Raw genomic sequence first — 55,551 nt, forward strand, 5'->3', positions numbered from 1 at the left:
GGCACAGCCAATGATCCGGCAGGCGTTCTCGGTGTCCGGCGATGCCGATTACGTCCTGGACGTGCGCGCCCGCGACCTGGAGGCCTTTGCCGATTTCGTCCATCGCCACCTGCTGCCGCACCCGCAGGTGGCGCAGGTCCGCTCCGAAATCGTTCTTAAGACGCTCAAGGACGAAGGCGGCGTTCCGGTCTGACCATGCACCGCGCTCATGATCTTGTCGAATACTATGAATTTGCCGATGGGACGCGGAACGCCTATATCACGGGCTGAAACCGAAAGGCCTGATACCATGTCCCTGCCCCCATCCCCCGCCTTTGCGGCCCTGAACAAGGCCGCATCCGAACGCATCCTGATCCTGGACGGCGCGATGGGCACGCAGATCCAGGCCCTTGGCCTGGGAGAGGACGACTATACCGGCCACGGGTCCGGTCATGTCTGCCGTCATCACACCGACCACCCCCAGCAGGGCAACAATGATCTTCTGGTCCTGACCCAGCCCGAGGCGGTCGAGGAGATCCATTACCGCTATGCGATGGCCGGCGCCGACATCGTCGAGACCAATACCTTTTCCGCGACCACCATCGCGCAGGCCGATTATGGTCTGGGCGAGGCCGTCCACGACCTGAACGTCGAGGGTGCCCGCGTCGTCCGCCGTGCACTGGACCGCGCGACGGCCCAGGACGGGCGGACCCGTTTCGTCGCAGGCGCCATCGGGCCGACGAACCGCACCGCATCGATGAGCCCGGACGTCAACGACCCCGGATACCGCGCCGTGACGTTCGAGGACCTGCGTGCCGCCTATCTGCAGCAGGCCAAGGGTCTGATCGCCGGCGGTGCCGACATCCTGCTGATCGAGACGATCTTCGACACGCTGAACGCCAAGGCCGCGATCTTTGCCTGCATCCAGGCGATGGAGGATCACGGCCAGCGTCTTCCCATGATGATCTCGGGCACAATCACCGACGCGTCGGGGCGCACCCTGTCGGGCCAGACGCCGACCGCGTTCTGGCATTCGGTCCGCCATGCGAACCCCTGGACCATCGGCCTGAACTGCGCGCTTGGTGCCTCGGCCATGCGGCCGCATCTGGTCGAGCTGTCGGGCGTGGCCGACACGCTGATCTGTGCCTATCCCAATGCCGGCCTGCCCAACGCCTTCGGCCAGTATGACGAAGGCCCCCATGACACCGCCCCGCAGGTCGCCGAATTCGCGCGCGCGGGGCTGGTCAACGTGGTTGGCGGCTGCTGCGGCACCACGCCAGATCATATCCGCGCCATCGCCGATGCCGTGGCCCCCTTCGCCCCCAGAAAGGTGCCCGCCTATGCCTGATCGTTACCTGCGCCTGTCGGGGCTGGAGCCCTTTGTCCTGACGCCCGACATCCCCTTCGTGAACGTCGGCGAACGCACCAACGTCACCGGCTCCGCCCGTTTCCGCAAGCTGATCAAGGAACGCGACTATGCCACCGCGCTGGAGGTCGCCCGCGATCAGGTCGAGAACGGCGCCCAGATCATCGACATCAACATGGATGAGGGCCTGATCGATTCAAAGGCCGCGATGGTCGAATACCTGAACCTGCTGGCGGCCGAACCTGACATCGCGCGCGTGCCGATCATGATCGACAGCTCCAAATGGGAGGTGATCGAGGCCGGCCTGCAATGCGTGCAGGGCAAGCCGGTCGTCAACTCGATCAGCATGAAGGAGGGCGAGGAGCAGTTCCGCCATCAGGCGCGACTGTGCCTGGCCTATGGCGCGGCGGTCGTGGTCATGGCCTTCGACGAGCAGGGCCAGGCCGACACCGCCGCCCGCAAGATCGAGATCTGCCAGCGCGCCTACGACATCCTGGTGAACGAGGTGGGCTTTCCACCCGAGGACATCATCTTCGACCCCAACATCTTCGCGGTGGCCACGGGCATCGAGGAGCACAACAACTACGGCGTCGACTTCATCGAGGCGACGCGCTGGATTCGCCAGAACCTGCCCCATGCGCATGTGTCGGGCGGCGTATCGAACCTGTCTTTCAGCTTCCGCGGCAACGAGCCGGTGCGCGAGGCGATGCATGCCGTGTTCCTCTATCACGCCATCAAGGCGGGGATGGACATGGGCATCGTCAATGCGGGCCAGCTGGCCGTCTATGACCAGATTGACCCCGATCTGCGCGAGGCCTGCGAGGATGTCGTCCTGAACCGCCGCCCCGACGGCACCGAACGCCTGCTGGAGATCGCCGAGCGGTTCCGCGGCGACGGTCAGGGGGCCAAGCGCGAAAAGGACCTGTCCTGGCGCGAATGGCCGCTGGACAAGCGGCTGGAACATGCCCTGGTCAACGGCATCACCGAATATATCGAATCCGACACCGAAGAGGCCCGGCAGGCTGCCGAACGTCCGCTGCACGTGATTGAAGGCCCGCTGATGGCGGGGATGAACGTGGTGGGCGACCTGTTCGGCGCGGGCAAGATGTTCCTGCCGCAGGTGGTGAAATCCGCCCGCGTGATGAAGCAGGCCGTGGCCGTTCTTCTGCCCTACATGGAGGAGGAAAAGCGCCTGTCCGGCGGGACAGAGCGCGAGACCGCGGGCAAGATCCTGATGGCGACCGTCAAGGGCGACGTCCATGACATCGGCAAGAACATCGTCGGCGTCGTGCTGGCCTGCAACAACTTCGAGGTCATCGACCTGGGCGTGATGGTCCCGGCGCAGAAGATTCTGCAGGTCGCCCGCGACGAGAACGTAGACATCATCGGTCTGTCCGGCCTGATCACCCCGTCCCTGGACGAGATGGTGCACTTGGCCTCCGAGATGGAGCGCGAGGGAATGGACATTCCCCTGCTGATCGGTGGCGCCACGACATCCAAGATCCATACGGCGGTCAAGATCTCGCCCCGCTATACGCGCGGTCAGGCGGTCTATGTGACCGATGCCAGCCGGGCCGTGGGCGTCGCCTCCAACCTGCTGTCGACCGACCGCAAGGCCGCCTATGTCGACGAGATCCGGGCCGACTATGCCGCCGTCGCCGACCGGCACGAACGGTCCGAGGCATCGAAATCACGCCTGCCGCTGGCCAAGGCGCGCGACAATGCGCTGAAGATCGATTGGAGCGGCTATGTGCCCACCGCGCCGACCTTCACCGGTGCGCGGGTGATCGAGGATTGGGATCTGGCCCAGATCGCGCGCTATATCGACTGGACGCCGTTCTTCCAGACCTGGGAGCTGAAGGGCGTCTATCCGCGTATCCTCGACGACGAAAAGCAGGGCGAGGCCGCCCGCCAGCTGTTCGCCGAGGCGCAGGAGATGCTGGCCCGGATCATCGACGGCCAATGGTTCAAGGCGCGGGCCGTGGTCGGTTTCTGGCCCGCGAACGCGGTCGGCGACGACATCCGCCTGTTCACCGGCGACGATCGGTCGGAGACGCAGGCCATGCTTCATACGCTGCGCCAGCAGGTCACCAAGCGTGGCGACCGGCCGAACGTGGCCCTGTCCGACTTCGTGGCACCCGAAGGCATCCCCGACCATGTCGGCGGTTTCGTCGTGACGGCAGGCCCCGAGGAGGCAGAGATCGCCGCACGCTATGAACGGGCCAATGACGACTACGGCGCGATAATGGTCAAGGCGCTGGCCGACCGCATCGCCGAGGCGATGGCCGAGATGCTGCACGAACGCGTGCGGCGCGACTATTGGGGCTATGCCAAGGACGAGGGCTTTGCGCCGGAGGAACTGGCCGCCGAACCCTATACCGGCATCCGTCCCGCGCCGGGCTATCCGGCCCAACCCGACCACACCGAAAAGCTGACGCTTTTCAAGTTGCTGGACGCGGAAGCTGCGACCGGCGTGACACTGACGGAAAGCATGGCGATGTGGCCGGGATCGTCGGTTTCGGGCCTCTATATCAGCCATCCCGACAGCTATTACTTTGGCGTCGCCAAGATCGAAGAGGATCAGGCCCGCGATTACGCCGCGCGCAAGGGCTGGACCCTGGATGAGGCCGAACGTTGGCTGGCCCCGGTCCTCAACTATACCAAGCGTCAGGCAGAGGCTGACGCGGCATAGGGAAAGGCCCGCATCGCTGCGGGCCTTTCTTCGTCAGGCGCGCAGCATCTGGCGGCCCAGGATGTGATCGGCGGCCTTTTCGCCGGTCATGATCGACGGGCCGTTCAGGTTGCCGTTGGTGATGCGCGGAAAGATCGAGCTGTCCGCGACGCGCAAGCCCTCGACCCCGATCACGCGCAGTTCGGGGTCCACGACCGCGTCGGGATCGCTGGCCGCACCCATGCGGGCAGTGCCGCAGGGATGATAGGCCGATTCCGCATGTTCGCGGATGAACGCGTCGATCTGTTCATCGGTCTGCACGGCATCGCCCGGCTGGATCTCGTCGCCGCGGTATTCCTTGAACGCGGGGGCGTCAAAGATGCGGCGCGTATGGCGGACGCATGCCCGGAACTCCTCCCAATCCTCGGGTTGGGACATGTAGTTGAAGCGGATCTCGGGCGCCACGGACGGGTCACCCGATGCCAGCCGGATGGTGCCGCGCGATTTTGACCGCATCGGCCCCACATGGGCCTGGAACCCGTGACCCTTGGCCGCCGATTTCCCGTCATAACGGACCGCCAGCGGCAGAAAGTGATACTGGATGTCGGGATAGTCCTTGGCATCCGACGACCGGATGAAACCGCAGCTTTCGAACTGGTTCGATGCGCCAAGGCCGGTCTTCTGCAGCAGCCATTCGACACCCACGCGGCCTTTGCCTAGCAGGTTGTAATAGGTATACAGCGTCACCGGCTTCAGCGACTTGTACTGCATATAGATCTCAAGATGGTCCTGCAGGTTGCCCCCGACGCCGGGACGATCCGCAAGCGGCGTGATGCCATGCTGGCGCAGGTGGTCCGCCGGCCCGATGCCCGACAGCATCAGCAGCTTGGGCGTGTTGATGGTGCTGGCCGAGATGATGACCTCGCGGTTCGCCAGAACGGCCTCGACCTTGCCGTTGCGTTCGATTTCAACGCCATAGGCGCGTTTTCCTTGAAACAGGATGCGGTTCGCCAGACCGCGCACGACGGTCAGCAGGCCGGTCTTTTTCGCGGGACGCAGATAGGCATTGGCGGCGGACCAGCGGCGGCCCTTCCAGATGGTGGCCTCCATCGGGCCGAAACCCTCCTGCTGGGTGCCGTTGTAGTCGTCCGTGCGTGGCCATCCTGCCTGGTGACCCGCCTCGATAAAGGTGTTGAACAGCGGGTTCTTGCGCTTGCCGCGAGTGATGTGCAGCGGGCCGCTGGTGCCACGCACCGGCGACGTGCCGCCGTGCCAGGTCTCCATCCGCTTGAAATACGGCAAGACGCCCGCATAGTCCCAGCCCGCGGCGCCGCTGTCGGCCCAATGCTGGAAATCCTTGGGGTTGCCGCGCACGAAGACCATGCCGTTGATCGACGACGATCCGCCGATGACCTTGCCGCGCGGCGTCGCCAGCTTGCGCCCGCCCAGATGCGGTTCCGGTTGGCTGGCAAAGCCCCAGTCATAGCGGCTCATGTTCATCGGATAGGACAGCGCGCCCGGCATCTGGATGAAGGGGCCGACATCGCTGCCGCCGAACTCGATCAGCGTGACGGTGCGTCCCGCCTCGGTCAGGCGATAGGCCAGGGCACAGCCGGCGCTGCCCGCGCCGATGATGACGTAATCCGCGTCCTTAGCGGCTTTCGGAAGATCAGTAGGGTGCATCGACGCCTCCCATGCCCACATAGACGGATTTTAGCTGGCTATAATGCTCGATCGCGGCGGCGGAGTTCTCGCGGCCCAGACCGGACAGCTTGACGCCGCCAAAGGGCATCTCGACCGGCGTCAGGTTGTAGGTGTTGATCCAGCAGGTGCCGGCCTCCAGCGCGGCAACCACGCGATGGGCGCGGGACAGGTCCTGAGTAAAAACACCCGCGGCCAAGCCAAAACCGGTGCCGTTCGCACGGGCGATCACCTCGTCCTCGTCGGCAAAGCTGAGAGCAGTCAGGACGGGCCCGAAGATCTCGTCCGTCGCGATGGTCATGTCGTCGGTGGCATCGGCAAAAACCGTGGGCGGGATGAACGGCCCCTCGCCCTCTCCGCCGCAGACCAGCCGGGCACCGGCGTCGTGCCCGGCGCGGATGGCGGCGCGGATCTTGTCGGCCTGGGCCGCATTGATGATCGGGCCGTGATTGGTGTCCGGGTCCAGCGGATCGCCCATGCGGACGGCCTTCACACGCTCCGCCAGGCGGGCCAGGAAGTCCTCCTTGATACCCTCCTGCAGGAAGACGCGCGTGCCGTTGGAGCAGATCTGCCCCGAGCTGTAGAAGTTCGCCAGGATCGCGGCACTGACCGCGTCCTCAAGGTTCGCGTCATCGAAGACGATCAGGGGCGACTTGCCACCCAGCTCCATCGTGACATGGCGCATTCCTTCGGCGGCGGCCGCATAGACGCGGCGGCCGGTGGGCACCGAACCGGTCAGGGACACCTTGGCCACGTTGGGGTCGGTGACCAGCGCGGCACCGACATCGCCCCGGCCCTGCACCACGTTGAACACGCCAGGAGGCATCCCTGCCTCAATGAAAATTTCCGCCAGTTTTAAGGCCCCTAGGGGCGTTTCCTCGGACGGTTTGAAGACCATGGTGTTGCCCATGACCAAGGCCGGCGCGGCCTTCCAGCAGGCGATCTGGCTGGGATAGTTCCAGGCCCCGATGCCTGCGCAGACACCCAGGGCCTCGCGGCGGGTATAGGCCCAGTCCGCCCCCAGGGGGATCATCTGGCCCGTCAGCGTCGCCGCCAGACCCGCGAAATATTCCATTGCCGCAGCACCCGACGGCCAGTCCGCAACCAATGTCTCCTGGATCGGCTTGCCGGTATCCAGGGTCTCAAGGCGCGCCAGTTCGTCGTTGCGCTCAAGGATGATCGCGGCGGCGCGGCCGAGAATGCGGCCCCGCTCAACGGGCGCCATCGCGGCCCATGCGGGCTGGGCGGCCTTGGCGGCGGCGCAGGCTTGGGCCACCTGGTCGGTCGACGCCTCCTTCAGCGTCGCGATGGTTTCGCCGGTCAACGCATAGCGGACGGGCAGGTCGGCACCCTGCCCTTCGACCGGCTTGCCGCCGATGAACAGGGATGCGGTGGGTTGCGCGGAAAGGCTCATGCAAGGGCCTCCTTTAGATAGGTCATGATGGTGTTCAGCGCCACATCGGCATCGGTCGGACCGGGGGTCAGGACCGCGCGCAGATAGACGCCGTCGATCAGCGCACCCAATGTCTCGGCGGTGCGCTCGGGGTGGTCGGTCAGGCCGCGCAGCGCCACGATCAGGTTCGAATGCAGCCGGCGGTGATAGACCCGCAACAGGCGCGCGGCCTCGGGAGAGTTCAGCGCAAGTGCATAAAAATTGAGCCACGCACTGACCGTCTCGCGCTGAAAGTTCTGGGGCGCAAAGCTGGCGTGGATGATCGCATCCAACCGCCCCCGCGCACCCCGCCCCGGCAGCCGGTCATGGACCGATTGCCCATAACTGCGCAGGATATACCGCATCGCCGCCAGGAAGATCTGGTCCTTGGATCCGAAGTAATGGTGGGCCAGCGCCGGCGACATGCCGGCACGCTTGGCGATCTGCGCGACGGTGACGTCCAGCGACCCCGCGCGCCCCACCTCGAAGATCGCGGCATTGATCAGCGCTGCTTTTCGGATAGGCTCGGCCCCGAGTTTCGGCATGATTGCACCTGCGGCGGAAGATTTCTGTTGCGTTGCCGTTTCCATGTAACGTTAATTGACTGAACAATCAAGAACAGGGAGCCCATCATGACCCTTTCCCGCATCCTCGCGGTCCTTGCGATGACGCCCGCGCTGGCGATGCCCGCCGCCGCGCAGGAGCCCGACAGCTGCCGAGAGGTGGTGTTTTCCGACGTGGGCTGGTCCGACATCACCGCGACAACGGCCATCGCGTCGACGGTCCTGCAGGCCCTGGGATACGAGACCGAGACACGCATCCTCTCGGTCCCGGTGACCTATACGGCGCTGTCCACAGACGACGTGGACGTGTTCCTGGGCAACTGGATGCCCACGATGGAGGCCGACATCGCCCCCTATCGCGACGCGGGCACGGTCGACACGGTGCGCACCAACCTGACCGGCGCGAAATACACGCTGGCCACAAACAAGGCCGGTGCCGACCTGGGGATCGCCGATTTCGCCGACATTGCCGCGCAGAGCGAGGCACTGGACGGCAAGATCTATGGCATCGAGCCGGGAAACGACGGCAACCGCCTGCTGCTTGAGATGGTGGCGATGGACAAGTTCGACCTTGGCACCTTCGAGGTCGTCGAATCCAGCGAACAGGGCATGCTGGCCCAGGTCCAGCGCGCGACCAACAGCGATCAGCCGGTGATCTTCCTGGGATGGGAGCCCCACCCCATGAACGCCCAGTTCGAGATGACCTATCTGACCGGCGGCGATGAGATCTTCGGCCCCGATCTTGGCGGCGCCGAGGTTCGCACCAACACCCGCGCCGGCTATGTCGCGGAATGTCCGAACGTGGGCAAGTTCCTGACCAACCTGGAGTTCACCCTGACCATGGAGAACGAGGTCATGGGCGCGATCCTGAACGACGGTCAGGATCCGATGGACGCCGCCCGCGACTGGCTTGCGGCCAACCCGGACGCGGCCACCCCCTGGCTGGTCGACGTGACCACCGCCGACGGCAACGACCCCCAGACCGCGCTGACCGAGGCGCTGGCGCAATGACCCCCGCCCCGGCGCTGTGCCGCCGGGGCCCCCAACGTCATAGAGGGTGCAGGCATGGAACAGCTGACCGATTGGGTCACCGACACCAAGATCCCCGTGGGACGGACCGCAAAGACGGTCTTTGACTGGCTGAACGCCAATGCGGCCGGGCTGTTCGATGCGATCTCGACCGGGATGGAGGCGCTGATCGACGCCATCCTGACGGGGCTGGAGGCGCCGAACCCGTTCCTGTTCATCGCACTGGCCGTGGCGCTGACCTGGGCGCTGCAACGTCGGTTGGGCACCTGCCTGCTGGTGATGTTCGGGCTGCTGTTCGTGCTGAACCAGGGCTACTGGTCCGAAATGCTACAGTCGCTGACGCTGGTCCTGTCGGCCTGCATCGTCTGCATGGCCGTGGGCGTGCCCATCGGCATCGCCTGCGCGCACCGGCCGCGGCTTTATGCCTGGATGCGCCCGGTCCTGGACCTGATGCAGACGCTGCCGACCTTCGTCTATCTGATCCCGGCGATCGTGTTCTTCGGCATCGGCATGGTGCCGGGCCTGCTGGCCACCGTGATCTTCGTGCTGCCCGCGCCGATCAGGCTGACGCAGCTGGGCATCGCCTCGACCCCGCCTGCTCTAGTCGAGGCCGCGACCGCATTCGGCGCCACCCCCCGCCAGCTGCTGTGGAAGGTGGAACTGCCAAGCGCCCTGCCCCAGATCATGGCCGGGCTGAACCAGACCATCATGCTGTCGCTGTCGATGGTCGTCATCGCCGCGCTGGTCGGCGCATCGGGCCTGGGCGTGCCTGTCGTGCGGGCCCTGAACAGCGTCAACACTGCACTGGGCTTCGAATCGGGCATGGTGATCGTCGTCGTCGCCATCCTGTTGGACCGGATGCTGCGCATGGAGGGCCGCAAATGAACGCCGTCGAATTCGACCGGGTGTGCATCGTCTTCGGCGATCACCCCGACCGCGCCCTGCCCCTGATGGACGAGGGTCTGGACCGCGGCCCCATCAAGACCGAAACCGGACAGGTGCTGGGCGTCCATGATTGCAGCCTGTCGGTGGCCGATGGAGAGATCCTGGTCCTGATGGGCCTGTCGGGATCGGGCAAATCCACGCTGCTGCGGGCGGTGAACGCGTTGAACCCCGTCTGCCGTGGAGAGGTCCGCATCAAGCGCGGCGGTCAGATGGTCAGCGTGACCGCAGCCGGCAGCCGGGCGCTGCGCGACATCCGCCTGCGCGACGTGGCGATGGTGTTCCAGGCCTTCGGCCTGCTGCCATGGCGCACGGTGCGCGACAATGTCGGCCTTGGGCTGGAACTGGCGGGCATGTCGCAGGCCGAACGGCGCAGCAAGATAGAGGGCCATCTGGCGACCGTGGGCCTGTCGGAATGGGCCGACCGCAAGGTCGGAGAGCTGTCCGGCGGCATGCAGCAGCGCGTGGGCCTGGCCCGCGCCTTTGCGACCGAGGCACCGATCCTGCTGATGGACGAACCGTTCAGCGCGCTGGACCCGCTGATCCGCGCCCGCCTGCAGGACGAACTGCTGGAGTTGCAGGCCAAGACCGGGCGAACCATCATCTTCGTCAGCCATGACTTGGATGAGGCCTTCAAGCTCGGCAACCGCATCGCGTTGATGGAGGGCGGACGCATCGTGCAGATCGGAACCGCCAGAGAGATCATCGCCAACCCGATCAACGACTATGTCGCGGATTTCGTGGCGCACATGAACCCGCTTGGCGTGCTGACCGCCGAGGACGTGGCCGAACCCGGCACCGCTGAGGGAGAGCCCGTGCCCCGCGACATGCCGGTGCGCGCGGTCATGGGCCTCTTGGCGGATTGCACGGCCCTGCCCGTGCAGGGCGGCGGGCGCATCACGCAGGCCGCGGTCCTGGCGCGCCTGATCGACCCGCGGGGCTAGCTGTTCTGAAGGTCGCGGTGGTACCGGACCAGCAGCGCCAGCCCCAGGGCGAACAGACCCAGCCCCAGCCCGAAGACATAGGTATAGCTGACGTATTCGCCGGCATATTGCGGATAGAACGACCGCCGCATCTGTCCGATGACATGGATCAGCGGGTTCCACCACAGCCAGTCTTGATAGGGCTGGGGCACATCGTCGAACATGAAGAAGATGCACGAGAGCAGGAAGAACGGCTTCATGAAGATCGCCCACAGGGGCTGCCACCAACTGACCGCCTCGAACAGGAAGCAGTTCATGACGCCGATGGCGGCACCCGTCAGGATCATCATCGCCAGGCCGATCGCGATCAGGTCCATCTGCGGGTCGGTCCGGGTCTCCGACGTCATCATGATCGCCGTGAAGATCACCGTGGCCACCATCACCTGGGTGATCGCGTTGAAGGCGATCCGTGCCAGCAGTGCGTCCATGAAGGTCACCGCCGGATAGCTGAGAAGCGCCATCGAATAGCGCACAGAGGACGCGACCTTGTTCGAGATGTCCATGTATCCCAGGAACGGCACCATCCCGGTGGCATAGAACATCGCAAAGCTTGTCCCGATCGGCGGCAGCGCGAAGGTGACCGAAAAAATCAGCGTCAGCAGCATGATCCCGCCCGCAGGTTCCGCGACCGCCCAGAAATACCCCCCCGAGGCGCGGCCGTTGCTGGTCTGGACCTCGCGCAGGATCAGCGCCGTGATGGCGCGCAGGCTGGCGAAGCTGCGGTGCTTTCGCACCTCCTTGAGGACGCGCGGGCCCTGCGCGGCGGTCTTGCGCTGCGGCAGGGGGGCGGCGGGCGGGCCGTGTCGGGGTGTGGTGGATTGGGACATGCGGATCACGGATGGCGCCGGGGGCGCGTTTGCGCTGCTCACGATCCTGGCAACGGATCGGTGCTGGAACTGTTCTGCGCGCTTATGTATGACGGCGCCAGCAAGATCAACAAGGCAGGCGGGGTAAGCGCATGTCCGCCCAGGATTCCAACTCCGGTCCCCACAGGAACACGCCCCCCGGTGCCACCGCACCGCAGGAAGGCCCCCAGGGCCCCGCACAGGGTCAGGGGGCAACCCAGGGTCAGGCAGGACAGGGTCAACCGCTGCGGCCCCAGGGACCGGGCGCAGGTCAGCCCCGTCCGCAGGGCCAGCAGGGTGGCCAGATGGTCCATCGCCCCGGTCAGGGCGCAGGCCAGCAGGTGATCCGCCCCGGCCAGCACAATCCGCAGATGCAGGCCCGCATCCAGGCCGCGATGCAGCAGCCCGTTCTGCCCCCGGCCGGTCCGGCGCGCCTGCATCGGCGCCATTACGGCATGGCCATCAGCTTTGTCCTGATGGTGATTATTCCTGTCCTCCTCAGCGCCGTGTACATCTATACGCGCGCATCGGACCAGTACGCGTCCTATGTCGGCTTCTCGGTCCGCAGCGAATCCGCGCCCAGTCCGGCGGACGTTCTGGGTGGGCTGGGGTCTCTGGTGGGGGTCACGTCCAGTTCGACCAGCGACACCGACATCCTCTACAAGTTCATCCAGAGCCGTGACCTGGTCGAACGGGTCAATGCCCGCATCGACCTGCGCGAGGTCTGGTCCAAGGCGCCGGGCGATCCGATCTTCGGCTTCAACGGCGGGCCGTCGCTGGAGGACCTGGTCGAGGAATGGGAGCGGAAGGTCCGCATCCATTACGATTCCGGGATGATCGACCTGCGCATCCTGGCCTTTGATCCTGTGGACGCCCAGACCATCGCCAACGCGATCCTGGAAGAGGGCGGCATCCTGATCAACCGTCTTAACGACATCGCCCGCGAGGATGCCCTGCGCTATGCCCGCGACGAGCTGGATCGGGCGCAGGATCGCCTGCGCGAGGCCCGCCAGGAGGTGACCGAGTTCCGCAACCGCTATCAGCTGGTGGACCCGGTGGCCGACGTGCAGGGTCAGATCGGCGTCGTCACATCGCTGCAGCAGCAACTGGCCGAACAGCTGGTCGGCTTGGGCCTGCTGCAGGCGAACGCGCAGCCCGAGGACCCGCGGATCGGTCAGGCCGAACTGCGCATCCAGGTCATCCGCGACCAGATCGAGGCCGAGCGGCAAAAGTTCGGGTCGACCGGCGGCGAGGAGGCCCTGTCCGATGTCGTGGGCCAGTTCGAGATCCTGACCGTCGATCGGCAGTTCGCCGAGGCCACCTATACCGCGGCCCTTGCCGGCTTCGAGACCGCGCGGGCCGAGGCCGTGCGCCAGTCGCGCTATCTGGCACCGTACATCCGCCCGACGCTTGCACAGGAGGCCGAGTTCCCCGAACGCGCCAAGCTGCTGCTGATGATCGCCGGGTTCCTGACGGTGCTGTGGGTGATCGGCAGCCTGATCTTCTACAGCCTGCGCGACCGGCGATGATCTATCTGCAGAACCTCTGCAAGACCTACACGCTGAACGGCAAGCACAAGGTGGTGGCCGACGACATCACCGCGATCTTTCCGTCCGGCGTGTCGGTTGCGCTGCTGGGACGCAACGGCGCGGGCAAGTCGTCGCTGCTGCGGATGATCTCGGGGGCCATGCTGCCGTCGTCGGGCAAGGTGCTGTCCACCGGGACGATCAGCTGGCCGGTGGGCTTTGCCGGTTCATTCAGCGGAGAGCTGACGGGAGAGCAGAACTGCCGCTTTGTCGCACGCATCTATGGCGTGGACACCGAGGAGTTGCTGTACTTCGTCCAGGATTTCGCCGAACTGGGCGATCACTTCAAGCTGCCGATCCGCACCTATTCCTCGGGGATGCGGTCCCGCCTAGCCTTCGGCCTGTCGATGGCGGTGCCCTTCGACACCTACCTGGTCGACGAGGTCTCGGCCGTGGGCGACGCGGCCTTCCGCACCAAGTCCAACCGCGTCTTCAACGAACGCATGTCGAATGCCGGGGCCATCGTGGTTGCGCATTCGATGGGAATGCTGCGCGAGACCTGCCACGCAGGGGCGGTCCTGGAACAGGGCAAGCTGACCTTCTATCCCGACCTGGAAGACGCCATCGCGGCGCATATGGCCAACATGCAGCAGGCCCAGACAGGCTGATTGCCGCCGGTTTCATGACACCCGGATGACGCAACCCCTGCGGGGGTGGCGCTTGCATGCGCGCATGGATATTGATTTGAATGAATTCAGCGCATCATTCGGCAAGGCATATCATGAAGATCATCGTTCTGGGCGGAGACGGTTTTTGCGGCTGGCCCACGGCCCTGCACCTGTCCGCCCGCGGTCACGACGTCGTGATCGTCGACAACCTCTCGCGCCGCAAGATCGATGTGGAGCTTGAGGTCGCCTCCCTGACGCCGATCCGCCCCTTGGGCGAGCGCGTCCGTGCCTGGGCCGAGGTGACCGGCAACCACATCCGGACCGAGGATCTGACCGTCGGTCAGGATTACGACCGGCTGCTGGCGCTGTTGGAGCGTGAACGGCCCGATGCGATCGTGCATTTCGCCGAACAGCGTGCGGCGCCCTATTCCATGAAGTCGGCCCGACACAAGCGGTACACCGTCAACAACAACCTGAACGCGACGCATGACGTACTGGCCGCGATCGTCGAATCGCGTCAGGACATCCATCTGGTGCACCTGGGCACGATGGGCGTCTATGGCTATGGCACCGCCGGCATGAAGATCCCCGAAGGCTATCTGGACGTGACCGTGCAGACCGCGCAGGGACCCCATGACCAGCAGATCCTGTATCCGGCCAATCCGGGCAGCATCTATCACATGACCAAGACCCAGGATGCGCTGTTCTTCTTATACTACAACAAGAACGACGGCCTGAGGATCACCGACCTGCATCAGGGCATTGTCTGGGGCACGCAGACGGCCGAAACGCAGATGGACGAGCGGCTAATCAACCGCTTCGATTACGATGGCGACTATGGGACGGTGCTGAACCGGTTCCTGATGCAGGCGGCCATCGGCTATCCGATGACCGTGCATGGAACGGGCGGTCAGACGCGCGCCTTCATCCACATTCAGGACACATGCCGCTGCATCGAACTGGCCATCGCGAATCCGCCCAAACGCGGCGACCGGGTGCAGATCCTGAACCAGATGACCGAGACGCACCGCGTCCGCGACTTGGCGCAGATGATCTCGGACCGCACGGGGACTGAGGTCGCGTTCCAGAAGAACCCCCGCAACGAGGCTGACGAGAACGACCTGCATGTCGTCAACGACAGCTTTCTGGGGTTGGGCCTGCAGCCGATCACCCTGGCCGAGGGTCTGCTGTCCGAGGTCCGTGATATCGCCCGCAAATACTCCGACCGCTGCGACCGCGACAAGATCCCCTGCGTGTCTCAGTGGCGCGCGGCGCAGGCGGCAGAATAGGCGACAGGGGGCGGACGGTCCGCCCCCTGCCCCTGATCAGGCCAGAAACGCCTTGAGGTCGTCCAGCAGCCGCTCGCCATGCGTGGCGGCCAGTCCGTGCGGGGCGTTGTCGTATTCGATCAGTTTTGCGCTCGGGACGATCTTGGCCATCCGGTGCGCGGTGGCGGCGATGGGCACGATCTTGTCTGCCGTGCCATGCACGACCAGCGTGGGCAGGTTGATCTGCGCCACGTCCGCGGTGAAATCGGTCATCCCGAACGCTGTCACGCATTCGATCGTGGCGCGGGGGCTGGCCATCATCGCCATGCCCTGCGTCCAGTCCAGAACGGCCTGACTGACGCCGCCCAGAAGGCCTTGGCCATAGAACTGCTTGGCGAAATCCTGAAGGAAGGCCGGACGGTCCTTGCGCAGCCCGTCGCGCATCCCCTCGAACAGGTCGGCCGGGGCACCATCGGGATTGGCGTCGGATTTCAGCAGCCCCGGCGCGACAGACGAGATGAACCCCAACCGGCTGGCCCCCTTTGCGCCGTGGCGCGAGACATAGCGGGCGACCTCTCCGCCGCCCATGGAAAATCCGATGATGGCCGCGTCGGTCAGCTCAAGCTCGTCGATCACCGCGGCCAGATCGTCCGACAGCGTGTCGTAATCATAGCCGTTCCAAGGCTGTTCGGACCGCCCGAATCCGCGGCGGTCATAGCTGACGACGCGATAGCCCGCCTCGGCCAGGCCCAGGGCCTGCGTCTCCCAGCTGTCTGCGGTCAGCCATGGATCAGGACGACCGGGCGGCCCTGCCCCCAGTCCTTAACGTAAAGCTGCGTGCCATCCTTCGCGGAAATCATCGGCATGGTGCGTTCCTTGATTGCTGTTTCGCCCAGGGAACGCGTCGGGGCCGCGGCAGGTTCGCCCGGCCCCGATCACTGTTCTGTTGGTGCTACTGCACCCGCACCCAGGTCTGGCTGCTGCACAGCAGGCCACCGGCGATGCAGCCCGACAGGCTCATCCGGTCGCCCGCGACCGAGGCCTTGCCGGCATAGATCTTGTCGTTGGACGGCCGCCAGACGCGACCCGCATAGTTGCCGCCGCCCTGGGGCGCCATGTCGATGACGATCTGGCGGCCCAGGTTGGGCGACTGGTATTCGGCCGTGTCGCGATAGGTCCGGGTGATCGTTCCGCAGAACGCGCCGCCGCAGGGCGCGACGGTGACATGGGCGAACGCGCCCTCGTCGGGCTGGGTCTGCCAGACCCCTTCGATCGGGTCGGCGCTGGCCGCCCCTGCAGCCAGCGCGAACGTGGCGGCCAGAATGATGTGACGCATGGGTCCCTCCTCCTCAGGGTGCGACCAGATTGCGCGGGCCGCCCCCGTCCGGGCAAGCATGACGTCAGGTCCCTTGCCGTTCCCGCCCGCCCCGTGGCAAAGGGGGCGCAACCCTTGAGACCGGAGCGTGCCGCCATGATCCTCTATCCCGCCATCGACCTGAAGGACGGCAACTGCGTGCGCCTGCTGCGCGGCGACATGGAGGCCGCGACCGTCTTCGGCACCGATCCCGCGGCCCAGGCCCGTGCGTTCCAGGATGCGGGTGCCGAATGGCTGCACCTGGTCGACCTGAACGGCGCCTTCGAGGGCAAGCCCGTGAATGCCGCGGCGGTCGAGGCGATCCTTGCGGCCACCGACATCCCCACCCAGCTGGGCGGCGGCATCCGTGACATGGCGACGATCGAATCCTGGCTGGACCGCGGCTTGACCCGGGTGATCCTGGGCACCGTCGCGGTCGAGAATCCCGACCTGGTGCGCGAGGCCGCCGACGCCTTTCCCGGCCGCATCGCGGTCGGTATCGACGCCCGCGCAGGCAAGGTCGCGACGCGGGGCTGGGCCACGGAAACCGACGTGAACGCCACCGACCTGGCCCGCCGGTTCCAGGACGTGGGCGTCGCCGCAATCATCTATACCGACATTGACCGTGATGGCGCGATGGGCGGCCCCAACATCCACGCGACCGAGGCGCTGGCCCGCGCCGTCACCATTCCGGTGATCGCATCCGGCGGGGTCTCGTCGCTGGCCGACCTGAAGGCGCTTGACGACACCAAGGTGATCGCGGGCGCGATCTCGGGGCGGGCACTTTACGACGGTGCGCTGGACCTGCGCCAGGCGCTGGCCGCGCTGGCCTGACACGGGCGGGCGCGGACCACTGGTCCCGCCCCCGCCGCTGCGCTAGAACCCAGGGCTTACCAGCCCCAGCCAAAGGCCCCGACGATGCTCAAGACCCGGATCATTCCCTGCCTGGACGTCGCCGACGGGCGCGTGGTCAAGGGCGTGAACTTCGTCGACCTGGTCGATGCCGGCGACCCGGTCGAGGCCGCACGCGCCTATGACGCCGCCGGCGCGGACGAGATCTGCTTTCTGGACATTCATGCCACCCATGAAAATCGCGGCACCATGTTCGATCTGGTGACCCGGACGGCGGAACAATGCTTTGTCCCGCTGACCGTGGGCGGTGGCGTGCGCACGCATAACGACGTTCGGGCGCTGCTGCTGGCTGGAGCCGACAAGGTCAGCTTCAACTCCGCGGCCGTGGCCGACCCGGACGTGGTGGCCGCCGCCGCCGACCGGTTCGGAAGCCAGTGCATCGTCGTGGCGATCGACGCGAAGACCGTGGAGGACGGCCGGTGGGAGATCTTCACCCATGGCGGCCGCAAGCCCACCGGCATCGACGCGGTGGAGTTCGCGCGACTGGTCGAAGCCAAGGGCGCAGGAGAGATCCTGCTGACCTCGATGGACCGGGACGGGACGCGGTCGGGGTTCAACCTGCCGCTGACGCGGGCCATCGCCGATGCGGTGAACGTTCCGGTCATCGCATCCGGCGGCGTCGGCACGCTGGACCACCTGGTCGAGGGCGTGACCGAAGGCCATGCCAGCGCCGTTCTGGCCGCCAGCATCTTCCATTTCGGTATGCATACCATCGCCGAGGCCAAGGCCCACATGGCCGCCGCCGGCATTCCCATGAGGCTGACATGACCGCCCTGCACCGCTTGGCCGCGACCGTCCAGGACCGCAAGACCGCCGACCCCGACAGCAGCTGGACCGCCAAACTGCTGGCCAAGGGCCCCGAAAAATGCGCCGAGAAGTTCGGCGAGGAGGCCGTCGAGGCGATCATCGAGGCGGTCAAGGGCGACCGCGCCCGCCTGACCGCCGAGGCCGCCGACGTGATGTTCCACCTGCTGGTCATGCTGGCCGCCCGCGACATCACGCTGGAGGACGTCGAGGCGGAGCTGACGCGGCGCGAAGGCACCTCTGGCCTTGCGGAAAAGGCCGCGCGCCCCGGCGCCTGAGCGCGCAAAGCGCGACGGAACCCTTCCCCTTGGGCAGGCACAGGGGCTATAAGCCCTGCAATCGCCGCGCGTGGACGCGGCCCGACCAGAACACGTCAGAGGATGGCATGAGCAACGATTCCCACCACGACAAGCATCACGAGGGCGACGTGGCCTTCATCCGCTCGCTGGCCGAGCTGCTGAACTCCAGCGAGCTGAACGAGATCCAGGTCAAGCGCGAATACGGCGAGCATGACCGCCTGACGGTCAGCCTGACCAAGCAGGGCAAGCAGGTCGTCTATGCCCAGAGCCCCGCGGCGCCCTCCGCCCCGGCACCGCAGGCATCCGTCCCGGCGCCCGCCGCGGCCACTGCGCCCGCCTCGGCCGCGGCCAGCGCCGATCCGGCCAGCTTGCCCGGCGCCGTGACATCGCCCATGGTGGGCACCGCCTATCTGTCGGCTGAGCCCGGCGCCGCGGCCTTCGTCACCGTCGGTCAGACCGTGGCCGAGGGCGACACGCTGATGATCGTCGAGGCCATGAAGACGATGAACCACATTCCCGCGCCCCGCGCGGGCACGGTGCGCCGCATCCTGGTCGATGACGGCAACCCGGTCGAATTCGGCACCCCCCTGATGATCGTCGAGTAAGCCCATGTTCGACAAGATCCTCATCGCCAACCGGGGCGAGATCGCGCTGCGCGTGATCCGCGCCTGCCGCGAGATGGGCATCGCATCGGTCGCGGTCCATTCGACCGCCGACGCCGACGCGATGCATGTCCGCATGGCAGACGAATCGGTCTGCATCGGTCCGCCGTCTTCGGCGCAATCCTATCTGTCGATGCCGGCGCTGATTTCGGCCTGCGAGATCACGGGTGCGCAGGCGATCCACCCGGGCTACGGCTTCCTGTCCGAGAATGCGGGTTTCGTGCAGATGCTGGAAGATCACGGCATCACCTTCATCGGTCCGCGCGCTGAACACATCCGCATCATGGGCGACAAGATCACCGCCAAGGACACGATGAAGGCGCTTGGCGTCCCCTGCGTGCCCGGCAGCGACGGTGGCGTGAACGACGTGGAACAGGCCAAGGCGGTCGCGGCCCAGATCGGCTATCCGGTCATCATCAAGGCCACGGCGGGTGGCGGCGGTCGCGGCATGAAGGTCGCCGAGAACGAGGCGGGCCTTGAGGTCGCCTTCCGCACCGCGCGGTCCGAGGCCAAGGCAGCCTTCGGCAACCCCGACGTCTATCTGGAGAAATACCTCCAGCGCCCGCGCCACATCGAGATCCAGGTCTTCGGCGACGGCAAGGGCCGCGCCGTGCATCTGGGCGAACGCGACTGCTCGCTGCAGCGCCGCCACCAGAAGGTGCTGGAGGAAGCCCCCGGCCCCGCGATTACCGCCGAACAGCGCGCCCGGATCGGAAAGGTCTGCGCCGATGCCGTGGCCAAGATCGGCTATTCCGGCGCCGGCACGATTGAATTCCTGTTCGAGGACGGAGAGTTCTACTTCATCGAGATGAACACCCGCCTGCAGGTGGAACATCCGGTGACCGAGGCGATCTTCGGGGTCGACCTGGTGCGACAGCAGATCCGCGTCGCCGCCGGCCTGCCGATGGAGTTCCACCAGGAGGACCTGGTGATCAACGGCCATTCGATCGAGGTGCGCATCAACGCCGAGAAGGTGCCCAGCTTCTCTCCCTGCCCAGGCAAGATCACCCAGTATCATGCCCCGGGCGGTCTGGGCGTGCGGATGGATTCGGCGCTGTATCAGGGCTATTCGATCCCGCCCTATTACGACAGCCTGATCGGCAAGCTGATCGTTCACGGTCGGGACCGGGACGAGGCGCTGGCCCGTCTGTCGCGCGCCTTGGGCGAACTGATCGTGGACGGGGTCGACACGACCGTGCCGCTGTTCCGTGATCTGCTGGCGGAACCGGACATCCAGTCGGGGAACTACTCGATCCACTGGCTGGAACGCTGGCTGGCCCGGCACTACGCGTAAGGGCCCGATGCTGACGCCTGCGCAGTTGCTGACCGGTTATGCGCGCGGCGTCTTTCCGATGGCCGAAAGCGCGGATGACGACCGCCTGTACTGGTTCGACCCCCCGATGCGGGGGGTCCTGCCGGTGGGGGGCGTCCATGTCGCGCGCTCTCTGCGGCGAGACCTGCGGCGTGGTGGATGGTCCGCGCATCTGGACGGCGATTTCGCAACCGTGGTCGCCGCCTGTGCCGACCGCGAAACGACGTGGATCAACGCTCCGCTGGCGGACCTGTACCAGGCGCTGCACGGCGCGGGCCATGCGCACGCCATAGAGATCCGCCATGACGGGGCCTTCGCGGGCGGTCTGTTCGGCGTGACCCTTGGGGGGGCGTTCTTCGGCGAGTCCATGGTTTCGGCCCGCGAGAACGGATCGCGGATGGCGCTGTGGTGGCTGTCGACGCACCTGAAGCGATGCGGCTTCACCTTGTTCGACACGCAGTTCCTGACGCCGCATCTGGCCCGGATGGGTGGGATCGAAATTCCGCGCAAGACCTATCACACCCGGCTGACCGCGGCCCTCCGCCGCAAGGCCGACATCCGTGCGGCGTCACTGCTCTCAGCAGAGATGCTGGCCGCTCAGCCCTGACAGGACATGACCCAGACATCGTAGCGCGCGTCATCCAGCGCCGACAGTGCGGGCGAGCTGGCGATCATCCAGCCGCTGAAGACCGTCGCGTTCTGCCGCAGGTCGGTGATGGTCAGCTGCGCGAAGGCGTCCGAGCTGGGATCGCCTGCAGGATAGCGGCATTCGCCCAGCCTGATCTCCAGCCGCCCGTAACGGACGGCCTGACCGATCTGAAGCGGCAGGTCCGTCGTCCGCCCCGACACCTTGTCCAGACCCCGCAGCATCGCGCCCGATGCGCGCATGGTATCCTGCGCGGCCAAGGGTGTTGCCATCAACATCAGGCAAAGCGCCGCGCGAATCACGGCGCGGACCCGTCAGCCGATTGGCTGTCGACGAATTTCAGCATCAGCTGCAGCAAACTGACCGCGCCCTGCACGTCCTCGATCTCGTCCCCTGGGGCAAGATTGTCCATCGCTCCGCCAGGCTGCAGCTGGATGTACGCGCCGCCCAGCAGGCCGTCGGACTGAATCAGTGCGGCGCTGTCCGTGGGCAGCGCGATGTCGTCTGGGATCGTCAGGACGGCATCGGCCAGATAGGTCTGCGGGTTCAACCGAACCTTACTGACGCGGCCAATACGAACACCGGCCAAACGGACCTCTGTCCCGACCGCGACCCCGTCGACATCCGGAAACGATGCGATCAGCGGATAACCCGATCCGTCGCCCCATTGGCCCTGCGCCGCCCAAGCAAGGAAGCCCGCGGCGACCGCAAGGACGACGCCACCCGCGATCAGTTCGGCCCGCGCCTCGGTCCCATGGGCAATGTCGGCGGACATGCTATTCCGGGCGCCACGCGTCATAATCGCTGCGCACCGCAGGTGCCGCGCGATACAGTGATCCGGCCGGCACATAGGCGCCCGGCGTGCCGGTCAGGTTGGCTTGGTGCGGCTGTTCCCACGCCTTGCGCGGGACGGCCAGTTCGGTCGGCGCCTCGTTCCAGGTGTGGTGCAGCCAGCCGTGCCATTCTGGCGAAATCTGACTGGCCTCGGATTCGGATTTATAGATGACCCAACGGCGCTTGCCGTCCTTGGTCTTGTAGAAGATGTTTCCGGCCGTGTCCTCGCCGACCTTGACGCCGTTGCGCCAAGTCCAGAACTGAGTGTTCAGCGTCTGGCTGTTCCACCAGGTCAGAAAGCGCAGCAGGAACGACATCGGCAGGACCCTCAACGATCAGTTTTGCCCTTGGGATATGCCCCAGTTTAAGCGCAAGGTCCAGCCTTGCGCGGACGCCCCGATCACCCGGCCGAGGCGGTTTCCTTCTTGGGATCGACATGGATCAGCAGGGGCTTGGCGGTGGGGTTGTCCACGGCCTCGTCGTTGACCACGACCTCCTGAACGCTGTCCAGTCCGGGCAGTTCGAACATGGTGTCCAGCAGAATCTCCTCCATGATCGACCGCAGGCCGCGGGCACCGGTCTTGCGCTTGATCGCGCGCTTGGCGATGGCGGTCAACGCGTCGTCGGTGAAGGTCAGCTGAACGCCTTCCAGGTCGAACAGGCGCTGGTACTGCTTGACCAGGGCGTTCTTCGGCTTGGTCAGGATGATGATCAGCGCCTCCTCGTCCAGGTCGGTCAGGGTCGCGATGACCGGCAGACGTCCGACGAATTCCGGGATCAGGCCGAACTTCAGCAGATCCTCGGGCTCCAGTTCCTTGAACAGCTCGCCGACGCCCTGATCACCCGTTTCCTTGACCGAGGCGCCAAAGCCCATCGCCGTGCCCTTGTTGCGCTGTGCGATGATGCGGTCCAGACCGGCAAATGCGCCGCCGCAGATGAACAGGATGTTGGTCGTGTCGACCTGCAGGAACTCCTGCTGGGGATGCTTGCGCCCGCCCTGCGGGGGAACCGAGGCGACCGTACCCTCCATGATCTTCAGCAAGGCCTGCTGCACGCCCTCGCCGGACACGTCACGGGTGATGGACGGGTTGTCCGACTTGCGGGTGATCTTGTCGACCTCGTCGATATAGACGATGCCGCGCTGTGCCCGCTCGACGTTGTATTCGGACGACTGCAGCAGCTTCAGGATGATGTTCTCGACATCCTCGCCGACATAGCCCGCCTCGGTCAGCGTGGTCGCGTCCGCCATCGTGAAGGGCACGTCCAGAATGCGCGCCAAGGTCTGCGCCAGCAGCGTCTTGCCGCAGCCGGTCGGCCCGATCAGCAGGATGTTCGACTTGGCCAGCTCGATGTCGGTCTTAGATCCGTGGTTCAGACGCTTGTAATGGTTGTGCACGGCCACGGACAGCACGCGCTTGGCATGCTCCTGCCCGATGACGTAATCATCCAGCACACCGCAGATTTCCCGCGGGGTGGGCACGCCGTCGCCGGACTTCAGACCGCTGGTCTTGGTCTCTTCGCGGATGATGTCCATGCACAGTTCGACGCATTCGTCGCAGATGAACACGGTCGGTCCCGCAATCAGCTTGCGGACCTCGTGCTGGCTCTTGCCGCAGAAGCTGCAATAGAGCGTGTTCTTGCTGTCGCTGCCGGACTGGTTCGCCATCGTCCATTTCCTTGACTGCCGTCCCGCAAAGACGCGGGGCGGGCGACGGCGGGATCGGGTTTCCGCGCGCCGCATCTTCGGGTTTCCGCGGCGGATCGGCCGCCGCGGGTCATTCACGCCATGTTACGGGCCAGTCCGGCCCGTCACAATCCCCATCAAAGCTATTTCTTCTCCGGGACGGCCTTGCCGCGCGGAGCCACGACCTCGTCGATCAGGCCCCAGTCCTTCGCCTCGTCCGCGGTCATGAAGCGGTCGCGCTCCAGCGCCTCCTCGACCTCGGTCAGAGATTTGCCGGTGTGATGGACATAGATCTCGTTCAGGCGACGCTTCAGCTTTTCGGTTTCGCGCGCATGGATCAGGATGTCGGTGGCCTGGCCCTGGTATCCGCCCGACGGCTGGTGGACCATCACGCGGCTGTTCGGCAGCGAATAGCGCAGCCCCAGCTCTCCGGCCGCCAGAAGAAGCGAGCCCATGCTGGCCGCCTGCCCCACCACCAGCGTCGAGACGCGCGGCTTGATGTACTGCATGGTGTCATAGATCGACAGACCGGAGGTCACGACACCGCCGGGGCTGTTGATATACATGCTGATATCCTTGGACGGGTTCTCCGCCTCAAGGAACAGCAACTGCGCGCAGATCAGCGTCGACATCCCGTCATGGACGGGACCCGAGACGAAGATGATGCGCTCCTTCAGCAGACGCGAGAAGATGTCATAGGCCCGTTCCCCGCGCGAGGTCTGTTCGACCACCATCGGCACCAGGGTGTTCATGTAGAATTCTGCCGGATCGCTCATCTTCTGTCCTTGCCTGTTCGCCCCTGTCCCCGCGATTCGACCGGGCACTTGTCCCTGTCTTACCCGCGAAGTGTTGACAGAGTCTTAGTAACGGGCAAGGACAGCCGCAAGGGATGGAACGCAAATCGCCCCGGCGGGCGGACAGGAGGCAGCCGTGAAGCTGATCGTGGGGCTGGGCAATCCCGGCGCGAAATATGCGGCCAATCGTCACAACATCGGGTTTCTGGCCTTGGACCGGATCGCCGCGGACCACGATTTCACCCCGTGGCGCGCCCGGTTTCAGGGCATGGCCGCCGATGGCCGCCTAGGCGACACGCGGGTGACGCTGCTGAAACCCCAGACCTTCATGAACCTGTCCGGCCAATCCGTCGGAGAGGCCGCGCGCTATCTGAAGCTGACACCCGCCGACGTCATCGTGCTGCACGACGAACTGGACCTGGCGCCCGGCAAGTGCCGCGTCAAGCAGGGCGGCGGGCATGCGGGCCATAACGGGCTGCGCTCGATCCACCAGCATATCGGCGCGGAATACGGACGGGTGCGGTTGGGCATCGGGCATCCAGGGCACAAGGACAAGGTCGCGTCCTATGTGCTGTCCGACTTTGCCAAGGCAGAGCAGGACTGGCTGGACGACCTGTTGCGCGGCATCTCGGACGGCGCCCCGGCCCTGGCGTCCGGCGATGGCGGCCGGTTCCAGAACGCGGTGGCGAACCGCACCGCCCCGGCACGCAACAGCGGGACCGAAGCTCCGGCCCCGAAACCCGCACAACCGCCCGTGCCGAAACCGGATCCCGCGCCCCAGCCCGTCACCCTGACCGACCGCCTGCGCGCGCTGAGCGACCGGTTCAAGTGACGGTCGCGGCGGCCTTTTCCCATCAGGCCCGCGCCTGTACCGCGCTTGGCTCACCGCTGACGGCACAGCTGTGTCGGACCCTGCCCCAGGTTCTGGCCGCCGGACCGGTCGCCGACCGCGTGCTGGGCTGGACGGGCGATCCGTCGACCGCGGCGGATTCGCTGCCCCTGCGCCTGTGCGGGGCGCTGCATGCGCTGGTGCTGACCGGGCAGGCCCCTGACCTTGCACGCGCTTATGACGGCGGCGTTGTGGACCCGGCCCTGCTGCGCCGCGTGCTGGACGATCATGCGGAAACCATCCTGTCATGGCTGGACAGCCCCCCGCAGACGAACGAGGTCGCCCGGTCCGCGGCCCTGATCGGCGCCGCACGGTTCCTCAGCGCGCTGTCACCCCTGCCGCTGCGGCTGCTGGAGCTGGGGGCGTCGGCCGGATTGAACCTGAATTTCGACCGCTATCACCTGGGTACGGGGGAAACCGGCGTGGTGCTGACACCCGAATGGCGGGGCGCGATGGCGCAGGGGTCGGTGACGGTTGCCAGCCGTCGCGGGGTCGACCTGAACCCGCTGGACCCGGATCGCGACGGGCTGCGGCTGATGGCCTATTGCTGGGCCGATCAGCATGACCGCATGGCGCGCCTGCGGGCGGCGCTGGACCTGGCCCGGCGGGACCCGCCGCAGGTCGACCGTGGCGATGCGGGTGCCTGGCTGGCCGACCGGTTGGCCAAGCCGGTGCCGGACCGGCTGACGCTGGTCTATCACACCGTCGCGGCCCAGTATTTTCCACCCGCGACGGCGCAGGCCTGCACGGACGCACTCTCCCACGCAGGCCGGACCGCGACCCCGTCGGCCCCCGTGGCCCATCTGCGGATGGAGGCCGATGGTGGCGAGGGCGCGGCGCTGGACCTGACGCTGTGGGACGGCACCCGGCGCGACTGGTCGCTTGGCCGCGCGGATTTTCATGGGCGCTGGACCGACTGGCAGCCGAAGCAGTTGTGACTTTCCCCGGCGCCCGGCTGCGCCTAGGCTGGGCGCAAAGGAGACCCCATGGACGCTTCGATCAATGTGCTGGGCGGCGTCTTGCAGCCCTGTTCGACCAAGCCGATGACCGGATTCTTTCGCAACGGCTGCTGCGACACCGGGCCCGAGGACCGGGGCAGTCACACGGTCTGCGTGATCCTGACCGACGAATTCCTGGCGATGTCGCGCTATCTGGGCAATGACCTGACGACCCCGCGGCCGGAATACGGCTTTGCGGGGCTGAAGGCCGGCCAGCGCTGGTGCCTGTGCGCCAGCCGCTTTCTGCAGGCGGCACAGGAATTCGCCGCGCCAACCGTGGTGCTGGAATCCACGCACAAACGCGCGTTGGAGATCGTGCCGCTGGAGTTGTTGAAGCGCCATGCCGGGACCGATGCGGACTAGGACGGCGATCCTGATCGCGGCGCTGGCCGCGACACCAGCCGCGGCCTTCGGCCCCGACCTTGCACCCATTATCCGCGCCGAAGACCGCATCCGGCTGGAGCAGGTCGATGCGGTGGCCGGACGCACGCTGAAGGGCGCCCTTGCGCAGGGAACCCCGGACGATCTGGCCGTTATGGTGCAGGGCCTGGCAGGGCGCGCCCTGCCCGCCGATCAGGCCGCGGCCCTGCTGCCAGGCGACTGGTCGTGCCGGATGCTGAAGCTGGGCGGCGGGTTGCCTCTGGTCGTCTATCAGCCGTTCCGCTGTCGCATCGACACCGACGGCGGGTTCGTGAAACTGAGCGGATCACAGCGGATGCAGGGCATGATCGGCGATCTGGACAGGGCACAGGCCTATCTGGGCACAGGCTACATCGCCGGCGATACCGCCCCGCCCTATGCCGACCTGCCCGACAGCATCGACCCCGCGGCCACGCCGCAGCGCGTCCCCGAGGTCGGCATGGTCGAGGTCGTCAGCCCGACACAGGCGCGCATTCTGATGCCCCTGCCGATGCTGGAATCGGACATGAACATCCTGCTGCTGACGCGCTGATCAGGTCTTCAGGTCCTGACCCAGATGCTTGGCGACGGTGAAGATGTCCTTGTCGCCGCGGCCGCACATGTTCATCACGATGATGTGGTCGGCGGGCAGGTCCGGCGCGATCTTGATGACATGCGCCAGCGCATGGCTGGGCTCCAGCGCGGGAATGATGCCTTCCAGCGCGCAGCACAGCTGGAACGCGCCAAGCGCCTCGTCGTCCGTGATGCTGACATATTCGGCGCGGCCGATATCCTTCAGCCAGGCGTGTTCCGGCCCGATGCCCGGATAGTCCAAGCCCGCGCTGATCGAATGACCCTCCAGGATCTGGCCGTCATCGTCCTGCAGCAGATAGGTGCGGTTCCCGTGCAGGACGCCGGCGCGGCCGCCCGACAGGCTGGCGCAATGCTCCATCCGGTCGTCCACGCCCTTGCCCCCGGCCTCGACGCCGATGATGCGGACGTCCTTGTCGTTCAGGAACGGATAGAACAGGCCCATCGCGTTCGACCCGCCGCCGATGGCCGCGATGATCGTGTCGGGCAGACGCCCTTCGCGCGGCATGATCTGCTCGCGCACCTCCTTGCCGATGATCGACTGGAAATCGCGCACCATCGCCGGATAGGGATGGGGCCCCGCGACCGTGCCGATGCAGTAGAACGTGTCGCGCACGTTGGTCACCCAATCGCGCAGCGCGTCGTTCATCGCGTCCTTCAGCGTGCCGCGCCCCGACGTGACCGGGATCACCTCGGCCCCCAGCAGGCGCATGCGGAAGACGTTGGGCGACTGGCGTTCCACGTCATGCGCGCCCATGTAGACCACGCATTTCAGGCCGAACCGCGCGCAGACGGTGGCCGTCGCGACCCCGTGCTGGCCCGCGCCGGTTTCCGCGATGATGCGCGTCTTGCCCATGCGGATCGCCAGCAGGATCTGGCCCAGCACATTGTTGATCTTGTGCGCGCCGGTGTGGTTCAGTTCGTCGCGCTTCATGTAGATCTTGGCGCCGCCCAGGTGCTGGGTCATGCGTTCCGCGAAATAGAGCGGGCTGGGCCGGCCGACGTAATGCGTCCACAGGTCGTCCATCTGCGCCCAGAAGGACGGGTCGGTCTTGGCGCGTTCGTATTCCGCCTCCAGGTCCAGGATCAGCGGCATCAGCGTCTCGGACACGAAGCGGCCGCCATAGATGCCAAAGCGCCCCTGATCGTCGGGGCCGGAGGTGAAGCTGTTCAGCAGATCGTCGGCCATGGGATGCGCCTTTGGGTTATTTGCGTGTCTGGGCAACCGGAATGCCCCTTGCCCCCGTTCTAGCCGCCATCGCGCGCAGGGTGAAGCCCGTGCAGGCAGGCTGCCCGCGAAACCGCCCGATTTGCGCGCGACGTCGTGACGCGGACAGGTTTGGCGGTTGACGCCCGGCGGATGACGGTCAAAACCTGCGCCCGACACGCCACACCGGAGGGATGATGCCCAAGGCCCGCACCCTGTCGCTGAGCGATCACCACGTCGCCAGCGTCGCCCCCGCCGAGGGGCTGCTTTACAACCCCGCCTGGCGGATGCTGGAGGATGGCGACCTGGACGCGCTGGCCCTGCGGCTGACGCAGGGGCGGACGGGCCCGATACCGATCTTCGCCTATGGGTCGCTGATCTGGAATCCGGGCTTTGCGGTGCAGGATCGCCGCCGCGCCACGGCGATCGGCTGGCACCGCGATTTTTCGCTGACGCTGGACCATTTCCGCGGCACGCCGGAACGGCCCGGCCTGATGCTGGCGCTGGCATCGGGCGGCACCTGCGAAGGGCTGGTGCTGGACATCGCCGAAGGGACCGAGGTCGAATCCATGCGCGCCATCCTGCGCCGCGAACTGGTCGCGCACGAGCTGGCCGCGAATGCCTGCTGGATCCAGGTGCGCACCGATCGCGGGGTCGAATCCGCGCTGACCTTCTATGCCGATCCGGTCGACGCCCCCGTGGCGCGCCTTCCGGTCGAGGAGCAGGCGCGGCTGCTGGCGACCGCTGCAGGCGCTGCGGGCTCGGGCGCCGAATATCTGCTGCGCACCGCGCGCGGACTGGCCGAATGGGGCATCGAGGACGATTACATCTGGACGTTGCAGCACCTGGTCGCCGAACGGATCGAGGCCGAGGCGGGCTTTGTGCCCCCGACTGGCCGCTAGCCCATTCCGCGCCCCCTGCACCGGTGGGCGTGGGGATCGCGTCTACAGCGGGGACAGCAGGTGGCCGCCATCGGCCACCAAGACCGATCCGGTCATGAACGCCCCCGCGTCAGAGGCAAGCAGCAGCAGCGGCCCGGCCAGATCGCCGGGCTGCCCCAACCGCCGCTGCGGAATGCGGCGGATCTGGGCCTGGCCATGGTCGGTAGCAAAGAAATCGCGGTTGATGTCGGTCTCGACATAGCCGGGGGCCAATGCATTCACGCGGATGCCGTGGCGCGCCCATTCCAGGGCGTGCTGTTTGGTCAGCTGGATCAGTGCGGCCTTGGACGTGGCATAGGCGGAGACCCCCGCCCCCTGCCGCAGCGCCAGGATCGAGGCGACATTGACGATAGCCCCGGGCCGCCCCGCCTCGACCAGCCTTGCGGCCACCGCCACCGACATCCCCCGTGCCCCGTCCAGGTTGACGCCCATCACTTGCGCCCAGTCCCGATCGGACTGTTCCAGCGACGCACCGGGAATGGCGATACCGCTGTTGTTCACCAGCAGGTCGACCGGGGTACCGGCCCAGGCCTCGGCCGCATCAACGGCGCGGCGCACGCTGTCCGGATCGGTCACGTCCAGCGCAGTGACATGCGCATCGGTCAGCTGCCGCGCCAGCACCTGCATGGCCTCCACCCGCCGCGCGGCCAGGACCACCCGCGCGCCGGCATCGGCAAGGACACGCGCGAATTCCGCGCCAAGCGCGCCCGATGCCCCGGTCACCAGCGCCACGCGCCCGTCCAGTCGGAAACGATCCGTGCTCATGCGGGCTCCTCGGCGGTGGTGGGGTCGGCGATCCAGGCGCGCAGCCGGGCGGCCGCCAGCAGGCGGGCATGCAGGTCGGCGTCATGGTCATGCGCACCCGCCCGGATCGCGGCCACGTCGGCGTTCACGTCCTGCGACGGGCGGGCCAGCTCTCGCTGCGCCATGGCCAGCGCATTGGCGGCCAGCAGTGCGTGGTATCGCGCATCGGGCCCGCCAGGGGCGATGTCCCGGCGCAGGGTCGCCTCGGCCTCCGCGATCAGGTCCAGCGCGTCGCTCATGCGGCCTCCGGCGCGGTCATCTGCAGCAGGCGGTATTCCAGCGTGTCGGCGATGCGCCCGGTCAGCGCCAGATGCAGCGAGCGTTCGGCCCCGCTGTCGTGGCGGTCGCCTTGCTGCAGGGCGATCACGGCCCACCGGATATGGGCCATGACCTCCCACCACCGCACACGGTCGGGATCGGGGACCGTGCCCCCGGCGGCGGCATAGCCGGACAGGACGGCCGCGCGGCTGGCGATGCCGCCACCCTCCAGATCGGGGCGCGAGAACCGCCAGCATTCCGCGCAGAACCAGCCCAGATCGCAGGCCGGGTCCGACCAAGCGGCGAATTCCCAGTCCAGGACGGCCGTCAGCCCATCGAAATCGACCAGGAAGTTCCCGGTGCGGAAATCCTGATGTGTCAGGGTCACCCTGTCGGCCGCCGGCGCGTGGCGTTCGGCCCAACGCAGCGCCCATTCCAGGCCCGGTCGCGGCGCGGGACGCGCATCCAGCCAGCCGCGCAGCCCCGCCACCGCCTGCAGGGCCGGATCGGCGGGGGGCGGCCCCAGAACCCTTGCCAGCGCCGGGTCGGGATCGATCCTGTGGATCAGCGCCAGCTGGCGGCCCAGGTCGCGGCCCAAGGCCTCGCGGTCGCCGCCCAGGCTGGCGTCGCGCACGACCTTGGGGCCATAGCCGATACCGCCCACCCAGGCCATCGCCGCGAAGGGCGCGCCGATGACCGAAGCGTCATCGCAGAAGCCCAGGGGTTCGGGCACGCGCACACCCGCGCGGTGGGCCGCGGCGATGATCGCATATTCCTCTGCCCGAGACCGGCTGGCGGCGATGGTGGCCGGGGCGTCGCGACGGATCACCAGGCGGCGCGACATCCCGTCCGCCGTGACCGTCACCGCCCAGTTCTCCTGGATCGCGCCGCCAGACAGCTTGTCCGCGGCGGTGACCCGCGCGCCGGGCAGGTCCAGCGTCGTCGCCAGCCAGGCGTCAAGTGCAGCGTTATCCGTCAGGCTCATGCGCCCCAGCCCCAGAAGTCGTCCCCCTCGCGCGCATAGGCATCAGCCAGCACCATCCGGTGCACCTCGGAGGCGCCATCGACCAGCCGCGCCTGCCGGGCATAGCGATAGATCCATTCCAGCACCGTGTCGCGGCTGTATCCCCGCGCGCCGTTCAGCTGGATCGCCACGTCGGCGGCCTGATGCAGCGTGTCGGCGACATGTAGCTTGGCCATCGACACCTCCTTGCGGGCATGGCTGCCCTGGTCCAGCGCCCAGGCCGCATTCATCGTCAGCAGCCGCCCGATCTGAATGTTCAGCGCCACGCCGCCCAGCATCAGCCGCACCGATTCCCGGTCGGCCAGCCGGATGCCGAAGCCCTCTCGCGCATCGACATAGGCCTGCGCCTCGGCCACGGCGCGCTTGGCCAGGCCCAGCCAGCGCATGCAGTGGGTCAGCCGCGCGGTGCCAAGCCGGATCTGCGTGACCTTCAGCCCGTCGCCCACGCCCATCAGGCGGTTCGCGTCGGGGATCTCCAGCCCGTCGAACTCCAGCTCGCAATGGCCGCCATGCTCCTCGGGGCCCATGATGGCAATGCGGCGCAGGATCTTCCAGCCGGGCTGGTCGCGATGGAACAGGAACGCCGTCAGATGGCGGCGCTTTTCGTCGGGATTGGGGTCGGTGCGCGCGATCAGGATGAAATGCGCCGCCCCCTCGGCCCCGGTGATGAACCACTTGCGACCCGTCACGCGCCAGACATCGCCATGCCGCACCGCCGTCGTGCCGATCATGCCGGGGTCGGACCCGCCACCCGGCGCGGGTTCGGTCATCACGAAGGATGATCGCACCTCGCCCGCGACCAGCGGCGCCAGCCAGCGCGCCTGCTGATCGGGGGTGCCGACGCGGGCCAGGATGTCCATGTTCCCGTCATCGGGGGCCGCGCAGTTGAAGACCGCGGGCCCGAAGATCGAGCGGTTCGCCTCCTCGTACATCACCGCGCGGCCGGTGACGGGCAGGCCCATGCCGCCCAGGGCCTGCGGCACCTGCGGGCACCACAGCCCCGCCGCCCGCGCACGCGCGCGCAGCGCCTGCAGGGGCGCATCGGCGATGTTGTCATGATCGTCCCAGTTGGCGCGGTCGGCCTCGACCGGTAGGATATGGGTGTCGACGAAATCACGGGTACGGCGGCGGATGTCCTCCAACCGGGGGTCCAGGGTGAAATCGATCATGTCAGTCCTCTCCTCGCGCCATCCGCGTCCTGCCGGGGCCCACCATCCACCAGCCTCCGCGCGATGTCGATGCCGGGCGATCCAGACCCGGCGCCGCGTCAGATCAGCAGTTGCTGACCCAGGACGATCACGCGGCTGCTGGGTAGATGATAGAAGTCGGTGGCGTTCGCAGCGGATTTGGACAGGGACACGAACAGCGTCTCCTGCCAGGCGGGCAGTTCGCGCGTCTTGCCGGGGCGGAACGTGCGGCGGCTGAGGAAGAAGGACGTCGACATGATGTCGAAGCGCACGCCTTCCTTGCGGGCCAGGGTCAGCGCCTTGGGCAGGTTCGTCTCCTCCATGTAGCCGAAACACATGTCGATCCGGATGAAGCGGTCGGACAGGCGCGTCACCGTCAGGCGGTCGTTGTCGGCGACATAGGGGCGCGTCGCCATGGTCACGCAGACGATGATGTTCGTCTCGTGCAGGACATGGTTGTGCTTGAGGTTGTGCAGCAGCGCGGCCGGCGCGATGTCGGGTTCCGCGGTCAGGAAGACGGCGGTGCCGGGCACCTCGACCAGCCGGTCAGACCGGGCCAGCATCTCAATCAGCGCGGCCGTCGGGGTGGCGCTGCGCCGGGCCTGGGCCTGGACGTGGCGGGTGCCGCGGATCCAGGTCCACATCAGCACGATCATCACGGCGGCCATCATGATCGGCACCCAGCCCCCGTTCGGGATCTTGATCGCGTTCGATCCCAGGAACAGCAGTTCCAGCGCCAGCAGCGGCGTGACCACCACGGCGACCAGCATCAGGGGCCAGCGCCAGACCCGCAGGAACACGACCGAGGCCAGGATGGTGGTGATGACCATGTCCCCCGTCACCGCGATGCCGTAGGCCGCGGCCAGGTCCGAGGACGACCCGAACACCACCACCAGCACGACCACGCCGATGGCCAGGATCGCGTTGATCTTGGGCAGGTAGATCTGCCCCTCCTGGGTCTCGGAGGTGTGCAGGATCTCCAGCCGGGGCAGCAGGTTCATGCGCACCGCCTGCTTGATCATCGAGAACGCGCCCGAGATGACCGCCTGGCTGGCGATGACCGTGGCCATCGTCGCCAAGATCACCAGGGGCAGCAGCGCCCAGGGCGGCGCCATCAGGAAGAACGGGTTCGTCACCCGGTCGGGATGGGCCAGGATCATCGCCCCCTGCCCCAGATAGCTGAGCGTCAGGGCGGGCCAGACCAGCAGCACCCAGGCCATGCGGATCGGGCGACGCCCGAAATGGCCCATGTCGGCATAAAGCGCCTCTCCTCCGGTGACGGCCAGGAAGACCGATCCCAAGACGATCAGCGAGGCCAGCTTGTTCGTGACCAGGAACGCCCCGGCATGCACGGGGCTGAGCGCGCGCAGGATCGACCAGTCGTCGCCGATATGGGACAGCCCCATCACCCCCATGACGACGAACCAGGTGACCATGATCGGCCCGAACAGGATCGACACCGCCCCCGTGCCCCACCGCTGGACGATGAACAGCCCGGTGATGATGGCCAGCGTGACGGGCACCACGTAGGGGCCGAAGGCGGGCGCCACGATGGTCAGCCCCTCGACCGCGGACAGGACCGACATGGCCGGCGTGATGATCGCGTCCCCGAAGAACAGCGATATGCCGATCATCCCCAGCACCATCAGCCAGACGGGCCGCTTGCCCAGTGCCTGCTGGATCAGGGTCACCAGGCTCAGCGTGCCGCCCTCGCCCCGGTTGTCGGCGCGCATGATCAGCGCCACGTACTTGAAGCTGACGATCGAGATCAGCGTCCAGATCAGCAGCGAGATCACCCCCACCACGTCATCGGGCGAGAGCCCGTCGCGCGACGCGGCATGCAGCGATTCGCGCATCGCATAGATCGGAGAGGCCCCGATGTCGCCATAGACGACCCCGATCGCCCCCAGGACCAGCCCGCCCAGGTTGCTGGAACCATGCTGCCCCGCGGTGGGAAGATCGGACAGGTGCGCCGATGCGGCGGAAGGTTGCGCCGGACCGTCGGGGGTGACGTGATCGCTCATGTGTCGACAACTCTCTTGGCAGCGCCGTGGCCTGCAGGCGCTGCCGCCTCTAGCAGGCACGCGTCGCATTGAGAAGAACGGCCCGCGTTCATCTGACATCCACGAAGGCGATCACGTCAAACCCTAGCCCGGCAAGACCGGCAAGACCGGCACCATGCGTGCCGCCTGCCCATCGTTCAATCAGAACGGCACGATTCTGCCAAGCCGGATCGGGTGGCAGGTTCGATCTGTCGTTGGGTCACATCGTCAGGAACCGAATCACGCCTGTCCCCGGCGCGACGCGTGCAGGCGAAGCTGGACGTCGCCCGGCTGCCAGAGGTGCATCAACTCGCCTTCTGCGGTCGACCGGCGACATAGGTCTGGGCCACCGCGCGGTCGTCGCCCATGATCTGCAGGATGAACAGCTCCTGCGCGAGGGTCTCGGCCTTTTCCATCCGCAACGCCATGGCGGGGGTCGCACGGGCGTTAAGGACCACCAGGTCAGCGGCGCTGCCGGGGGCCAGGGTGCCGATCTCGGCCTCCATGCCCAGGGTCAGCGCGTTGCCGCGCGTGGCCCAGTGGAACGCCGCCAGCGGATGCAGCTTCTGCCCGCGCATCTGCAGGATCTTGTAGCCCTCGGCCAGGGTCTGCAGCATCGACCAGCTGGTGCCGCCGCCCACATCCGTCGCGATGCCGCTGACGATGCCCGCGGCGCGCAGCCCGTCGGCGTCGAACAGCCCCGACCCCAGGAACAGGTTCGAGGTCGGGCAGAACACCGCATGGCTGCCGCTTTCTGCCATCCGGGCGATTTCGCGGGGTTCCAGATGGATCGAATGGCCCAGCAGCAGCTTGTCGGACAGCAGGCCGTAGCCCTCGTAGATGTCCAGATAGTCGCGCGCCTTGGGATAGAGCGACAGGGTGTATTCGATTTCGTCGACGTTTTCCGACAGATGCGTCTGCACGTGGCAGTCGGGATGGGCGCGGGCCAGCGCGCCGGCCGCTTCCATCTGTTCGGGGGAGGACGTGATCGCAAAGCGCGGCGTGATCGCATAGCGCTGGCGACCCTTGGCGTGCCACGCCTGGATCAGCGCGGCGCTGTCGTCATGGCTCTGCTGCGGCGTGTCCAGCACGGCGGCCGGCGCATTGCGGTCCATCATCACCTTGCCCGCGATCATGGCCATGTCGCGATCATGGGCGGCAGAGAACAGCGCCTCGGCGCTGGCCTTGTGGCTGGAGCAGAAGGCAACGGCGGTGGTCGTGCCGTGCGCGGTCAGCTGGTCCAGGAACAGCCCTGCCATGCGGGTGGCATGCGCGGGGTCGGCGAATTCCGCCTCGGCCGGGAAGGTATAGGTGTTCAGCCAGTCCAGCAACTGCGCACCCCAGCTGGCAATGACCTGCAACTGGGGAAAATGGATATGCGGGTCGATGAATCCCGCCAGGATCAGATGCGGGCGGTGGTCGATCTCCTTCAACCCGTCGCGGGTCAGTTCGGCATGATCGCCGACGGCGACGATGCGCCCGTCATCCACCAGGATGGCCCCGTCTTCCCAGAAGCGATGATTGTCGGCCGTGTCCTGGGGATCGGCATGAAAGTCGAGGACGCGGCCCCGGATCAGCTGTTGCATGGGTATTTTTTCAAAGAAGAAGAGGTGAGGCGCGCCATCAGTTCGGCGGCGGTGAAGGCGGCGATGATTTCGGGGCGCTTGTCGCGCGAGAAGCCCGTCCCGATGGGACAGGTCAGGCCGGCGGCGTCGACCCCGCGCGAGGCGGCGAAGCGTTCGAACTGGGCCCGCTTGGTGGCGCTGCCGATCATCCCGACATAGGCCAGGTCGGTGCGGGCAAGCGCCTCGGCCGCCAGCAGGAAATCCAGTGCGTGATCGTGGGTCACGATCACCACGGACGTGCCGCGCCGGGCTGCGCGGATCTGCGCCTCGGGCAAGGGGGTCAGCAGGGTCGGGCCGCTGGCCTGCGCCAGCTCCTCCGGCCGGCTGTCGATCAGCAGGGCGTTGACCGGCAGCGGTTCCAGCGCCCGGGCCAGCGCGCGCCCGACATGGCCCGCGCCAAAGATCAGCGCGTCGGCGTGTTCCTGTGGCGCGGGGCCGTGGCGGTCCAGCGTCAGCACCACCCGCCCGCCGCAGCACTGGCCGATCTGGGGGCCCAACGGCACGTCCATGGTGGCATCGGCCTCGTCCCGCGCCAGCATCTGCCGCGCGCGGTCGATCGCCATGTATTCCAGCTGTCCGCCGCCGATGGTGCCGGTGACCCGGTCGGGGGTCACGAACATCTCGGCCCCCGCCTCTCGCGGGGTCGAGCCCAGGGCCCGGGTGACGCGGACGCGGATCATCCGCGCAGCCGCTCGACCGCCATCAGCACGCGTTCGGGCGTGGCGGGCGCATCCAGACGCGCGGGCGTGCGATAGTCGGCGACCGAGGCCACGGCCATGTTGATCGCCTCGAACACGCTGATGCCCAGAACGAAGGGCGGCTCTCCGACGGCCTTGGACCGCTTGATGGTCCGCTCGCTGGCCTCGGACCAGTCGGCCAGCGCGACGTTGAAGATGCGCGGGCTGTCGCTGGCAAGGGGCACCTTGTAGGTCGACGGCGCATGGGTGCGCAGGCGGCCCTTGGCGTCCCACCACAATTCCTCGGTCGTCAGCCAGCCGGCACCCTGAACGAACGCGCCCTCGACCTGACCGCGGTCCAGCACCGGGTTCAGGCTGCGGCCCACGTCGTGCAGGACGTCGGCGCGGTCGATGACGTATTCGCCGGTCAGCGTGTCCACCGACACCTCGGCCACCGCGGCGCCATAGGCGAAATAGTAGAACGGCCGCCCCTGCCCCGTCGTCCGGTCCCAGTGGATCTTGGGCGTCTTGTAGAAGCCTGCCGCCGACAGCTGGATGCGCGCCATGTACGCCGCGCGGATCACCTGGGCAAAGGGGATCATCTGATCGCCCGCCCGCACGTGCCCCGGCACGAACGCCACCTGGTCGGGGGCGACCTGCCATTTCTCGGCCACGAAGGTCACCAAGCGCGCCTTGATCTGTTCCGCCGCATCCAGCGCCGCCATCCCGTTCAGGTCGGTCCCCGACGATGCCGCCGTGGCCGAGGTGTTCGGCACCTTTTCCGTGGTGGTCTTGGTGATCTTGATGCGGCTCAGGTCGCACTGGAACGCCTCGGCGACCACTTGGGCCACCTTGGTGTTCAGACCCTGCCCCATCTCGGTCCCGCCGTGATTCAGGTGGATCGAGCCGTCGGAATAGACATGGATCAACGCCCCTGCCTGATTGAACCAGGTCGCGGTGAAGCTGATGCCGAACTTGACTGGGGTCAGCGCGATGCCCTTGCGGATCACCCCACCCTTGGCGTTCCAGTCCAGCACCGCCTGCCTGCGGGCGTGATAATCGCTGCTGGCCTCCAACTCATCGAAGATGCGCGGCAGGATCTGGTCCTGCACCGTCTGGTGATAGGGCGTCAGCTGGCCGTTCTGGTACAGGTTGCGCTTGCGCACCTCCAGCGGGTCCATGCCCAAGGCATAGGCGATCTCCTCGACCATGCGTTCGGCCACGATGGCGCCCTGGGGGCCGCCGAAGCCGCGAAAGGCGGTGTTGCTGACGGTGTTCGTCTTCATCGGGTGGCTGCTGATGCGCACGTCAGGATAGAAATAGGCGTTGTCGGCGTGAAAACAGCGCCCGGTCGGTCACCGGCCCCGACAGGTCCGCCGAAAAGCCGCAGCGGGCATAGAAATCGCCCTCCACCGACCGGATGCGGCCGTCATCGTCGAAGCCCACGGCGTAATCCACCACGAAATCGTGCCGCTTGCCCGTGGCGATCATGTCGTCGTCCCGGTCCGGGCGGATCTTGACCGTCCGGTTCCAGCGCTTGGCCGCGACGGCCGCGACGCAGGCGAACAGGTTCATCTGCGTTTCCTTGCCGCCGAAACCGCCGCCCATGCGCCGCACGTTCACCACGACCGCGTTGCTGGGCACCCCCAGGACGTGGGCCACCATGTGCTGCACCTCGGACGGGTGCTGGGTCGAGACGTGCAGGACGACCTCGTCATCCTCGCCCGGCACGGCCATCGCGATCTGGCCCTCCAGATAGAAATGGTCCTGCCCGCCGATGGCAAAGCGACCCTCGATCCGGCGCGGCGCGGCGGCCATCGCCGCAGGCGCATCGCCGCGCTTGAGTGTCAGGGGGTCAGTGACATAGCCCATGCTCGCGTCGCGCGCCGCGATCGGGTCCAGCGCATGGGGCAGCACGTCATAATCGATCCGCGCCTTGTGCGCCGCGCGGCGCGCCTGGTCGCGCGTTTCGGCGATGACCGCAAAGACCGGCTGGCCCCAGAACTGCACCACGCCTTCGGCAAAGATCGGGTCGTCGTTCTTGCCGTTGGGCGACACGTCGTTGACGCCCGGCAGATCGGCCGCCGTCAGGATGCCCAGCACGCCCGGCTGCGCCACCGTTTCGGTGAAATCCATGCCCGTGATGCGGCCATGGGCGCAGGACGACAGGCCCAGATAGGCGTGGATCGTGCCGGTGGGCTCGACCAGATCGTCGGTGTATTCGGCACGGCCGGTGACATGCTTGGCGGCGCTGTCATGGGCAGTGTCCTGATGGGCCTGGCCCGTGATGGTCGCGGTGTCGTCCTTCATGGCCTAGACTCCTTCGCTCTGGCGCAGCCGTACGGGCAGGCCGGGTTCGGATTGCTCCAGCCAGAACCGCCGGATCAGGTTGCGTGCGACGGTCGCGCGGTATTCCGCGCTGGCGCGCATGTCGGACAGCGGCTGGAAATCCTCCGCGATCGCGCGGGCGGCGGCATCGAAGCTTGCCGCCGCGAAGGGCTGCCCCTGCAGCGCGGCCTCGGCACGGCGGGCACGCTTGGGCGTTCCGGCCATGCCGCCGAAGGCCAGCCGCGCGCGGGCGATCATGCCGTCCGCAACGTCGATGCAGAACCCCGCCGCGACAGAGGTGATATCGCTATCGCGCCGCTTGCTGACCTTGTAGGCCGCGATGCGCGCCTTGGGCTGCATGGGGATCAGGACCTCCTCGACGAACTCGCCTTGCTGGCGGTCCTGCTTGCCGTAGTCGATGAAGAAATCCTCCAGCGGCAGCTCGCGGCGCGTGTCGCCCCGACGCAGGACGATCCGCGCGTCCAACGCGATCAGCAAGGGCGGCGTATCCCCGATCGGAGAGCCGTTGGCGATGTTCGCCCCGATGGTGCCGGCATTGCGCACCTGCCAGCCGCCGATACGCGACCAGTATTCGGCGGCCTGCGGAACATGGCGGGCGATCAGGGGGGCGGCCTCGCTGTAGGTCACGCCGGCACCCAGACGGATCATGCCGTCCTCGACCGTGATGTCCTTCATCAGGTGACCGATGAAGATGGCCGGGCTGATGTCGCGCATGAACTTGGTGACCCACAACCCGACATCGGTGGCGCCCGCGACCAGCGTCGCCTTGGGTTCGTCCAGCAACAGCTGGGCCAGATCGTCGGTATCGGCGGGGACCAGTGCCCGGTCCGCGCCGCGCGCAAGTGAAACCCGTGCGCCACGCATCCCGGCCAGGCACGCGGCCACCGCGTCGCGTTCGCGGGACAGCGCGTCCTGGGCCTGTCCTCCGGCCGCGCCCGCGGCCAGGGCCGCGCGGATGATCGGCGCATAGCCCGTGCAGCGGCAGATGTTGCCCTGCAGCGCGGTCTCGATCTCGGTGGCATCGGCATCGGGATTGGTCATCCACAGCCCGTAGAGCGCCATCACGATGCCCGGCGTGCAGAAGCCGCACTGGCTGCCGTGATGGTCCACCATTGCGGCCTGGACCGGGTGCAGACCGCCATCGGGGCCGCGCAGATGCTCGATCGTGACGATATGTGTGGCATGGCACGAGGCCAGCAGCCGGATGCAGGCGTTCACCGGCTCATAGACCAGCCCTGTGGCGGTCAGGCGTCCCGCAAGCACCGTGCAGGCGCCGCAATCGCCCTCGGCGCAGCCCTCCTTGGTGCCGGTCATCCGGCGCGCAAGGCGCAGATGATCCAGCAGCGTGTCCGAAGCGCCGACCTCTGTCAGGGCGATCTCGGTGTCGTTCAGAAGAAACCGCAGCTGGGTCATGATAGCCTTTCCTTGCCTTGGTCCAAGTCTACGGCCTGGCGGTGCGTTTCGAAATCGGCTGTGATCTAGAAGACTTTACACGTTCCGTTGAAAGCGGACCACCGTCACATGGCGTCAGGCGCGAAAGCCGCGCCATCTGCGACAATCTTCGGCAGCCCTTTCCAGCGGTGGCCGGACCTTGCCGGGGGCGCAGAAAGGCGCGGCGGCCCCCCATCGAGGGGGACCGCCGCGCCCGGGGGACTGGGCCCCCGTGTCCCGCCGTTGCGCGGGCCGTTGTTACTCAGCGGGGAATGGCCCTACAGGCCCGCGACCCCCAGGGGTCCAACCTCGCGGAACCAGCGCAGGATCGCGTCGCGCTCGGCGTCCTCCATCCCGGTGATGTTCGCAGGGGGCATCGCATCGGTCAGTCCCGCCTGGACATAGACCTGATGCGCGGCGCGGGCGATGTCGGCGGGCGTCTCCAGCAGGACGCCCTTGGGCGCGGTGCGGATGCCGTCCCAGACCGGTTCGCGCGCATGGCACATCGAACAGCGGCCGATGACGGCTTGGCTGGCATCCTCGAACCCCTCGGCCTCGGCGAAGCGCGCCTCGACCGGGGTCAGGGGCCGCGCCATCGCCTCGTCATAGCTGTCCTGGTTCACGCCGATCGACGCCAGCCACATCACCCCGATGAACAGCATCGTCGTGACCGCCCAGGTCCACCACTGGTATCCCTTGCGGGCGTGCATGGTGTTGAAGAAGTGCCGGATGGTCACACCCATCAGGAAGATCAGCGCCGCGATCAGCCAGTTGTACTGGCTGGCGAAGGCCAGCGGGTAGTGGTTCGACAGCATCAGGAAGATGACCGGCAGCGTCAGGTAGTTGTTGTGCGTCGACCGCAGCTTGGCGATCTTGCCGTATTTCGGGTCGGCGGGGCGCCCGGCCTTCAGGTCGGCGACCACGATGCGCTGGTTCGGCATGATGATCAGGAACACGTTCGCGGTCATGATCGTCGCGGTGAAGGCGCCCAGATGCAGCAGCGCCGCGCGGCCCGTAAAGATCTGGTCATAGGCCCAGCCCATCGCCACCAGCGCCGCAAACAGCAGCAGCATCAGCACCGTGGGACGGTTGCCCAAGGGCGACTTGCACAGCCCGTCATAGATCAGCCAGCCCACTGCCAGCGACCCGCCCGAGATCAAAATCGCCTGCCAGATCGCCAGGTCGGCCTTGGCGGGCTCGATCAGGTACAGGTTGGCGCCGGCCCAATAGGTGACCATCAGCAGCGCGGCCCCAGACAGCCAGGTCGCATAGCTTTCCCATTTGAACCAGGTCAGATGCTCGGGCATGCGCTCGGGCGCCACCAGGTACTTGCGGATGTGATAGAACCCGCCGCCGTGGACCTGCCATTCCTCGCCATGCGCGCCCTTGGGAAGGTCGGGTGCCTTCTGCAGGCCCAGGTCCAGCGCGATGAAGTAGAACGACGACCCGATCCACGCGATGGCGGTGATCACGTGCAGCCAGCGGACGGCAAAGGAGAGGAACTCCCACAGGATGGCGATTTCCGGGATCATCTCAGCTGCCCCGATAGGTGGAATAGCCGAACGGAGAGACCAGCAGCGGCACGTGGTAATGGTCGTTCTGCGACATGCCGAAGCGGATCGGGATCACGTCCAGAAAGCGGGGGCTTTCGGGCGCCACGCCCGACGCGTCCATCCAGGCGCCGGCATGGAATTCCAGCTCGTAGGTGCCGGTGGCGAAATCGCCCGCCGGCAGGATGTGCGCATCGGTGCGCCCGTCGTCATTGGTCACCATGCGCGCGATCTCCTCGCGCGCGGGCGACAGCCGGATCAGCACCACCTGCATCCCGCGCGCGGGCAGCCCGCGCGCCGTGTCCAGAACATGCGTTGTCAGAAAACCCGACATGAAATCCCCCCGTCTTGATCGTTCCTGCGCCGTGATACCCGATTTGCCGAAGGGCGGCAGGGGCTTGATGGACAAGGCAGTCTTAAGAAACCGTGCATAATCGACCCTCAGTGATCGGCAAGGCGACCGGCCTCGGCCAGTTCAGCCTCGTCCGCGGGGGCCGCACCGTTGTAGAACCAGTTCAGCGCCACCGCGCTGACCGCGGCCAGCAGGATGCCCGAATGGATCAGCGGATGGATCGCATGGGGCAGCCACTGCTTGAAGTTGGGGGCGACCAGCGGGATCATCGCCATGCCGATGCTGATGGCCACGACGAACAGATTGTGGCGGTTGGCGGTGAAATCGACACGGCTCAGGATGCGGATGCCGGTGGCGGCGACCATCCCGAACATCACCAGCCCTGCCCCCGCCCAGGACGGTGGTCGGCAGGCTTTCGACCAGCGCGCCCATCTTGGGGATCAGGCCCAGCACGATCATGATGATGCCGCCCGCCACGCAGACGAACCGCGACCGGATGCCCGTGACCCCACCAGCCCGACGTTCTGCGAGAACGAGGTATAGGGGAAGGTGTTGAAGATGCCGCCCAGCATCGTGCCCAGACCGTCGGCACGCAGGCCCGCGGCCAAGCCGCGCGAATTGATCGGACGGCGGCACATGTCCGACAGCGCCAGGAACATGCCCGTCGATTCGATCATCACCACAATCATCACCAGAACCATCGTGACGATCATCACCGGGTCAAAGGTCGGAAGACCGAAATGGAACGGCTTGATGACGGCGAACCAGGCGGCCTCTCCGACCTTGTCGAACTGCATCAGCCCCATCGCCGCCGCGGCGACGCCGCCCACGGCGATGCCCAGCAGCACGGCGATGTTGGCCATGAAGCCGCGGGCGAACCGCGAGACCAGCAGGATCGTGCCCAGCACCAGCACCGCGATCAGGATGTTCGTCCCCGAAGCATAGGCGGGGTTCGGCATGGCGGGCGCCAGGCGCAGCCCCTCGGGCACGCCGCCCGCGGCGATGGCGCCGTCCAGCCAGGCCTGCTGCGCGGGATCGACCAGCATCGGCGCGGTCGGACCGACCGGCAGGCCGAAGATCCAGTTGATCCCGATGGGCATCAGGCTGATGCCGATGGCCAGGATGACCGTGCCGGTGACGACGGGCGGAAAGAACCGCAGCACCCGCCCGATCAGCGGCGCCAGCAGGATGGCGATCAGGCCCGCCGCGATGATCGCACCGAACAGTGCGCGCGCCCCGTCGGTGCCCGGCGTCTGGCCCGCGATGGCGACCATCGGCCCCACGGCCGCAAAGGTCACGCCCATCATCACCGGCAGGCGGATGCCGAAATACTGGGTCATGCCCAGGCTTTGGATGAGGGGTCGCCAGTCCGCAGACGAACAGGTCGGCCGAGATCAGGAAGGCCACCTCCTCGGGCGGCAACTGCAGGGCGCGGCCGACGATCAGCGGCACCGCAATGGCGCCCGCATACATGACCAGCACGTGCTGGAACCCCAGCGTGATCAATCGCCCCGTGGGCAGCATCTGGTCGACGGGATGGACCTGGGTCCGGGAAAGGCTGTCTGTCATGGCGGGCTCCCCTTCTGATGTCGCGTCGTGGTTGCGCGACTGACCCAGACCTAGCTTGGCCCGTCATTTTCCCGAAACGGATTTTCAGGGCGACGTTGGCACCGTACCCCCCGGCTGCCCGAAATCCCGGCACCGAATCCGCCCCTGCCCAACCCATGCCGGGAACCCGCGGCGACCGAAAATGGAAATGTTTTCTAAGCGTTGGCTTTTTGGCTTGCGAGACGTCATTTTCGCCCGCATCTAAAGGCAGCATTAACAAGGGACGCATAATGGCCGACCCGACCCGCAAGCGGGGGCGCCCCCGCAAGACCCTGCCCGACGCGCCGGGCACCGTGCAGTCGCTGGACCGGGCGCTGGACCTTCTGGACCTGCTGGCGGCCCATCCCGGCCTGACCCTGTCCGAGGTGGCGGACCGATCGGCGCAGCCGCCCTCGGACCGTGCACCGGGTGCTGCACACGCTGGCCGCGCGCGGCATGGCCGAAAGCGACCCCGCGACGCAGGCCTGGAACATCGGGCCGCAGGCGTTCCGCCTGGGGTCGGCCTTCATGCGCCGGTCGGGCCTTGTGGAACGCGCCCGCCCGATCATGCGCGCGCTGATGGAACATACCGGCGAGACCGCGAACCTGGGTATCCTGCAGGGCGACAGCGTGCTGTTCCTGTCCCAGGTCGAGACGTCCGAGACGATCCGCGCGTTTCTTCCCCCCCGGCACCCGGTCGCCCCTGCACGCATCGGGGATCGGCAAGGCGCTGCTGGCGTTCCGGCCCGACAGCGTCGCGGCACTGGGTCCCCTGGCGCGGTTCACCGACACCACGCTGACCGACCCCGCGGCGCTGGAGGCGGACCTGGCCCGCATCCGGCACCGCGGCTTTTCCTTCGACGACGAGGAACGCAGCCGGGGCATGCGCTGCATCGCGGCCCCCGTCTTCGATCTGTCCGGAGAGGCGATCGCCGGGATCAGCGTCAGCGGCCCCACGCATCGCATCGGGGCCGAACATGTCAAGACCCTGGGCGCGGTGGTGGCCGCCGCGGCGGCCAACCTGTCCGATGCCCTGGGAGGCCCGACCCGCTGACCGGGGTCAGTGCGCGCCGAACAGCGCGAACTTGGCCACGAACAGGGCCGCGATGATCCAGGTCGCGGCATGCACCTCGCGCGCGCGGCCGGTCAGCAGCTTGATCACGGCATAGCTGATGAAGCCGAAGGCCAGGCCGTTGGCGATGGAATAGGTCAGCGGCATGGCGATGGCGGGTCAGCACCGAAGGCGCGGCCTCGGTCACGTCGTCCCAGCTGACCTCGGCCAGCTCGCGCACCATCAGCGTCGCGACATACAGAAGCGCGGGCGCGGTCGCATAGGCGGGCACCGACCCGGCCAGCGGCGCAAAGAACATCGCGGCCAGGAACAGCAGGCCCACGACCACGGCGGTCAGGCCGGTCCGGCCCCCCGCCTGCACGCCTGACGCGCTTTCCACATAGGCGGTCGTCGAGGACGTGCCCAGCAGCGCACCGGCCGTGATCGCGGTCGAATCCGCCATCAGCGCACGGCCCAGGTTCTTGTTCTTGTGGGTCGGCCCCTCGGTCAGCAGGCCTGCGCGCTTGGCCACGCCGATCAGCGTGCCGGTGGCGTCGAAGACCTCGACCAGGACCATGACCAGAACGACCTGGAAGATGCCGAAGGTCAGCGCGCCCATCAAATCCATCTGCAGGAAGGTCGGCGCGATCGACGGCGGCATGGACATGACGCCCGAAAACTGGCTGACGCCAAGAACGATCGCCGCGACCGTCACCACCAGAATGCCGATCAGGATCGCCCCCGTGACGCGCAGCGCATCCAGCGTCACGATCAGGAAGAACCCACAGATCGTCAGCAGGGTGCCGGTGGCTGTAAGATCGCCCAGCGCGACCAGCGTCGCGGGGTTGCCCACCACGATGCCTGACGACTGCAGCGCGATGATCGCCAGGAACAGCCCGATGCCCGCCGCGATGGCGCTGCGCATCGATGCGGGGATGCCCGCGATCAGCCAGCGCCGGATGCCCGTCAGCGACAGGAACAGGAAGATCATCCCGCTGATGAACACCGCGCCCAGCGCCTGCTGCCAGGTAAAGCCCATGACGCCCACGACGGTGAACGCAAAGAAGGCGTTCAGCCCCATGCCCGGCGCCATGCCGATGGGCCAGTTGGCCCACATCCCCATGATCAGCGAGCCCAGCGCGGCGGCAAGGCAGGTCGCGACGAAGACCGCGTCGCGGTCCATCCCGGTTGTGGACAGGATGTCCGGATTGACGAAGATGATATATGCCATCGTCAGGAAGGTGGTGATCCCGGCGATCACCTCCGTCCTGACGCTGCTGCCTTTTTCGGCAAGTCCAAAATAGCGTTCCATGCGTCCCCCCTTGGCGAACCCCCCGTCCGCCGTTGGGCCGGACAGTGGGCGGCGCGGCCTCATGCCGCAATTGTCCCCGGCGCGTAAGTCTTTCAACGCGATTTTGAAAGACCTGACCATTGTCGCGCATTCCTTGATACAGAATTCCGCCCCTGACCGCTTGTCCTTGCGCGGCCGCCGCGCTTTGCTGACGCAACGACAGGCACAAGGGGAGAGAGATGCGCTACAGCCGAGACCTGACCGGATATGGCCGGACCACCCCCGATCCCCGCTGGCCGGGCGGTGCCCGCATCGCGGTCCAGATCGTCCTCAACTATGAGGAAGGCGGAGAGAACAGCATCGAGCATGGCGATCCCGCCTCGGAGGCGTTCCTGTCCGAGATCATCGGCGCCCAGCCCTGGCCCGGCCAGCGGCACTGGAACATGGAATCGATCTATGACTATGGCGCGCGGTCGGGCTTCTGGCGGATGCACCGCATGCTTTGCGACCTGCCGATCACCGTCTATGGCGTCGCCACCGCGCTGGAGCGCAGCCCCGAACAGGTGGCCGCCATGCAGGAGGCCGGGTGGGAGATCGCGACCCATGGCCTGAAATGGATCGACTATCGCAACGTCCCGCGCGAGGTCGAGGCCGACCACATCGCCCAGGCCGTGGCCCTGCACACCGCCATCACCGGCGAACGCCCGCACGGCTTCTATCAGGGGCGCACGTCGATGAACACGGTGGCCTTGGGCTGCGAGGAAGGCGGGTTCGCCTATCTGGCCGACACCATCGCGGACGAACTGCCCTATTGGCACGTCCACAACGGCCGGCCGCAGCTGATGGTGCCCTATACGATGGACGCCAACGACATGCGATTTTCCAGCGGACAAGGGTTCGGAACGGGGACCGACTTCTTCGACTATCTGCGCGACAGCTTCGACATCCTCTACGCCGAAGGGGCCGCCGGCGCGCCCAAGATGATGTCCATCGGCCTGCATTGCCGCCTGGCCGGGCGCCCCGGTCGAGCCATGGCGATCCAGCGGTTCCTGGACCACGCCCGAAGCCACGAGGGCGTCTGGTTCGCTAGCCGCCTGGACATCGCCCGCCACTGGGCGGCCGAACATCCGTTCCAGCCCCGCACACGCCCGTCGCAGATGGACCGCGACGCCTTTGTTGCACGGTTCGGCGGCGTCTATGAACATTCTCCCTTCATCGCCGAACGCGTCTGGGATGCCGAAATGGGCGCCGTCCACGACACGCTCGGCGGCCTTGCCGGGCGCATGGCGCAGATGTTCCGCGCGTCAGGCGACGACGAACGACTGGGCGTGCTGCGGGCCCACCCCGATCTGGCCGGCAAGCTGGCGCTGGCAAAGCGTCTGACCGCCGACAGCACCGCCGAACAGGCCAGCGCCGGTCTGGACGCGCTGACCGATGCGGAACGGGCCGAATTCACACGCCTGAACGACGCCTATGTCGCCAAGCACGGCTTTCCGTTCATCATCGCGGTCCGCGACCACGACAAGGCGGGCATCCTGTCCGCCATGCAGGCCCGCGTCGACAACGACACCGCCACCGAACGCGCCACAGCCGAGGCGCAGGTCACCCGCATCGCCACCCTTCGCCTGAAAGAGATCCTGAAATGACCCAGACCGGCCCCGCGGGCGCCCCCACCGGCGACATCGCCCAGCTTCCCACCGATGATGCCACCGCGCCGCGCATCCACTATGCCGGCCCCGTGGCGGGCCTGCCGCCCCAGACGGGGATGACCACCGACACGGCGATCTTCACCGAGGCCTATGCCGTCATCCCCCGCACCGTGATGCGCGACATCGTCACCAGCTATCTGCCCGGCTGGCAGGGGATGCGGTTCTGGATGTTGGCCCGCCCGCTGACCGGGTTCGCGGAAACCTTCAGCCAGTATATCGTCGAACTGGCCGAAGGCGGCGGCAGCGACACGCCCGACGACGACCCCGAGGTCCAGCACGCGATCTTCGTCACCGGCGGCGACATGCAGGTGGTGATCGACGGGACCGAGCATTTGCTGTCGCCGGGCGGCTTTGCCTATATCCCGGCTGGCACGCCTTGGCGGGTCAGGAACCGCACCGCAGGCCCCGCGGGCTTTCACTGGTGGCGCAAGCGCTGGCAGCCCTTTGCCGGCACTGACAAGCCCGACCCCATCGTGGTGCAGGAACAGGACATCGCCCCGTCCATGATGCCCGACACCGACGGGGCATGGGGCACCACGCGCTTTATGGACCCGGCCGATCTGCGCCATGACATGCACATCACCGTCGTCACGTTTAAACCCGGCGGCTCGATCCCCTTTGCGGAAACGCACGTGATGGAACACGGCCTTTTCGTGCTGGAAGGAAAGGCCGTCTATCGCCTGAACCGGGATTGGGTCGAGGTTGGTCCGGGCGATTACATGTGGCTGCGGGCGTTCTGTCCGCAGGCCTGTTACGCCGGCGGTCCGGGGCCGTTCCGTTATCTTCTGTACAAGGACGTGAACCGCCACGCGACGCTGTGGCCGAACCGCTAATTCGCCGGGGCCGCGATCACTTTAGCGGATCGTGGCCCCAGTTCATCAGGGAATAGCGCCAGTCGCTGTGTTCCTTGTCCTTTTCGGGGCCACCCTGCGCCAAGTGGCGCTTGATGTAGCCCGCGACCTTGGCCATGTGCGACCAGTCGTCGTCGGTCAGGTCGGCCTTCTTCTTGTCCTTGATGCGCAGGATGTGGCGGCCTGACTTGTGGCCGGTGCTTTCGCCATGCCCGCCGGTGTCGCCCACCGACTTGCTGTCGTCAGTGTCCAGCCAATCCTTCAGCTGGGACGGCGTCATGTTCACCAGCTTCTGCCAGTCGTCCCAAACCTGTTCATGCGATGCCATTGAATCCTCCTGCGATCGGCGGAAAAACTCTTGGCGCCAATGCGCGGTTCCAATCGGGCGGCATTCTGCTATGACCCCGCGTTGCACAGAATGCAAATTATTAACGTGGTAAACAGATGCGGATCATTGGCCTTGATGCGGCGCGAAGCCTGGCGATCGTGCTGGCGATGTCGTCGCATGTCTTTGCGGATGTGGGCCTTTACGCCCACATGCCCGGACCGCTGACCCGCGTTGCGGGATTTGCCTTCCAGATCGCCACACCGACCTTCATCCTGCTGTTCGGCACGATGCTGGAGGTGGTCTATCGCCCACGCTGGACCACGCGTCAGGCGCGCCATGGGGTTGCCATGCGGCTTTTGTCGCGGGCGTTCCAGTGCTGGGTTCTCTATGCGCTGACCATCCTGACACTGACCTTGACCGATGACGGCTACTCGGTGCCCTACAGCACCGCGACGATCCTGTTCATGGGAAATTCGCCCTATACGGAAATCCTGAAGTTCTATGCCATCGTCCTCGCCGTCGCGCCGATCCTGTTGTGGATCCGGGCGCGAACCGGGCTGCTGCCACTGGCGATCGCCGCGCTGGCCTGTCACGCGGCGTGGCCCCTGCTCAGCGGCCTTCCGGACGTCCAGAACGATCTTGGCGCGCGCACCCCCGTGGCCAGCCTCGTGCAGTTTCTGACCGGTTTCGGCGACCTGCCGCTTGCAGGTCCGTCCGTGCTGCACGGCCTGACGCTGGTCATCGCCGGACAATGCCTGGGCCGCTATCTGACCGGCCGGTCGGCGGCGGGATCGACAGACCCCTTGGCCGATCCAAGCTTTGGCCGCCGGGTGCGTGCGCTGCTGGTAGGGGGTGCGGGGGTCGCGCTGATCGGCGGGCTGTTCCTCAGCGTCGACATGATCGACGGCCTTGCGGATGGCAGCCTGCGCCGGGACAGCAATCCGCTCTATTTCGCAACTGGCATCCTGTCGGCGACGCTGATGACGCTGTTCTTCGTCTGGCTGATTGACATCCGAAAGGTCGGAAGCATCGCGGCATGGTCCCGCACCACCTTCTTTGGCCGCACCAGCATGTTCACCTTCGCCTGGGGCAATGTCCTGCTGTATCTGGTCGCCCCCCAGCCCACCGACGTGATCGGGGCAGTGGCATGGACCGCCGCCCTGCTGGCCGCGCTGTGCGTGATGAGCCTTGGTTTCGACCGCGCCGCGCGCCGCTCGACGATGGTGGCGACCACGCTGACGCGGCTCAGGCGGCCCGCCGACTGGCTGGCCGAACGGCTGCTATGGGGGATGGGCCGACTGCGCGCGGCCTAGCTCAGACCTTGGTGGCGCTGACCGGTGGCGTGACGGTGCGGGCGCGGATGCGCGCCTCGCGCCAGGTGATATAGCTGATCGCCCCGATCATCAGACCGCCGCCCAGGATCACCCAGGGGTCCAGCGGCTCATGAAAGACCAGCACGCCGACCAGGCTGGCCCAGATCAGCTGTAGGAACGTCACCGGCTGCGTGACGGTCAGCGGCGCTGCCGCAAAGGCCCGCGTCATCGTGTAATGGCCAAGCGTCGCAAAGACCGCGACCAGCGCCAGCCAGCCCAGCTGGCCCATCGTCGGCGGCACCCACTGCGCGATGGCCAGCGGTGCCAGACCGACCGACACAGTCAGCGACATCATCGCCACGACCACCGCCGCGGGCACGCGATCCGACAGCTGCTTGGCGATCAGATATGACAGACCGAAGGCGACAGCGGCCAGCACCTGGCTCAGATGCCCGGGGTCCAGCTCCCGCAACCCCGGCCGCAGTACGACCAGCGCGCCCATAAGCGCCACCGCCACCGCCGCGATCCGCCGCGAGGCCAGCTTTTCGCCCAGGAACAGCGCGGCGCAGATCGTCACGATGATGGGGTTCAGAAAGCCGATGGCCGTCACCTCGGCCACGGTGATGCGCGACATCGCATAGAACCACGCAACCACCGCCACCACGTGCAGCGCCCCACGCAGCGCGAACAGCCCCCAGATCCCCCGCGAAAACCCGCCCCGCAGGGCGCTGGTGATGACCGGGGCCAGAAACACCAATCCGAACAGAAAGCGGATGAACGCCGCCTGCGCCGCGGGCAGCGCGCCGTCCAGCCCGCGCACGATGGTGTTGACCGCGACAAAGCACAGCCCTGTCGCCAGCATCCATCCGATGCCGATCAGGTCGCGGCGTGTCTCGCTTTGCATCTGCATGATCTGCAATTGCCGCCTTTCCCGGCGGCGCGCAAGGCGCAAAACGCAAGACGGGCCGCCCCCGATGGGAACGGCCCGCCCGCGCCATCGACGGCGATTACAGTTGCGCCGCGATCTCTTCCGAGATGTCGAAATTGCCGGTGACGGTCTGGACGTCGTCGTCATCCTCCAGCGTGTCGATCAGGCGCATCAGCTTTTGCGCGGTCTCAAGGTCGGTGACCTCGGTGGGCGCCTGCGGCTTCCAGATCAGCTTGGCGGTGTCGGATTCGCCCAAGGACGCCTCCAATGCGCTGGACACCTCGTTCAGCGCGGTGTCGGCGCAATAGATCCAGTGGCCCTCCTCGTCGGATTCGACGTCGTCGGCCCCGGCCTCCAGCGCGGCCAGCATGACCGTGTCGGCATCGCCCGCGGATGCGGGATAGACGATCTCTCCGACCCGGTCGAACATGAAGCTGACCGAACCGGTCTGGCCCATGTCGCCGCCCGACTTGGTGAAATAGCTGCGCACGTTCGACGCGGTGCGGTTGCGGTTGTCCGTCATCGCCTCGACCACCAGCGCGATCCCGTTCGGGCCGTAACCCTCATAGCGGATCTCGTCATAGGTCTCGGCGTCGCCGCCCTGCGATTTCTTGATGGCGCGGTCGATCACGTCCTTGGGGACGGATTTCGACTTGGCCTCCTTGACGGCCAAGCGCAGGCGCGGGTTCTTTTCAGGATCGGGGTCGCCCATCTTGGCGGCCACGGTGATCTCTTTCGCCAGCTTGGAGAACAGCTTGGACCGCAGCTTGTCCTGCCGGCCCTTGCGGTGCTGGATGTTGGCCCATTTGGAATGCCCTGCCATGTCGGGTCGTCCTTCGTGCGGAAACTGGAATATGGCCCGCTTCTAGTCCAGCGGGCACCCCCATCGCAATGCGAAACGCGGCCCCAGGGGGCCGCGCGGTGGTCGTCCGGTGATCGGGCGCGCCTTACAGCGCGGCGGAACCGCCCAGGATGCGGCGGACTTCGCCGTCGCGGGTCAGGCCCTTGGCGGACAGTTCGGCATCCGACATCTGGCTCAGGCGGTTCAGCGCGCGCATCTGCGGGCTTGCCTCGGCCAGAGCGATCATGAAGCGGCCCACGGCACGGAACGGCGCCAACAGCGAGCCGGCCGAGAAACCGGTGGATTTGTGATCGACAGAAGCGATGGTCGCCATGTGGAAACTCCTTGCATAGGACAAAGTCGTTTCCTCCCCTGCGCCCTAGATCGGGGTTTTGCCCCCCGATCGCAACCGCCGATGCTGCATGGCAGCATTGCAGTTGCGGCAAACGCAAGGCGTCAGGGGACCAGCGGCCACAGGATGGGGATGATCAGGCACGCCACGATGCCGCAGATGATGTCCAGCGGCACGCCCACCTTGACGAAGTCAGAGAACCGATACCCCCCCGGCCCATAAACCATCATGTGTGTCTGATAGCCGATGGGCGTCGCAAAGGCGACGGTCGCCGCGAACATGACGGCCACGACATAGGGGTCGTGGGTCGTGGCCAAGGGTCGTGGCCAGCGCGATGGCAATGGGCGTCAGAAGGACGGCGACCGCATTGTTCGACAGGACCTCGGTCAGGATCAGGCCCAGGAAATAGACCGCGATCAGGGTCAGGAACGGCGGCAGGTCCATCAGGTGCGGTGCCAGGAAGTCGACGATCAGGTTGACCGTCCCCGTATGTTCCAACGCCTCGCCCACGGCCAGCATGGCAAAGATCATCGCCATCAGGCGGCCGTCCACGAAAGAGAACGCCTCTTCGGCGTCGACGCAGCGGGTGATCAGGATCACCGCCGCCGCCAGGAAGGACAGCGCCAGAATCGGGGCGACGTTCAGGGCCGCCAGCGTCACCACGGCCAGCAGGCAGATGATCGCGATGGGGGCGCGATTGCGCCGATAGGCCCGCGCCGAGGGGCGCGAGACGTCGACCATCTCCATGTCGGTGGCCAGGCGGCCGATATCCTCGGGCGCGCCCTCCAGCAGCAGGGTGTCGCCCACGCGCACCACCAGGTCGTCCAGCTGGCGACCGATGTTCTGGTTCCGCCGGTGCGCCGCCAGGACATAGATGCCGTAGCGGCGGCGCAGGCGCAGGTCGCCAAGGCGTCGACCGATCAGATGGCAGCCCGGCGAGATCAGGACCTCGACCGTTTCGGTCGCGACCGAGCCCAGCTTGTCCAGCATCTGCAGGTTCTTGTTGTCCAGCATCTCCAGCAGGTCGGACATCTCCGACCGCAGGACGACGCGGTCGCCGGGGGCCAGCACGACCTCGGGCAGGTTGCGGCGCAGCGACGCGTCGCCCCGCAGCACGTCGATCAGGCGCACCGCGTCGCGCTTGAACAGCGCCACCTCGGTCACAGTCTGGCCGACAAGGGACGAATCCTCGGGGATCGCGACTTCGGTGAAGTACTTCATCTCGCGGCGCGACCCCAGGAAGCCGGCCAGCGAGGTGCGTTCGGGCAGAAGCTTGCGCCCGATCAGCAGGAAATAGGCGATCCCGGCAAGCGTGATGGCGATGCCGACCGGGGCGATCTCGAAGATCGTGAAGGGCTCCATCCCGCGTTCGCGCGCGACCCCGTCGACCAGCAGGTTTGTCGAGGTGCCGATCAACGAGATCATGCCCCCCATCAACGTGAAATAACTAAGCGGCATCAACAGTTTGGACGGCGTTGTTCCCAGCCGCAGCGCCAGCTGGATGCAGATCGGGATCATCACCGCGACGACCGGCGTGTTGTTCATCACCGCCGACGCCACGATCACGAAGCCGAACAGGCTGGCCACCGCCAGCATCGGATTGGTGTCGGCGCGGGCCGACACGATGCTGGACATCAGGTCCAGCGCCCCGGTCCGCATCAGGCCGCCCATCAGCAGGTACATGAAGGCGATCGTCCAGGGCGCGGCATTCGACAGCACCCCCGCCGCATCCTCGACAGGCAGCAGCCCCAGCACCATCATCGTCGCCGCCGAGGCGATGGCGATGACCTCTGGCGGGTGCTTTTCGCGGATGAAGAGGACGAAGGTGATGCTGACGATGATCAGCATGGCAACGGAAGCGGTCGTGCCGGTCAGTTCAAAGCCAAGCATGAAGATCCTGTCTCGTCACACGGCCCGGATGCGGCCCCGACATCGGGGTGTAGAGCAGTTTTCTGCGCTGCCGCAAGCGAAAGTTGAAACGGTGCCGGCGGGTCAGGCCGGATGCGTGGCCGCCAGCCGACCGCCGTCGCGCACCGGCTGGACGCTGCGCGCCTGCCCCGTGCGGTCGTCCGTCTCGACCAGCACGCCGGACAGCGTGGCCTCGCCCTCGGCAGGCACGAAGCGGTCGCGGACCATGCCGGTGATGAAGCGGCGCAGCGGCTCTGCCTTGTCCATGCCGATCACGCTGTCATAGTCGCCGCACATTCCCGCATCGGTCAGATAGGCCGTCCCGCGCGGCAGCACCTGTGCATCGGCCGTGGGGACGTGGGTGTGGGTGCCCACCACCAGGCTGGCGCGCCCGTCGCAGAAATGACCCACGGCCATCTTCTCGCTGGTCGCTTCGGCGTGGATGTCGACCAGGGCGGCCTGCACCATGCCCCCCGGCGGATGGGCGCGCAGCACGCCGTCCAGCGCCGAGAACGGATCGTCATAGGGACGCGACATGAACACCTGGCCCAGGGCCTGCACGATCAGCGCCTTGCGCCCGCGCTGGTCGCTGATGATCGTATGGCCGCGGCCCGGCGCCTCGCGCGCGAAGTTCAGCGGGCGCACGATCCGCGGTTCGCGGTCGATGAAGGCCAGCATGTCCTTTTGATCAAAGGCATGGTCGCCGAGCGTCAGGCAATCGGCCCCCGCCTCCAGCAGCAGCTGCGCGTGACCCGCGGTCAGGCCGCGCCCGCCGCTGGCATTCTCCGAATTGA

Annotated in this window: 55 protein-coding genes and 3 pseudogenes (2 of these 58 only partly in view); 25 read left to right on the forward strand and 33 right to left on the reverse strand. The window is 66.8% G+C overall.

Annotated features, from left to right (window positions below):
- The 3 genes from F1642_RS04020 to metH form a co-directional block, all read left to right on the forward strand.
- On the forward strand, positions 1-193 hold the 3' portion of the coding sequence (locus F1642_RS04020; RefSeq protein WP_194885533.1) for an Lrp/AsnC family transcriptional regulator. The gene continues 260 nt to the left of window position 1, outside the view; 193 of the gene's 453 nt are visible here — the last part of the coding sequence; the start codon falls outside the window, past its left edge; it ends in the stop codon at positions 191-193.
- Between the two features lie 96 nt (positions 194-289).
- Entirely contained in the window at positions 290-1,327 is a 1,038-nt protein-coding gene (locus F1642_RS04025) for a homocysteine S-methyltransferase family protein (protein ID WP_255522122.1), read from the forward strand.
- Positions 1,320-4,037, forward strand: a complete 2,718-nt coding sequence (gene metH / locus F1642_RS04030; RefSeq protein ID WP_194885535.1) for a methionine synthase — start codon at positions 1,320-1,322, stop codon at positions 4,035-4,037. The genes F1642_RS04025 and metH overlap by 8 nt, the downstream gene beginning before the upstream one ends.
- A 33-nt stretch (positions 4,038-4,070) precedes the next feature.
- On the opposite strand, the gene betA is transcribed toward metH, so the two are convergent.
- The 3 genes from betA to betI are packed head-to-tail and all read right to left on the reverse strand — an operon-like array spanning position 4,071 to position 7,694.
- A complete protein-coding gene (betA, locus tag F1642_RS04035) occupies positions 4,071-5,699 on the reverse strand; it encodes a choline dehydrogenase (protein ID WP_194885536.1) in 1,629 nt (542 codons plus the stop codon).
- Positions 5,686-7,131: a betaine-aldehyde dehydrogenase gene (gene betB / locus F1642_RS04040; RefSeq protein ID WP_194885537.1), complete on the reverse strand. Its 1,446-nt coding sequence runs from the start codon at positions 7,129-7,131 to the stop codon at positions 5,686-5,688. Before betB ends, betA begins: the two co-directional genes overlap by 14 nt.
- Entirely contained in the window at positions 7,128-7,694 is a 567-nt protein-coding gene (betI, locus tag F1642_RS04045; RefSeq protein ID WP_045981248.1) for a transcriptional regulator BetI, read from the reverse strand. Before betI ends, betB begins: the two co-directional genes overlap by 4 nt.
- A gap of 87 nt (positions 7,695-7,781) precedes the next feature.
- Between betI and choX the strand changes: the two genes are divergently transcribed.
- Genes choX through choV form a run of 3 tightly spaced genes read left to right on the forward strand, consistent with a single transcriptional unit; the run spans position 7,782 to position 10,627 of the window.
- Entirely contained in the window at positions 7,782-8,723 is a 942-nt protein-coding gene (choX, locus tag F1642_RS04050) for a choline ABC transporter substrate-binding protein (protein WP_194885538.1), read from the forward strand.
- 54 nt (positions 8,724-8,777) lie between these two features.
- Positions 8,778-9,626, forward strand: a complete 849-nt coding sequence (choW, locus tag F1642_RS04055; protein ID WP_045999052.1) for a choline ABC transporter permease subunit — start codon at positions 8,778-8,780, stop codon at positions 9,624-9,626.
- The gene (choV, locus tag F1642_RS04060; RefSeq protein WP_194885539.1) at positions 9,623-10,627 is read left to right on the forward strand and encodes a choline ABC transporter ATP-binding protein; all 1,005 of its coding nucleotides are present in this window, start codon (positions 9,623-9,625) and stop codon (positions 10,625-10,627) included. The genes choW and choV overlap by 4 nt, the downstream gene beginning before the upstream one ends.
- Here the strand turns inward: choV and F1642_RS04065 are convergent.
- A complete protein-coding gene (locus F1642_RS04065; protein ID WP_157020380.1) occupies positions 10,624-11,493 on the reverse strand; it encodes an ABC transporter permease in 870 nt (289 codons plus the stop codon). The genes choV and F1642_RS04065 overlap by 4 nt on opposite strands.
- 323 nt (positions 11,494-11,816) lie before the next feature.
- Between F1642_RS04065 and F1642_RS04070 the strand changes: the two genes are divergently transcribed.
- The 3 genes from F1642_RS04070 to F1642_RS04080 all read left to right on the forward strand — a co-directional run bounded on the left by F1642_RS04070 (position 11,817) and on the right by F1642_RS04080 (position 14,994).
- Positions 11,817-13,040, forward strand: a complete 1,224-nt coding sequence (locus F1642_RS04070) for a sugar transporter (RefSeq protein ID WP_246071247.1) — start codon at positions 11,817-11,819, stop codon at positions 13,038-13,040.
- Positions 13,037-13,705, forward strand: a complete 669-nt coding sequence (locus F1642_RS04075; RefSeq protein ID WP_194885540.1) for an ABC transporter ATP-binding protein — start codon at positions 13,037-13,039, stop codon at positions 13,703-13,705. The genes F1642_RS04070 and F1642_RS04075 overlap by 4 nt, the downstream gene beginning before the upstream one ends.
- A 113-nt stretch (positions 13,706-13,818) precedes the next feature.
- On the forward strand, positions 13,819-14,994 hold the full coding sequence (locus tag F1642_RS04080) for an NAD-dependent epimerase/dehydratase family protein (protein ID WP_194885541.1): 1,176 nt from the start codon (positions 13,819-13,821) through the stop codon (positions 14,992-14,994).
- Positions 14,995-15,030: 36 nt separating this feature from the next.
- Here F1642_RS04080 and F1642_RS04085 read toward each other — a convergent pair whose 3' ends face one another.
- Positions 15,031-15,792: an alpha/beta fold hydrolase gene (locus F1642_RS04085; protein WP_370582802.1), complete on the reverse strand. Its 762-nt coding sequence runs from the start codon at positions 15,790-15,792 to the stop codon at positions 15,031-15,033.
- A 133-nt stretch (positions 15,793-15,925) separates the two neighbouring features.
- Positions 15,926-16,309 (reverse strand): DUF2147 domain-containing protein, encoded by a 384-nt coding sequence (locus tag F1642_RS04090; RefSeq protein ID WP_045999046.1) that lies wholly within the window; start codon positions 16,307-16,309, stop codon positions 15,926-15,928.
- Positions 16,310-16,444: 135 nt separating this feature from the next.
- Between F1642_RS04090 and hisA the strand changes: the two genes are divergently transcribed.
- The 6 genes from hisA to aat all read left to right on the forward strand — a co-directional run bounded on the left by hisA (position 16,445) and on the right by aat (position 20,923).
- Positions 16,445-17,161, forward strand: a complete 717-nt coding sequence (gene hisA / locus F1642_RS04095) for a 1-(5-phosphoribosyl)-5-[(5-phosphoribosylamino)methylideneamino]imidazole-4-carboxamide isomerase (RefSeq protein WP_045999045.1) — start codon at positions 16,445-16,447, stop codon at positions 17,159-17,161.
- Positions 17,162-17,245: 84 nt separating this feature from the next.
- Positions 17,246-18,007 (forward strand): imidazole glycerol phosphate synthase subunit HisF, encoded by a 762-nt coding sequence (hisF, locus tag F1642_RS04100; protein ID WP_045981258.1) that lies wholly within the window; start codon positions 17,246-17,248, stop codon positions 18,005-18,007.
- Positions 18,004-18,321 (forward strand): phosphoribosyl-ATP diphosphatase, encoded by a 318-nt coding sequence (locus F1642_RS04105; protein WP_194885542.1) that lies wholly within the window; start codon positions 18,004-18,006, stop codon positions 18,319-18,321. The genes hisF and F1642_RS04105 overlap by 4 nt, the downstream gene beginning before the upstream one ends.
- 107 nt (positions 18,322-18,428) lie before the next feature.
- Entirely contained in the window at positions 18,429-18,947 is a 519-nt protein-coding gene (accB, locus tag F1642_RS04110) for an acetyl-CoA carboxylase biotin carboxyl carrier protein (RefSeq protein WP_194885543.1), read from the forward strand.
- 4 nt (positions 18,948-18,951) lie between these two features.
- The gene (accC, locus tag F1642_RS04115; protein ID WP_045981261.1) at positions 18,952-20,298 is read left to right on the forward strand and encodes an acetyl-CoA carboxylase biotin carboxylase subunit; all 1,347 of its coding nucleotides are present in this window, start codon (positions 18,952-18,954) and stop codon (positions 20,296-20,298) included.
- A gap of 7 nt (positions 20,299-20,305) precedes the next feature.
- Positions 20,306-20,923 (forward strand): leucyl/phenylalanyl-tRNA--protein transferase, encoded by a 618-nt coding sequence (aat, locus tag F1642_RS04120; RefSeq protein ID WP_194885544.1) that lies wholly within the window; start codon positions 20,306-20,308, stop codon positions 20,921-20,923.
- Here aat and F1642_RS04125 read toward each other — a convergent pair.
- The 5 genes from F1642_RS04125 to F1642_RS04145 form a co-directional block, all read right to left on the reverse strand.
- Positions 20,914-21,204 (reverse strand): DUF2155 domain-containing protein, encoded by a 291-nt coding sequence (locus F1642_RS04125; protein WP_255522123.1) that lies wholly within the window; start codon positions 21,202-21,204, stop codon positions 20,914-20,916. The genes aat and F1642_RS04125 overlap by 10 nt on opposite strands.
- Positions 21,205-21,260: 56 nt before the next feature.
- On the reverse strand, positions 21,261-21,737 hold the full coding sequence (locus F1642_RS04130; protein WP_194885546.1) for an outer membrane lipid asymmetry maintenance protein MlaD: 477 nt from the start codon (positions 21,735-21,737) through the stop codon (positions 21,261-21,263).
- Between the two features lies 1 nt (position 21,738).
- The gene (locus F1642_RS04135) at positions 21,739-22,113 is read right to left on the reverse strand and encodes an NADH:ubiquinone oxidoreductase subunit NDUFA12 (protein ID WP_194885547.1); all 375 of its coding nucleotides are present in this window, start codon (positions 22,111-22,113) and stop codon (positions 21,739-21,741) included.
- Positions 22,114-22,196: 83 nt separating this feature from the next.
- The gene (clpX, locus tag F1642_RS04140; RefSeq protein ID WP_045981266.1) at positions 22,197-23,462 is read right to left on the reverse strand and encodes an ATP-dependent Clp protease ATP-binding subunit ClpX; all 1,266 of its coding nucleotides are present in this window, start codon (positions 23,460-23,462) and stop codon (positions 22,197-22,199) included.
- A gap of 161 nt (positions 23,463-23,623) precedes the next feature.
- On the reverse strand, positions 23,624-24,256 hold the full coding sequence (locus F1642_RS04145) for an ATP-dependent Clp protease proteolytic subunit (protein ID WP_194885548.1): 633 nt from the start codon (positions 24,254-24,256) through the stop codon (positions 23,624-23,626).
- Positions 24,257-24,410: 154 nt separating this feature from the next.
- Here F1642_RS04145 and pth point away from each other — a divergent pair, with 154 nt between their 5' ends.
- The 4 genes from pth to F1642_RS04165 are packed head-to-tail and all read left to right on the forward strand — an operon-like array spanning position 24,411 to position 27,113.
- The gene (gene pth / locus F1642_RS04150) at positions 24,411-25,106 is read left to right on the forward strand and encodes an aminoacyl-tRNA hydrolase (protein WP_194885549.1); all 696 of its coding nucleotides are present in this window, start codon (positions 24,411-24,413) and stop codon (positions 25,104-25,106) included.
- Positions 25,103-26,101 (forward strand): DUF2332 domain-containing protein, encoded by a 999-nt coding sequence (locus tag F1642_RS04155; protein WP_194885550.1) that lies wholly within the window; start codon positions 25,103-25,105, stop codon positions 26,099-26,101. The genes pth and F1642_RS04155 overlap by 4 nt, the downstream gene beginning before the upstream one ends.
- A 48-nt stretch (positions 26,102-26,149) precedes the next feature.
- Positions 26,150-26,524, forward strand: a complete 375-nt coding sequence (locus F1642_RS04160) for a DUF2237 family protein (protein WP_045999036.1) — start codon at positions 26,150-26,152, stop codon at positions 26,522-26,524.
- Complete coding sequence (locus F1642_RS04165; protein ID WP_194885551.1) at positions 26,514-27,113, forward strand: DUF4893 domain-containing protein; 600 nt, start codon at positions 26,514-26,516, stop codon at positions 27,111-27,113. Before F1642_RS04160 ends, F1642_RS04165 begins: the two co-directional genes overlap by 11 nt.
- Here the strand turns inward: F1642_RS04165 and trpB are convergent, their stop codons facing one another.
- On the reverse strand, positions 27,114-28,340 hold the full coding sequence (gene trpB, locus F1642_RS04170; RefSeq protein ID WP_139598179.1) for a tryptophan synthase subunit beta: 1,227 nt from the start codon (positions 28,338-28,340) through the stop codon (positions 27,114-27,116).
- A gap of 215 nt (positions 28,341-28,555) precedes the next feature.
- On the opposite strand from trpB, the gene F1642_RS04175 reads away from it, so the two are divergent.
- Positions 28,556-29,260: a gamma-glutamylcyclotransferase gene (locus tag F1642_RS04175; protein ID WP_052715079.1), complete on the forward strand. Its 705-nt coding sequence runs from the start codon at positions 28,556-28,558 to the stop codon at positions 29,258-29,260.
- A gap of 42 nt (positions 29,261-29,302) precedes the next feature.
- On the opposite strand, the gene F1642_RS04180 is transcribed toward F1642_RS04175, so the two are convergent.
- The 14 genes and pseudogenes from F1642_RS04180 to F1642_RS16325 all read right to left on the reverse strand — a co-directional run.
- Complete coding sequence (locus F1642_RS04180; RefSeq protein WP_194885552.1) at positions 29,303-30,064, reverse strand: SDR family NAD(P)-dependent oxidoreductase; 762 nt, start codon at positions 30,062-30,064, stop codon at positions 29,303-29,305.
- Complete coding sequence (locus tag F1642_RS04185) at positions 30,061-30,342, reverse strand: hypothetical protein (RefSeq protein ID WP_194885553.1); 282 nt, start codon at positions 30,340-30,342, stop codon at positions 30,061-30,063. Before F1642_RS04185 ends, F1642_RS04180 begins: the two co-directional genes overlap by 4 nt.
- Positions 30,339-31,346 carry a phosphotransferase family protein gene (locus F1642_RS04190; protein WP_194885554.1) on the reverse strand — a complete coding sequence of 336 codons (1,008 nt, stop codon included), beginning with the start codon at positions 31,344-31,346 and terminating at the stop codon, positions 30,339-30,341. The genes F1642_RS04185 and F1642_RS04190 overlap by 4 nt, the downstream gene beginning before the upstream one ends.
- Positions 31,343-32,554, reverse strand: coding sequence for an acyl-CoA dehydrogenase family protein (locus F1642_RS04195; protein ID WP_206692665.1), 1,212 nt, complete (start codon positions 32,552-32,554; stop codon positions 31,343-31,345). The genes F1642_RS04190 and F1642_RS04195 overlap by 4 nt, the downstream gene beginning before the upstream one ends.
- Before the next feature lie 98 nt (positions 32,555-32,652).
- On the reverse strand, positions 32,653-34,596 hold the full coding sequence (locus tag F1642_RS04200; protein WP_194885555.1) for a potassium transporter Kup: 1,944 nt from the start codon (positions 34,594-34,596) through the stop codon (positions 32,653-32,655).
- Between the two features lie 323 nt (positions 34,597-34,919).
- Complete coding sequence (gene guaD / locus F1642_RS04205) at positions 34,920-36,200, reverse strand: guanine deaminase (protein ID WP_194885556.1); 1,281 nt, start codon at positions 36,198-36,200, stop codon at positions 34,920-34,922.
- Entirely contained in the window at positions 36,188-36,919 is a 732-nt protein-coding gene (gene xdhC / locus F1642_RS04210; protein WP_194885557.1) for a xanthine dehydrogenase accessory protein XdhC, read from the reverse strand. Before xdhC ends, guaD begins: the two co-directional genes overlap by 13 nt.
- Positions 36,916-39,226: pseudogene (xdhB, locus tag F1642_RS04215) on the reverse strand (xanthine dehydrogenase molybdopterin binding subunit). Before xdhB ends, xdhC begins: the two are co-directional and overlap by 4 nt.
- 3 nt (positions 39,227-39,229) lie before the next feature.
- Positions 39,230-40,678, reverse strand: coding sequence for a xanthine dehydrogenase small subunit (xdhA, locus tag F1642_RS04220; RefSeq protein WP_045999027.1), 1,449 nt, complete (start codon positions 40,676-40,678; stop codon positions 39,230-39,232).
- Between the two features lie 296 nt (positions 40,679-40,974).
- A complete protein-coding gene (locus tag F1642_RS04225) occupies positions 40,975-42,228 on the reverse strand; it encodes a urate hydroxylase PuuD (protein ID WP_206692666.1) in 1,254 nt (417 codons plus the stop codon).
- Position 42,229: 1 nt separating this feature from the next.
- Positions 42,230-42,580, reverse strand: coding sequence for a hydroxyisourate hydrolase (gene uraH / locus F1642_RS04230; protein WP_194885558.1), 351 nt, complete (start codon positions 42,578-42,580; stop codon positions 42,230-42,232).
- 107 nt (positions 42,581-42,687) lie between these two features.
- Entirely contained in the window at positions 42,688-42,972 is a 285-nt protein-coding gene (locus tag F1642_RS16315; RefSeq protein WP_370582771.1) for a solute carrier family 23 protein, read from the reverse strand.
- A gap of 81 nt (positions 42,973-43,053) precedes the next feature.
- Positions 43,054-43,938: a solute carrier family 23 protein gene (locus F1642_RS16320; protein ID WP_370582772.1), complete on the reverse strand. Its 885-nt coding sequence runs from the start codon at positions 43,936-43,938 to the stop codon at positions 43,054-43,056.
- Positions 43,939-44,017: 79 nt separating this feature from the next.
- Positions 44,018-44,167 (reverse strand): annotated as a pseudogene (locus F1642_RS16325) (hypothetical protein); the annotation flags it as partial.
- A 269-nt stretch (positions 44,168-44,436) separates the two neighbouring features.
- Here F1642_RS16325 and F1642_RS04240 point away from each other — a divergent pair.
- Positions 44,437-44,985, forward strand: a complete 549-nt coding sequence (locus F1642_RS04240; protein ID WP_370582773.1) for a helix-turn-helix domain-containing protein — start codon at positions 44,437-44,439, stop codon at positions 44,983-44,985.
- Positions 44,919-45,239 (forward strand): IclR family transcriptional regulator C-terminal domain-containing protein, encoded by a 321-nt coding sequence (locus F1642_RS16330; RefSeq protein WP_370582803.1) that lies wholly within the window; start codon positions 44,919-44,921, stop codon positions 45,237-45,239. The genes F1642_RS04240 and F1642_RS16330 overlap by 67 nt, the downstream gene beginning before the upstream one ends.
- Here F1642_RS16330 and F1642_RS04245 read toward each other — a convergent pair.
- On the reverse strand, positions 45,166-46,548 hold the full coding sequence (locus F1642_RS04245; RefSeq protein WP_304612884.1) for an NCS2 family permease: 1,383 nt from the start codon (positions 46,546-46,548) through the stop codon (positions 45,166-45,168). The genes F1642_RS16330 and F1642_RS04245 overlap by 74 nt on opposite strands.
- Positions 46,549-46,766: 218 nt before the next feature.
- Here F1642_RS04245 and puuE point away from each other — a divergent pair, with 218 nt between their 5' ends.
- Both puuE and F1642_RS04255 read left to right on the forward strand, forming a co-directional pair.
- Positions 46,767-48,173: an allantoinase PuuE gene (puuE, locus tag F1642_RS04250; protein WP_194885559.1), complete on the forward strand. Its 1,407-nt coding sequence runs from the start codon at positions 46,767-46,769 to the stop codon at positions 48,171-48,173.
- Positions 48,170-49,069 (forward strand): bifunctional allantoicase/(S)-ureidoglycine aminohydrolase, encoded by a 900-nt coding sequence (locus F1642_RS04255; RefSeq protein WP_139598168.1) that lies wholly within the window; start codon positions 48,170-48,172, stop codon positions 49,067-49,069. The genes puuE and F1642_RS04255 overlap by 4 nt, the downstream gene beginning before the upstream one ends.
- 16 nt (positions 49,070-49,085) lie before the next feature.
- Here F1642_RS04255 and F1642_RS04260 read toward each other — a convergent pair whose 3' ends face one another.
- Complete coding sequence (locus F1642_RS04260) at positions 49,086-49,415, reverse strand: DUF3140 domain-containing protein (RefSeq protein WP_194885560.1); 330 nt, start codon at positions 49,413-49,415, stop codon at positions 49,086-49,088.
- Positions 49,416-49,531: 116 nt separating this feature from the next.
- On the opposite strand from F1642_RS04260, the gene F1642_RS04265 reads away from it, so the two are divergent.
- The gene (locus tag F1642_RS04265; RefSeq protein ID WP_194885561.1) at positions 49,532-50,728 is read left to right on the forward strand and encodes a heparan-alpha-glucosaminide N-acetyltransferase domain-containing protein; all 1,197 of its coding nucleotides are present in this window, start codon (positions 49,532-49,534) and stop codon (positions 50,726-50,728) included.
- 1 nt (position 50,729) lies between these two features.
- On the opposite strand, the gene F1642_RS04270 is transcribed toward F1642_RS04265, so the two are convergent.
- The 5 genes and pseudogenes from F1642_RS04270 to F1642_RS04290 form a co-directional block, all read right to left on the reverse strand.
- Positions 50,730-51,638: a DMT family transporter gene (locus tag F1642_RS04270; RefSeq protein WP_240542546.1), complete on the reverse strand. Its 909-nt coding sequence runs from the start codon at positions 51,636-51,638 to the stop codon at positions 50,730-50,732.
- A 97-nt stretch (positions 51,639-51,735) separates the two neighbouring features.
- A complete protein-coding gene (locus tag F1642_RS04275; RefSeq protein WP_045981286.1) occupies positions 51,736-52,479 on the reverse strand; it encodes a YebC/PmpR family DNA-binding transcriptional regulator in 744 nt (247 codons plus the stop codon).
- A 124-nt stretch (positions 52,480-52,603) separates the two neighbouring features.
- A complete protein-coding gene (locus F1642_RS04280) occupies positions 52,604-52,831 on the reverse strand; it encodes a hypothetical protein (RefSeq protein ID WP_045981287.1) in 228 nt (75 codons plus the stop codon).
- Positions 52,832-52,953: 122 nt separating this feature from the next.
- Positions 52,954-54,739: pseudogene (locus F1642_RS04285) on the reverse strand (SLC13 family permease).
- Positions 54,740-54,841: 102 nt separating this feature from the next.
- Positions 54,842-55,551 carry the 3' portion of a TIGR00282 family metallophosphoesterase gene (locus F1642_RS04290; RefSeq protein WP_045999019.1) on the reverse strand. 106 nt of this gene lie beyond the right edge of the window, so only the last 710 of its 816 coding nucleotides appear in the window; its start codon lies beyond the right edge, outside the window; it ends in the stop codon at positions 54,842-54,844.

Origin of the sequence: Paracoccus sp. NBH48 (assembly GCF_015390265.1) — a bacterium.
GTDB lineage: Bacteria > Pseudomonadota > Alphaproteobacteria > Rhodobacterales > Rhodobacteraceae > Paracoccus > Paracoccus marcusii.

Excerpts from the sequence above, each read along its gene's own strand:
- clpX (WP_045981266.1), bottom strand. The coding sequence starts at position 23,462 with ATGGCGAACCAGTCCGGCAGCGACAGCAAGAACACGCTCTATTGCAGC.
- F1642_RS04065 (WP_157020380.1), bottom strand. The coding sequence starts at position 11,493 with ATGTCCCAATCCACCACACCCCGACACGGCCCGCCCGCCGCCCCCCTG.
- puuE (WP_194885559.1), top strand. The coding sequence starts at position 46,767 with ATGCGCTACAGCCGAGACCTGACCGGATATGGCCGGACCACCCCCGAT.
- guaD (WP_194885556.1), bottom strand. The coding sequence starts at position 36,200 with ATGCAACAGCTGATCCGGGGCCGCGTCCTCGACTTTCATGCCGATCCC.
- F1642_RS04080 (WP_194885541.1), top strand. The coding sequence starts at position 13,819 with ATGAAGATCATCGTTCTGGGCGGAGACGGTTTTTGCGGCTGGCCCACG.
- F1642_RS16315 (WP_370582771.1), bottom strand. The coding sequence starts at position 42,972 with ATGTTCGGGATGGTCGCCGCCACCGGCATCCGCATCCTGAGCCGTGTC.
- choX (WP_194885538.1), top strand. The coding sequence starts at position 7,782 with ATGACCCTTTCCCGCATCCTCGCGGTCCTTGCGATGACGCCCGCGCTG.
- F1642_RS04125 (WP_255522123.1), bottom strand. The coding sequence starts at position 21,204 with ATGCGCGCATCGGGCGCGATGCTGCGGGGTCTGGACAAGGTGTCGGGG.
- betB (WP_194885537.1), bottom strand. The coding sequence starts at position 7,131 with ATGAGCCTTTCCGCGCAACCCACCGCATCCCTGTTCATCGGCGGCAAG.
- hisF (WP_045981258.1), top strand. The coding sequence starts at position 17,246 with ATGCTCAAGACCCGGATCATTCCCTGCCTGGACGTCGCCGACGGGCGC.
- trpB (WP_139598179.1), bottom strand. The coding sequence starts at position 28,340 with ATGGCCGACGATCTGCTGAACAGCTTCACCTCCGGCCCCGACGATCAG.
- F1642_RS04165 (WP_194885551.1), top strand. The coding sequence starts at position 26,514 with ATGCGGACTAGGACGGCGATCCTGATCGCGGCGCTGGCCGCGACACCA.
- choW (WP_045999052.1), top strand. The coding sequence starts at position 8,778 with ATGGAACAGCTGACCGATTGGGTCACCGACACCAAGATCCCCGTGGGA.
- F1642_RS04195 (WP_206692665.1), bottom strand. The coding sequence starts at position 32,554 with ATGATCGATTTCACCCTGGACCCCCGGTTGGAGGACATCCGCCGCCGT.
- F1642_RS04190 (WP_194885554.1), bottom strand. The coding sequence starts at position 31,346 with ATGAGCCTGACGGATAACGCTGCACTTGACGCCTGGCTGGCGACGACG.
- xdhC (WP_194885557.1), bottom strand. The coding sequence starts at position 36,919 with ATGATCCGCGTCCGCGTCACCCGGGCCCTGGGCTCGACCCCGCGAGAG.
- F1642_RS04225 (WP_206692666.1), bottom strand. The coding sequence starts at position 42,228 with ATGATCCCGGAAATCGCCATCCTGTGGGAGTTCCTCTCCTTTGCCGTC.
- uraH (WP_194885558.1), bottom strand. The coding sequence starts at position 42,580 with ATGTCGGGTTTTCTGACAACGCATGTTCTGGACACGGCGCGCGGGCTG.
- F1642_RS04180 (WP_194885552.1), bottom strand. The coding sequence starts at position 30,064 with ATGAGCACGGATCGTTTCCGACTGGACGGGCGCGTGGCGCTGGTGACC.
- F1642_RS04270 (WP_240542546.1), bottom strand. The coding sequence starts at position 51,638 with ATGCAGATGCAAAGCGAGACACGCCGCGACCTGATCGGCATCGGATGG.
- F1642_RS04280 (WP_045981287.1), bottom strand. The coding sequence starts at position 52,831 with ATGGCGACCATCGCTTCTGTCGATCACAAATCCACCGGTTTCTCGGCC.
- F1642_RS04275 (WP_045981286.1), bottom strand. The coding sequence starts at position 52,479 with ATGGCAGGGCATTCCAAATGGGCCAACATCCAGCACCGCAAGGGCCGG.
- F1642_RS04240 (WP_370582773.1), top strand. The coding sequence starts at position 44,437 with ATGGCCGACCCGACCCGCAAGCGGGGGCGCCCCCGCAAGACCCTGCCC.
- accC (WP_045981261.1), top strand. The coding sequence starts at position 18,952 with ATGTTCGACAAGATCCTCATCGCCAACCGGGGCGAGATCGCGCTGCGC.
- F1642_RS16320 (WP_370582772.1), bottom strand. The coding sequence starts at position 43,938 with ATGACCCAGTATTTCGGCATCCGCCTGCCGGTGATGATGGGCGTGACC.
- betA (WP_194885536.1), bottom strand. The coding sequence starts at position 5,699 with ATGCACCCTACTGATCTTCCGAAAGCCGCTAAGGACGCGGATTACGTC.
- betI (WP_045981248.1), bottom strand. The coding sequence starts at position 7,694 with ATGCCGAAACTCGGGGCCGAGCCTATCCGAAAAGCAGCGCTGATCAAT.
- accB (WP_194885543.1), top strand. The coding sequence starts at position 18,429 with ATGAGCAACGATTCCCACCACGACAAGCATCACGAGGGCGACGTGGCC.
- F1642_RS04090 (WP_045999046.1), bottom strand. The coding sequence starts at position 16,309 with ATGCGTCACATCATTCTGGCCGCCACGTTCGCGCTGGCTGCAGGGGCG.
- F1642_RS04105 (WP_194885542.1), top strand. The coding sequence starts at position 18,004 with ATGACCGCCCTGCACCGCTTGGCCGCGACCGTCCAGGACCGCAAGACC.
- hisA (WP_045999045.1), top strand. The coding sequence starts at position 16,445 with ATGATCCTCTATCCCGCCATCGACCTGAAGGACGGCAACTGCGTGCGC.
- F1642_RS04075 (WP_194885540.1), top strand. The coding sequence starts at position 13,037 with ATGATCTATCTGCAGAACCTCTGCAAGACCTACACGCTGAACGGCAAG.
- F1642_RS04260 (WP_194885560.1), bottom strand. The coding sequence starts at position 49,415 with ATGGCATCGCATGAACAGGTTTGGGACGACTGGCAGAAGCTGGTGAAC.
- xdhA (WP_045999027.1), bottom strand. The coding sequence starts at position 40,678 with ATGACCCAGCTGCGGTTTCTTCTGAACGACACCGAGATCGCCCTGACA.
- F1642_RS04255 (WP_139598168.1), top strand. The coding sequence starts at position 48,170 with ATGACCCAGACCGGCCCCGCGGGCGCCCCCACCGGCGACATCGCCCAG.
- F1642_RS04160 (WP_045999036.1), top strand. The coding sequence starts at position 26,150 with ATGGACGCTTCGATCAATGTGCTGGGCGGCGTCTTGCAGCCCTGTTCG.
- F1642_RS04025 (WP_255522122.1), top strand. The coding sequence starts at position 290 with ATGTCCCTGCCCCCATCCCCCGCCTTTGCGGCCCTGAACAAGGCCGCA.
- choV (WP_194885539.1), top strand. The coding sequence starts at position 9,623 with ATGAACGCCGTCGAATTCGACCGGGTGTGCATCGTCTTCGGCGATCAC.
- aat (WP_194885544.1), top strand. The coding sequence starts at position 20,306 with ATGCTGACGCCTGCGCAGTTGCTGACCGGTTATGCGCGCGGCGTCTTT.
- F1642_RS04135 (WP_194885547.1), bottom strand. The coding sequence starts at position 22,113 with ATGTCGTTCCTGCTGCGCTTTCTGACCTGGTGGAACAGCCAGACGCTG.
- metH (WP_194885535.1), top strand. The coding sequence starts at position 1,320 with ATGCCTGATCGTTACCTGCGCCTGTCGGGGCTGGAGCCCTTTGTCCTG.
- F1642_RS04130 (WP_194885546.1), bottom strand. The coding sequence starts at position 21,737 with ATGTCCGCCGACATTGCCCATGGGACCGAGGCGCGGGCCGAACTGATC.
- F1642_RS04200 (WP_194885555.1), bottom strand. The coding sequence starts at position 34,596 with ATGAGCGATCACGTCACCCCCGACGGTCCGGCGCAACCTTCCGCCGCA.
- F1642_RS04070 (WP_246071247.1), top strand. The coding sequence starts at position 11,817 with ATGGTCCATCGCCCCGGTCAGGGCGCAGGCCAGCAGGTGATCCGCCCC.
- F1642_RS04265 (WP_194885561.1), top strand. The coding sequence starts at position 49,532 with ATGCGGATCATTGGCCTTGATGCGGCGCGAAGCCTGGCGATCGTGCTG.
- F1642_RS04175 (WP_052715079.1), top strand. The coding sequence starts at position 28,556 with ATGCCCAAGGCCCGCACCCTGTCGCTGAGCGATCACCACGTCGCCAGC.
- F1642_RS04145 (WP_194885548.1), bottom strand. The coding sequence starts at position 24,256 with ATGAGCGATCCGGCAGAATTCTACATGAACACCCTGGTGCCGATGGTG.
- F1642_RS04185 (WP_194885553.1), bottom strand. The coding sequence starts at position 30,342 with ATGAGCGACGCGCTGGACCTGATCGCGGAGGCCGAGGCGACCCTGCGC.
- F1642_RS04245 (WP_304612884.1), bottom strand. The coding sequence starts at position 46,548 with ATGGAACGCTATTTTGGACTTGCCGAAAAAGGCAGCAGCGTCAGGACG.